The organism is Pseudomonas sp. EU05-FHT14B02 (assembly GCF_058791055.1).
Window position 1 is genome coordinate 56,823 of record NZ_JBYTDD010000024.1, and the last position, 57,525, is coordinate 114,347.

General features: G+C 59.6%; 48 protein-coding genes and 1 pseudogene (2 of these 49 running past the window's edge). 19 read left to right on the plus strand and 30 right to left on the minus strand.

Annotation, left to right across the window (positions count from 1 at the left end):
- Both ftsZ and lpxC read left to right on the plus strand, forming a co-directional pair.
- A protein-coding gene (gene ftsZ, locus AC3WTM_RS21065; protein ID WP_008016708.1) for a cell division protein FtsZ crosses the window boundary here: on the plus strand, positions 1-715 show its 3' portion. Its footprint begins 479 nt before the window's first position; 715 of the gene's 1,194 nt are visible here — the last part of the coding sequence; the start codon falls outside the window, past its left edge; its stop codon occupies positions 713-715.
- A 112-nt stretch (positions 716-827) separates the two neighbouring features.
- Positions 828-1,739 carry a UDP-3-O-acyl-N-acetylglucosamine deacetylase gene (lpxC, locus tag AC3WTM_RS21070; RefSeq protein ID WP_007916984.1) on the plus strand — a complete coding sequence of 304 codons (912 nt, stop codon included), beginning with the start codon at positions 828-830 and terminating at the stop codon, positions 1,737-1,739.
- A gap of 136 nt (positions 1,740-1,875) precedes the next feature.
- On the opposite strand, the gene AC3WTM_RS21075 is transcribed toward lpxC, so the two are convergent.
- The 6 genes from AC3WTM_RS21075 to AC3WTM_RS21100 all read right to left on the minus strand — a co-directional run bounded on the left by AC3WTM_RS21075 (position 1,876) and on the right by AC3WTM_RS21100 (position 10,401).
- Positions 1,876-3,378 carry a sensor domain-containing diguanylate cyclase gene (locus AC3WTM_RS21075; RefSeq protein ID WP_102670999.1) on the minus strand — a complete coding sequence of 501 codons (1,503 nt, stop codon included), beginning with the start codon at positions 3,376-3,378 and terminating at the stop codon, positions 1,876-1,878.
- A 247-nt stretch (positions 3,379-3,625) separates the two neighbouring features.
- Complete coding sequence (locus AC3WTM_RS21080) at positions 3,626-3,850, minus strand: hypothetical protein (protein WP_102671000.1); 225 nt, start codon at positions 3,848-3,850, stop codon at positions 3,626-3,628.
- A gap of 251 nt (positions 3,851-4,101) precedes the next feature.
- Positions 4,102-5,466 carry a heavy metal sensor histidine kinase gene (locus AC3WTM_RS21085; protein WP_102671001.1) on the minus strand — a complete coding sequence of 455 codons (1,365 nt, stop codon included), beginning with the start codon at positions 5,464-5,466 and terminating at the stop codon, positions 4,102-4,104.
- A complete protein-coding gene (locus AC3WTM_RS21090; RefSeq protein WP_056726212.1) occupies positions 5,456-6,133 on the minus strand; it encodes a heavy metal response regulator transcription factor in 678 nt (225 codons plus the stop codon). Before AC3WTM_RS21090 ends, AC3WTM_RS21085 begins: the two co-directional genes overlap by 11 nt.
- A gap of 9 nt (positions 6,134-6,142) precedes the next feature.
- Entirely contained in the window at positions 6,143-9,244 is a 3,102-nt protein-coding gene (locus AC3WTM_RS21095; RefSeq protein WP_102671002.1) for a multidrug efflux RND transporter permease subunit, read from the minus strand.
- The gene (locus AC3WTM_RS21100; protein ID WP_102671003.1) at positions 9,241-10,401 is read right to left on the minus strand and encodes an efflux RND transporter periplasmic adaptor subunit; all 1,161 of its coding nucleotides are present in this window, start codon (positions 10,399-10,401) and stop codon (positions 9,241-9,243) included. Before AC3WTM_RS21100 ends, AC3WTM_RS21095 begins: the two co-directional genes overlap by 4 nt.
- Before the next feature lie 345 nt (positions 10,402-10,746).
- On the opposite strand from AC3WTM_RS21100, the pseudogene AC3WTM_RS21105 reads away from it, so the two are divergent.
- Positions 10,747-10,821, plus strand: a pseudogene (locus AC3WTM_RS21105) (helix-turn-helix domain-containing protein); the annotation flags it as partial.
- Here AC3WTM_RS21105 and AC3WTM_RS21110 read toward each other — a convergent pair.
- Entirely contained in the window at positions 10,817-11,785 is a 969-nt protein-coding gene (locus AC3WTM_RS21110) for a LysR family transcriptional regulator (protein ID WP_102671004.1), read from the minus strand. The pseudogene AC3WTM_RS21105 and the gene AC3WTM_RS21110 sit on opposite strands and share 5 nt — an antisense overlap.
- Positions 11,786-12,126: 341 nt before the next feature.
- On the opposite strand from AC3WTM_RS21110, the gene AC3WTM_RS21115 reads away from it, so the two are divergent.
- The 4 genes from AC3WTM_RS21115 to AC3WTM_RS21130 all read left to right on the plus strand — a co-directional run bounded on the left by AC3WTM_RS21115 (position 12,127) and on the right by AC3WTM_RS21130 (position 17,044).
- Entirely contained in the window at positions 12,127-13,638 is a 1,512-nt protein-coding gene (locus tag AC3WTM_RS21115) for an efflux transporter outer membrane subunit (RefSeq protein WP_102671005.1), read from the plus strand.
- A 120-nt stretch (positions 13,639-13,758) separates the two neighbouring features.
- Positions 13,759-15,951, plus strand: coding sequence for an FUSC family protein (locus AC3WTM_RS21120; protein WP_102671006.1), 2,193 nt, complete (start codon positions 13,759-13,761; stop codon positions 15,949-15,951).
- Positions 15,941-16,141, plus strand: coding sequence for a DUF1656 domain-containing protein (locus AC3WTM_RS21125; protein WP_102671007.1), 201 nt, complete (start codon positions 15,941-15,943; stop codon positions 16,139-16,141). The genes AC3WTM_RS21120 and AC3WTM_RS21125 overlap by 11 nt, the downstream gene beginning before the upstream one ends.
- Positions 16,142-16,180: 39 nt before the next feature.
- Positions 16,181-17,044, plus strand: a complete 864-nt coding sequence (locus AC3WTM_RS21130) for an efflux RND transporter periplasmic adaptor subunit (RefSeq protein ID WP_102671008.1) — start codon at positions 16,181-16,183, stop codon at positions 17,042-17,044.
- Positions 17,045-17,171: 127 nt separating this feature from the next.
- Here the strand turns inward: AC3WTM_RS21130 and AC3WTM_RS21135 are convergent, their stop codons facing one another.
- The 16 genes from AC3WTM_RS21135 to yaaA form a co-directional block, all read right to left on the minus strand.
- Positions 17,172-17,561, minus strand: a complete 390-nt coding sequence (locus tag AC3WTM_RS21135; RefSeq protein ID WP_102671009.1) for a DUF4440 domain-containing protein — start codon at positions 17,559-17,561, stop codon at positions 17,172-17,174.
- A 76-nt stretch (positions 17,562-17,637) separates the two neighbouring features.
- Positions 17,638-18,462 carry an SDR family oxidoreductase gene (locus AC3WTM_RS21140; protein ID WP_102671010.1) on the minus strand — a complete coding sequence of 275 codons (825 nt, stop codon included), beginning with the start codon at positions 18,460-18,462 and terminating at the stop codon, positions 17,638-17,640.
- A gap of 33 nt (positions 18,463-18,495) precedes the next feature.
- The gene (locus AC3WTM_RS21145; protein ID WP_102671011.1) at positions 18,496-18,960 is read right to left on the minus strand and encodes a multidrug transporter; all 465 of its coding nucleotides are present in this window, start codon (positions 18,958-18,960) and stop codon (positions 18,496-18,498) included.
- A 288-nt stretch (positions 18,961-19,248) separates the two neighbouring features.
- The gene (locus tag AC3WTM_RS21150; protein ID WP_102671012.1) at positions 19,249-20,700 is read right to left on the minus strand and encodes a mannose-1-phosphate guanylyltransferase/mannose-6-phosphate isomerase; all 1,452 of its coding nucleotides are present in this window, start codon (positions 20,698-20,700) and stop codon (positions 19,249-19,251) included.
- Positions 20,701-20,915: 215 nt separating this feature from the next.
- Complete coding sequence (locus AC3WTM_RS21155) at positions 20,916-21,572, minus strand: alginate O-acetyltransferase AlgF (RefSeq protein WP_102671013.1); 657 nt, start codon at positions 21,570-21,572, stop codon at positions 20,916-20,918.
- Between the two features lie 14 nt (positions 21,573-21,586).
- On the minus strand, positions 21,587-22,762 hold the full coding sequence (locus AC3WTM_RS21160; protein WP_102671014.1) for an alginate O-acetyltransferase: 1,176 nt from the start codon (positions 22,760-22,762) through the stop codon (positions 21,587-21,589).
- An 11-nt stretch (positions 22,763-22,773) separates the two neighbouring features.
- Complete coding sequence (locus AC3WTM_RS21165; protein WP_057713381.1) at positions 22,774-24,339, minus strand: MBOAT family O-acyltransferase; 1,566 nt, start codon at positions 24,337-24,339, stop codon at positions 22,774-22,776.
- Between the two features lie 213 nt (positions 24,340-24,552).
- Positions 24,553-25,677, minus strand: coding sequence for a mannuronate-specific alginate lyase (locus tag AC3WTM_RS21170; protein WP_102671015.1), 1,125 nt, complete (start codon positions 25,675-25,677; stop codon positions 24,553-24,555).
- Positions 25,678-25,685: 8 nt separating this feature from the next.
- Entirely contained in the window at positions 25,686-27,134 is a 1,449-nt protein-coding gene (locus tag AC3WTM_RS21175) for an alginate O-acetyltransferase (RefSeq protein WP_102671016.1), read from the minus strand.
- Positions 27,135-27,144: 10 nt separating this feature from the next.
- Positions 27,145-28,719, minus strand: coding sequence for a mannuronan 5-epimerase AlgG (gene algG, locus AC3WTM_RS21180; RefSeq protein ID WP_102671017.1), 1,575 nt, complete (start codon positions 28,717-28,719; stop codon positions 27,145-27,147).
- Between the two features lie 26 nt (positions 28,720-28,745).
- Positions 28,746-30,230 carry an alginate export family protein gene (locus tag AC3WTM_RS21185; RefSeq protein WP_102671018.1) on the minus strand — a complete coding sequence of 495 codons (1,485 nt, stop codon included), beginning with the start codon at positions 30,228-30,230 and terminating at the stop codon, positions 28,746-28,748.
- A complete protein-coding gene (gene algK, locus AC3WTM_RS21190) occupies positions 30,227-31,726 on the minus strand; it encodes an alginate biosynthesis TPR repeat lipoprotein AlgK (protein ID WP_102671019.1) in 1,500 nt (499 codons plus the stop codon). The genes AC3WTM_RS21185 and algK overlap by 4 nt, the downstream gene beginning before the upstream one ends.
- Before the next feature lie 15 nt (positions 31,727-31,741).
- The gene (locus tag AC3WTM_RS21195) at positions 31,742-32,911 is read right to left on the minus strand and encodes an alginate biosynthesis protein Alg44 (RefSeq protein ID WP_102671020.1); all 1,170 of its coding nucleotides are present in this window, start codon (positions 32,909-32,911) and stop codon (positions 31,742-31,744) included.
- Between the two features lie 36 nt (positions 32,912-32,947).
- Positions 32,948-34,429, minus strand: coding sequence for a mannuronan synthase (gene alg8, locus AC3WTM_RS21200; protein ID WP_008018602.1), 1,482 nt, complete (start codon positions 34,427-34,429; stop codon positions 32,948-32,950).
- Positions 34,430-34,524: 95 nt separating this feature from the next.
- On the minus strand, positions 34,525-35,841 hold the full coding sequence (locus AC3WTM_RS21205) for a nucleotide sugar dehydrogenase (RefSeq protein ID WP_102671021.1): 1,317 nt from the start codon (positions 35,839-35,841) through the stop codon (positions 34,525-34,527).
- 826 nt (positions 35,842-36,667) lie between these two features.
- A complete protein-coding gene (yaaA, locus tag AC3WTM_RS21210; protein WP_102671022.1) occupies positions 36,668-37,447 on the minus strand; it encodes a peroxide stress protein YaaA in 780 nt (259 codons plus the stop codon).
- Positions 37,448-37,622: 175 nt separating this feature from the next.
- Between yaaA and AC3WTM_RS21215 the strand changes: the two genes are divergently transcribed.
- Positions 37,623-38,747: a polysaccharide deacetylase family protein gene (locus tag AC3WTM_RS21215; RefSeq protein WP_102671023.1), complete on the plus strand. Its 1,125-nt coding sequence runs from the start codon at positions 37,623-37,625 to the stop codon at positions 38,745-38,747.
- 336 nt (positions 38,748-39,083) lie between these two features.
- The gene (locus AC3WTM_RS21220; protein ID WP_008050144.1) at positions 39,084-40,478 is read left to right on the plus strand and encodes a PhoH family protein; all 1,395 of its coding nucleotides are present in this window, start codon (positions 39,084-39,086) and stop codon (positions 40,476-40,478) included.
- 128 nt (positions 40,479-40,606) lie between these two features.
- Here AC3WTM_RS21220 and AC3WTM_RS21225 read toward each other — a convergent pair whose 3' ends face one another.
- Complete coding sequence (locus AC3WTM_RS21225; protein WP_102671024.1) at positions 40,607-41,050, minus strand: HIT family protein; 444 nt, start codon at positions 41,048-41,050, stop codon at positions 40,607-40,609.
- A 736-nt stretch (positions 41,051-41,786) separates the two neighbouring features.
- On the opposite strand from AC3WTM_RS21225, the gene moaC reads away from it, so the two are divergent.
- The 4 genes from moaC to AC3WTM_RS21245 all read left to right on the plus strand — a co-directional run bounded on the left by moaC (position 41,787) and on the right by AC3WTM_RS21245 (position 44,038).
- Positions 41,787-42,260 carry a cyclic pyranopterin monophosphate synthase MoaC gene (moaC, locus tag AC3WTM_RS21230; RefSeq protein ID WP_056726185.1) on the plus strand — a complete coding sequence of 158 codons (474 nt, stop codon included), beginning with the start codon at positions 41,787-41,789 and terminating at the stop codon, positions 42,258-42,260.
- The gene (gene moaD, locus AC3WTM_RS21235) at positions 42,257-42,499 is read left to right on the plus strand and encodes a molybdopterin converting factor subunit 1 (protein WP_102671026.1); all 243 of its coding nucleotides are present in this window, start codon (positions 42,257-42,259) and stop codon (positions 42,497-42,499) included. The genes moaC and moaD overlap by 4 nt, the downstream gene beginning before the upstream one ends.
- A gap of 3 nt (positions 42,500-42,502) precedes the next feature.
- Positions 42,503-42,955 (plus strand): molybdopterin synthase catalytic subunit MoaE, encoded by a 453-nt coding sequence (gene moaE / locus AC3WTM_RS21240; RefSeq protein WP_007989960.1) that lies wholly within the window; start codon positions 42,503-42,505, stop codon positions 42,953-42,955.
- A gap of 306 nt (positions 42,956-43,261) precedes the next feature.
- Positions 43,262-44,038: an ABC transporter substrate-binding protein gene (locus tag AC3WTM_RS21245; RefSeq protein WP_057713394.1), complete on the plus strand. Its 777-nt coding sequence runs from the start codon at positions 43,262-43,264 to the stop codon at positions 44,036-44,038.
- Between the two features lie 114 nt (positions 44,039-44,152).
- On the opposite strand, the gene AC3WTM_RS21250 is transcribed toward AC3WTM_RS21245, so the two are convergent.
- From AC3WTM_RS21250 to AC3WTM_RS21270, 5 genes are all read right to left on the minus strand, one after another.
- Positions 44,153-44,794, minus strand: a complete 642-nt coding sequence (locus AC3WTM_RS21250; protein WP_007972668.1) for a helix-turn-helix transcriptional regulator — start codon at positions 44,792-44,794, stop codon at positions 44,153-44,155.
- 90 nt (positions 44,795-44,884) lie between these two features.
- Positions 44,885-46,012 (minus strand): NAD(P)/FAD-dependent oxidoreductase, encoded by a 1,128-nt coding sequence (locus AC3WTM_RS21255; RefSeq protein WP_102671027.1) that lies wholly within the window; start codon positions 46,010-46,012, stop codon positions 44,885-44,887.
- Positions 46,013-46,147: 135 nt separating this feature from the next.
- A complete protein-coding gene (locus AC3WTM_RS21260) occupies positions 46,148-47,092 on the minus strand; it encodes an ornithine cyclodeaminase family protein (protein ID WP_102671028.1) in 945 nt (314 codons plus the stop codon).
- A gap of 123 nt (positions 47,093-47,215) precedes the next feature.
- Positions 47,216-48,706, minus strand: coding sequence for an ATP-dependent RNA helicase RhlB (gene rhlB / locus AC3WTM_RS21265; RefSeq protein WP_102671029.1), 1,491 nt, complete (start codon positions 48,704-48,706; stop codon positions 47,216-47,218).
- A 97-nt stretch (positions 48,707-48,803) separates the two neighbouring features.
- A complete protein-coding gene (locus AC3WTM_RS21270) occupies positions 48,804-49,460 on the minus strand; it encodes an alpha/beta hydrolase (RefSeq protein ID WP_102671030.1) in 657 nt (218 codons plus the stop codon).
- 469 nt (positions 49,461-49,929) lie between these two features.
- Between AC3WTM_RS21270 and AC3WTM_RS21275 the strand changes: the two genes are divergently transcribed.
- The 4 genes from AC3WTM_RS21275 to AC3WTM_RS21290 all read left to right on the plus strand — a co-directional run bounded on the left by AC3WTM_RS21275 (position 49,930) and on the right by AC3WTM_RS21290 (position 54,109).
- Positions 49,930-50,961, plus strand: coding sequence for an amino acid ABC transporter substrate-binding protein (locus AC3WTM_RS21275; protein ID WP_102671031.1), 1,032 nt, complete (start codon positions 49,930-49,932; stop codon positions 50,959-50,961).
- 65 nt (positions 50,962-51,026) lie between these two features.
- Positions 51,027-52,208, plus strand: a complete 1,182-nt coding sequence (locus AC3WTM_RS21280) for an amino acid ABC transporter permease (protein ID WP_102671032.1) — start codon at positions 51,027-51,029, stop codon at positions 52,206-52,208.
- A 10-nt stretch (positions 52,209-52,218) separates the two neighbouring features.
- On the plus strand, positions 52,219-53,316 hold the full coding sequence (locus AC3WTM_RS21285; RefSeq protein ID WP_102671033.1) for an amino acid ABC transporter permease: 1,098 nt from the start codon (positions 52,219-52,221) through the stop codon (positions 53,314-53,316).
- 28 nt (positions 53,317-53,344) lie between these two features.
- On the plus strand, positions 53,345-54,109 hold the full coding sequence (locus AC3WTM_RS21290; RefSeq protein WP_003178331.1) for an amino acid ABC transporter ATP-binding protein: 765 nt from the start codon (positions 53,345-53,347) through the stop codon (positions 54,107-54,109).
- 64 nt (positions 54,110-54,173) lie between these two features.
- Here AC3WTM_RS21290 and AC3WTM_RS21295 read toward each other — a convergent pair whose 3' ends face one another.
- Positions 54,174-55,799, minus strand: a complete 1,626-nt coding sequence (locus AC3WTM_RS21295; RefSeq protein ID WP_102671034.1) for a S8 family peptidase — start codon at positions 55,797-55,799, stop codon at positions 54,174-54,176.
- Between the two features lie 258 nt (positions 55,800-56,057).
- On the opposite strand from AC3WTM_RS21295, the gene AC3WTM_RS21300 reads away from it, so the two are divergent.
- Positions 56,058-56,717: a FadR/GntR family transcriptional regulator gene (locus AC3WTM_RS21300; RefSeq protein WP_154909475.1), complete on the plus strand. Its 660-nt coding sequence runs from the start codon at positions 56,058-56,060 to the stop codon at positions 56,715-56,717.
- Positions 56,707-57,525 carry the 5' portion of a CynX/NimT family MFS transporter gene (locus AC3WTM_RS21305; protein WP_102671036.1) on the plus strand. Its footprint extends 486 nt past the window's final position, so 819 of the gene's 1,305 nt are visible here — the first part of the coding sequence; the start codon lies at positions 56,707-56,709; its stop codon lies off the right edge, out of view. The genes AC3WTM_RS21300 and AC3WTM_RS21305 overlap by 11 nt, the downstream gene beginning before the upstream one ends.

Genomic DNA, 57,525 nt, shown 5'->3' on the forward strand with positions numbered 1-57,525 from the left:
GTTGATCACCATTCCCAACGAGAAGCTGCTGACCATCCTCGGTAAAGACGCCAGCCTGCTGTCGGCTTTCGCCAAGGCAGACGATGTACTGGCTGGTGCCGTCCGCGGTATCTCCGACATCATCAAGCGTCCGGGCATGATCAACGTCGACTTCGCCGACGTGCGTACCGTGATGAGCGAAATGGGCATGGCAATGATGGGCACTGGCTGCGCCAGCGGTCCGAACCGTGCACGCGAAGCCACCGAAGCGGCCATTCGCAACCCGCTGCTCGAAGACGTGAACCTGCAAGGCGCTCGCGGCATCCTGGTGAACATTACCGCCGGTCCGGATCTGTCCCTGGGTGAATACTCCGACGTGGGTAGCATCATCGAGGCATTCGCCTCCGAGCACGCGATGGTCAAGGTCGGTACCGTTATCGATCCGGACATGCGCGACGAGCTGCACGTAACTGTCGTTGCCACAGGTCTGGGCGCTAAAATCGAGAAGCCTGTGAAGGTCATCGACAACACCGTTCACACTTCGATGGCTGCACAGCCACAACAACAGGCCCCTGTTCGTCAGGAAGCTCCAGCGGTGAACTACCGTGACCTGGACCGTCCGACCGTCATGCGCAACCAGGCTCAGGCCGGTGCTGCGACTGCCGCGAAGATGAATCCGCAAGATGATCTGGACTACCTGGACATCCCGGCTTTCCTGCGTCGTCAGGCCGATTGATGGAATGTATCAGGGCTATGAAGGTGATTGGTGTTCAGCAAAGGCGTGGTCTGCTATCATCGCCAGCCTTTGTTGATACCAGTTCGCAATTTGCGCTGAAGCGGCCCAAGCCATGATTAAACAACGCACACTGAAAAATATTATCCGTGCCACAGGTGTAGGCCTGCACTCCGGGGAGAAGGTCTACCTGACCCTCAAGCCTGCGCCTGTCGACACTGGCATTGTGTTTTGTCGCGCCGACCTCGACCCTGTGGTGCAAATTCCTGCCCGCGCGGAAAACGTCGGTGAAACCACTATGTCGACCACGCTGATCAATGGCGACGTCAAAGTGGACACGGTAGAGCACTTGCTCTCGGCCATGGCTGGCCTGGGCATCGATAACGCCTACGTCGAGCTCTCCGCGTCCGAAGTCCCGATCATGGATGGCAGCGCTGGACCCTTCGTATTCCTGATTCAATCGGCAGGCCTGGAAGAACAGGACGCCGCCAAGAAATTCATCCGCATCCTGCGTGAAGTGACAGTGGAAGACGGCGACAAGCGCGCCACTTTCGTCCCTTTCGAAGGGTTCAAGGTGAGCTTCGAGATCGATTTCGATCACCCGGTTTTCCGGGACCGCACCCAAAGTGCAAGCGTGGATTTTTCCAGCACTTCGTTCGTAAAAGAAGTCAGCCGCGCCCGTACTTTCGGTTTCATGAGTGACATCGAGTACCTGCGCAAGCACAACCTCGCACTCGGCGGCAGCGTTGAAAACGCTATTGTGGTCGACGCCGATGGCGTACTGAACGAAGACGGCCTTCGCTATGAAGACGAATTCGTGAAGCACAAGATTCTCGATGCAATTGGTGACCTCTACCTGCTGGGCAATAGCCTGATTGGTGAGTTCAAGGGCTTCAAGTCCGGCCACGCACTGAACAACCAGCTGCTGCGCAAGTTGATTGAGCAGACAGATGCCTGGGAAGTCGTGACGTTCGAAGACGCCAGCACTGCACCGATCTCTTACATGCGCCCGGTTGCGGCCGTGTAAGCAAAAAACCTCTCTAGTTTTTTAAAGGCTACCTTCGGGTGGCCTTTTTTTTTATGCCCTGAAGTTTGTAGTGTCCGGGCTGGCCTCATCGCGAGCAAGCTTGCTCGCGATGGTGTCCTCCCATCCAATGAAAATCCTATTCGGCACACACTACCCGGTTACGCCCCCCTTCCTTGGCTTGATACAGCGCCTTGTCCGCACTGAACAGCAATTGCTCCAGGCTGATATCGCTGGCCGCCGTCCAAGTGGCAATACCGATACTCACACTCATCGGCTGTTCACCGACGTCCACCAGTGGAAGTTTCTGCACCGCCTCGCGGATGTGCTCGGCGATCTGCTTCGCGCCTTGACTGTCAGTTTCGGCCAGGACCACCGAAAACTCCTCGCCGCCATAGCGCGCCACCAGGTCTGCCGGGCGATGGACATTGGCGCGGATGACCTCGGCCAATGCCCGCAAGGCTTCGTCGCCGGCCTGATGCCCGTGCCGGTCATTGAAGGCCTTGAAGTGATCGGCATCGATCATCAGCAACGACAACGGCCTGCCACTGCGCTGCGCACGAAACCATTCATGGCGCAGGGTCTGATCAAGGGATCGACGGTTGGCCACGCCGGTCAAGGCATCGGTGGCCGCCAGTTGCGCCAATTCCTGCTCGGCACTTTGGCGCCGTCGCAGCTCGCGGCAGAGCAGCCAGGTCAGCCACAACAGGCCGATGCACAAGACCCCTGTTGCACCGCTGATCACATAGGCCGTGCGGTTCCAGGTGGCGAACACTTCGTCGATGGAAAGGGCCACGATGACGGTCAGCGGCAAATTGCCGACTCGGGTAAAGGTGTACAGGCGCCGTTGATGATCGACACTCGACACGCTTTCAAAGGTACCACTGCGCTCGCGCAGCATGCGTACGACGTTGGGACGGCTGGAGAAGCTTTTACCGATGGCGTTTTGCTCCCGGTACGGTTTTTGCGCCAGGAGGATCCCGTCATCGTTAATGATGCCCAGCGTACTGCCGTTGCCGATGTCGAGGCTGTTGAACAGTTGGTCGAAGTAGCTCATGCGCATCGACGCTACCGCGACCCCCAGAAATTCACCCGTGGACGAAGAAATGCGCCGGCTGAAACTGATGCGCCATTCGTCGCTGTCATCGCAGTCGCAGCGCGGCTTGAACGGTCGGCTGATGAACATGCCGGTGTCGCGATTGGAGACATGGGCCAGGAAATAGTCGCGGTCAGCGAAGTTGCCTGGTTTCGGCTCGATCAATGATGAGTCGGCCAGCACGTCGCCGTGCTTGTCCAGCAGCAGGATGTCGCCCTTGTAGCGCGCAGTGGTGGAGCGGTCGAACAGCACCAGATGACGGATCTGCGGAGCAACCTGTTTAAGATCGTCCCGTTGGGCGGCGGCGATCAGGCCCTGCAAGGTCAAATCATAGAGCTCGACCGTACGCAGGACATCGGCATCGATCAGTTGCGCGATGGTGGTCGCGCTGCGCGTGGCGGTCTGCTGGGCGTAGGCGTGTTCGCGGATCAGCAGGAAAGTGACGATGCACAGGATCGAGATGACGGTCAGGGTACTGCCGAAGATCACCATGATCTCGGGTCGCCCGGGTGGGCCTTGAATATGTGGGGTGCGGCTTGCGGTCATAGGGCTGACGTCTGCTAAAGGGACGTAGTAAGCGTAGTTGCATAAACGTAGCAGCCGAGTGAATCGTTCCCGTTGCTCGAACGATTGATCTTAGGTGCGGGCGTCAGTGACTTTCGTTGCGGAAATTGCAATGAAGGCCGAATCGCCACTATAAAAAAAGCCGCTGACAGCAGCGGCTTTGAAGACAACTTCTCAAAGGGAAGATCCGATGAAAAGTGTCGAGGGAAACGGGAGAGATCGGTGCGGATCAGCTGTCTTTCTCGGCCAGTGGCTGGGCCTGGATGCTGGATGCCTGCGGGGCTTGGGAGTCTTGAGCAGCCTTGACCGTCATCTCGATCTGATGCTCTTCGAACGTTGCAGCGCGTGCGGCGTTATGCGCGACGAAAGTCTGCGATTCTTCCGCCATCGCCAATGGCGACAGGAACAAAGAGGACAAAACGAAAGCGCTGGCAATACCCATACTGTTGGACATTTTTAAAACCTTCTTGCTTGGCAAGTGCTGTTTGGTGCGGGCAAAGATAAGGATATGAGGCGAGGGGAAAAAGAGCGGATTCATGAAAGGACTGTTGCGCTTATGGCAATAGTTGATTGGCCGCTTACTTATATGTGTTCAACCCAATCCATTGTGGGAGCGAGCTTGCTCGCGATAGCATCACCTCGGTTCAGAAGTTGCACCGAGTCGCCTGCATCGCGAGCAAGCTCGCTCCTACAAAGGAAAAGGGATCAGACGGGCAGATGAATCCCGAACGTATTCATCCCATGATCACTGTGCACGAACACATCCCCGCCATGCATCAACGCAATCGCCTTGACGATGGCCAGCCCCAGACCGTGATTGTGGCCGCTGTTACTGCGTGAGGCATCGATCCGGTAGAAGCGTTCGAACAGGCGCGGAAGATGTTCGTTGGCAATCGGCGAACCCGGGTTGGCGACGCCGATGCTGACTTGATGCTCCTGGGCTTCGATCCGCACTTGAATCACCTGTCCGGGCGCGGTGTGCTGCACCGCATTATTCAGCAAGTTGATCAATGCCCGGCGCAGATGGGCGATCTCGATGCGCACCTGCGCGTCACCACTGACCTCAACCTGGACCTGAGCGTCTTCGAGAATGAAATCCAGATATTCCAGGGTCGTGGCCACCTCATCGGCCAGCGAGGTTGAGGTGAGCTTGGTCGCCTTGCTGCCCTGATCGGCGCTGGCGAGAAACAGCATGTCGTTGATGATCGAACGCAGTCGCTCAAGCTCTTCGAGGTTCGATTGCAGCACTTCGAAGTAATGCTCGGCGGAGCGCCCGCGGGTCAATGCGACCTGGGTCTGGCCGATCAGGTTGGTCAGTGGCGAGCGCAGTTCGTGGGCGACATCGGCGTTGAATGACTCAAGGCGCGAGTAGGCTTGCTCGACCCGTTCCAGGGTCGAATTGAACGAGCTGGCGAATTGATCGAGTTCCGGCGGCAACGGTGACAATCGCAAGCGCCCCGAGCGCAACGGCGGGGCCAGGCGCTGGGCTTCCTGGGACAGTTTGATCAGCGGCTTGAGTCCGATCCGCGCCACCCAATAACCCAGTGCCGAGGCCAGCAGCACACCGACAATCGCCAGGCTGATCAGCGCGACCAGCAGGTGATGCTGGGTATGGAAAAACGTTTCGGTGTCGATGGCGATCATGAAGCGCAACGCTGGGCGCTGGTCCTTGGCCGGGAACTCGCTGACCAGCACTTTCAGCGGATACTGTTGCTCCGGCAGATGCATGTCGCGCGTACCCAGCGGGCCTTGGGCAAAGGCACGGATCTGCGAGGTCAGGTTGCCGTATTCGTACTGTGGATCGCCGCTGATGATCCAGAAACTGATGCGCTTGTCTTCTTCGCTCAGCAGGTTGAGCTTGTTGTTGATCTTCACCCAGTGCTCTGGCGTGCCGTAACGGCCGACCGTGGATTCGAGCACGCTGTAGCGCGCATCGAGTTCGGCTTCTGGCAGCAGGCCCAGGCCTTTGTCGACCTGCTGGTACAGCGCCCAGCCGATCAGCAGGAACACCAGCAGCGCCACCAGCGTGAACATTGCGCTCAGACGCAGGGCGATGGAATTACTGGACACCACGGCTCTCCAGCACATAACCCATGCCACGAATGGTGTGCAGCAGTTTCTCTTCGAACGGCCCGTCGAGCTTGGCCCGCAGGCGTTTGATCGCGACTTCGACGACGTTGGCGTCACTGTCGAAATTGATGTCCCAGACCATCTCGGCAATGGCGGTTTTCGAGAGGATTTCACCCTGGCGCCGTGCCAGTACGCTGAGCAGCGAGAACTCCTTGGCGGTCAGGTCCAGGCGTGTACCGGCGCGGGTGGCCTTGCGGCTGATTAAATCTATCCACAGGTCGGCGATGCTCACTTGCACCGGTTCATGACCGCCGCTGCGCCGGGTCAGCGCTTGCAGGCGTGCCACCAGTTCAAGGAAGGAAAACGGTTTGCCCAGATAGTCATCGGCGCCTTCACGCAAGCCCTTGATGCGGTCTTCCACACGCTCGCGGGCGGTGAGCATGATCACCGGGGTTTGCTTGCGCGCACGCAAGGCGCGCAACACACCGAAGCCGTCGAGGCCCGGCAGCATGACGTCGAGGACGATCACCGCGTAGTCGCTCTCCAGCGCCAGGTGCAGACCTTCCACACCATCGCGGGCCAGATCCACGGTGAAACCCTGTTCCGTCAGGCCGCGATGCAAATAGTCTGCGGTTTTTTCTTCGTCTTCGATAATCAGAACGCGCATGACCCCGCCTCAGTCTGTGATCGCCAGCGCCGGTACGGGCGAAGGTTTGGGCCTGTGAAATAACCGCTCAAGCCACAAGTATATGACCGGTGTGGTGAACAGCGTCAGCGCCTGGCTCACCAGCAAACCGCCGACGACGGCGATCCCCAGGGGCTGGCGCAACTCGGCGCCGGTGCCATAGCCGAGCATCAACGGCAGAGCGCCGAGCAGGGCGGCGAGGGTGGTCATGATGATCGGCCGGAACCGTGTGATGCAGGCCTTGAAAATTGCGTCCTCGGGCGACATTCCGCCATTGCGCTGCGCTTCGAGGGCGAAGTCGATCATCAGGATGCCGTTCTTCTTGACGATACCGATCAACAGCACCAGTCCGATCAAGGCCATGATGGAAAAGTCCTGGCCACAAATCCACAGCATGATCACCGCGCCGAGGCCCGCCGAAGGCAAGGTCGAAATGATCGTCAGCGGGTGCACGAAGCTCTCGTAGAGCACGCCGAGAATGATGTACACCGCCAACAGCGCCGCCAGGATCAGCCACGGCTGGCTGGCCAGCGAACTCTGGAACGCCTGGGCCGCGCCCTGGAAATTACCGCTGATGGCGGTCGGCATGCCGATGTCGGCCTTGGCCTGGTTGAGCATGATCACCGCATCGCCCAGTGCCACGCCGGGGGCCAGGTTGAACGACAGGTTGGCGGCGGGGAACATCCCGTCATGGGCGATGGACAGCGGGCCGACAGTCGGCGCATCGAACCTGGCCAGGGCCGACAGCGGAACCATTTCCCCGCTCAGGGGCGAGCGCAGGTAGAAGTAGTTGAGGCTTTCGGCCTTGCCGCGCTGCTTTGTATCCAGTTCCAGGATCACGTTGTACTGGTTGATCTGGGTCTGGAATTCATTGACCTGACGCTGGCCGAAAGCATCGTACAGGGCTTCGTCGACGTCACTGGCGGTGAGGCCGAAACGTGCCGCGGCGCTACGGTCGATGCTGATGTGGGTGATGCTGCCGCCCAGTTGCAGGTCGTTGGAAATATCGCGGAACGCCGGGTTGGCGCGCAGTTTTTCCGTCAAGCGTTGGGTCCAGGTGCTGAGGGTCGCACCGTCGTTGCTCTTGAGCACGTATTGGTACTGGGCGCGGCTCGGGCCGGAGCTGAGGTTGATGTCTTGCCCTGCACGCAGGTACAGGACGATGCCCGGGACTTTCATCAGTTGCGGGCGAATCCGGTCAATGAATTCGCTGGCCGAAACATCACGGTCGCCCCGTTTTTTAAGGGCGATCCAGAAGCGACCATTGGCGATGGTCTGGTTGCTGCCCGAGACGCCGACCGAGTGGGAAAATGCTTGAACCGCAGGATCAGCGGTGACGATTTCGGCCATCGCCAGGTGTTTTTTCACCATGTCGCCGTAGGAAATATCCGCAGCTGCTTCGGTGGTACCGAGAACAAAGCCAGTGTCCTGTATCGGGAAGAAACCTTTAGGGATAAAGATGTACCCGGCGACCGCCAACCCCAGGGACAAACCGAACACGCCGATCATCAATTTCTGGTGGGCGAGGGCACGGCGCAGGCCTTTTTCGTACCACGCCAACAGGCGCTCACCGAACCCCGGTTTGCCGTGGGCATGATGCACGGGCGCGCGCATGAACAGCGCAGCGAGGGTCGGTGCCAACGTCAGCGAAACCACCACCGAAATCATGATGGTGGAGGTGGCGGTCAGGGCGAACTCCTTGAACAGCCGGCCGACCACACCGCCCATGAACAGCAGTGGAATGAACGCCGCCACCAGCGAGAAACTGATCGATACCACGGTAAAACCGATCTCGCCGGCGCCCTTGATCGCCGCCTCGCGCATGCCGTCGCCGGCTTCCAGATGCCGGTGAATGTTCTCCACCACCACGATCGCATCGTCCACCACAAAGCCCACGGCGACCACGATCGCCACCAGTGTGAGGTTGTTCAGGCTGAAGCCCATGACGTACATCAGCGCAAAGCTGGCGATCAGCGACACACCGAGCACTGCCGACACGATCAGCGTGGCCGACAGTTGGCGCAGGAACAGCGCCATCACCGCCACCACCAGCATCACAGCGATCATCAAGGTGATTTCCACCTCGTGCAGCGAGGCGCGGATGGTCTGGGTGCGGTCGATCAACACCTTGACCTGCACCGAGGCCGGCAACATCGCTTGCAGCGCCGGCAGCGCGGCCTGAATGCGATCCACGGTCTCGACGATGTTGGCGCCTGGCTGGCGGAAGATCACAAGGTTCACGCCCGGTTGCGAACCCGCCCACGCCTGAACGTAGGCATCTTCCGAACCGTTGACGACTTTCGCGACATCCTTGAGGTGAACCGGTGCACCGTCCTTGTAGGAAACGATCAACTGGCTGTATTCGTCGGGGTGGAACAACTGGTCGTTGGTGGACAGAGTTGAAATGCTTGATTCGCCGTACAACGCCCCTTTGGCCAGGTTGAGGCTGGTCTGCTGAATCGCCAGGCGAATGTCCGCCAGGGTCAGGCCGATGGCGGCGAGTTTGTCGGCGGACACCTGGACACGGATCGCCGGACGCTGCTGACCGGTGATGACGACCTGGCCTACACCGTCGACCTGACTGAGCTGACGGGACAACAGGGTTTCCGTCAGGTCGCTGAGCTCAGGGCCTGGCATCAGCGAGGAGTTGACGCTGAGGATCAGCACCGGGCTGTCGGCCGGGTTGACCTTGCGCCAGGTTGGCAGGTTCGGCATGTCCTTGGGCAGTTTGCCCGCGGCGGTGTTAATCGCCGCCTGCACTTCCTGGGCGGCGGTGTCGATGCTCTTGTCGAGGGTGAATTGCAGGGTCAGGTTGGTCGAGCCCAGTGCACTGCTCGAGGTCATCTGGGTTACGCCGGGAATGGCACTGAATTGCACTTCAAGGGGCGTGGCCACCGAGGAAGCCATGGTTTCCGGGCTGGCGCCGGGCAGTTGCGCGGCCACCTGGATGGTCGGGAATTCTGCCTCCGGCAACGGCGCTACCGGCAGGCGCGGAAACGCGATGACACCCAGCAGTACCAGGGCGAACGTCAGCAGGACCGTGGCCACCGGGTGGTCGATGCACCAGGCTGAAATCGAACCATGGCCCTTCATTGCGCCGCCTCCGATCGCACCACTTGAGGTGGCTCGGTCAGCACTTGCACAGTAGCGCCGGGCTTGAGCCGCGACTGACCATCGCTGACCAGTACATCACCCGGCTTCACACCCTTGATGATGTCCTGGCCGCTGCCTTGATAGACCATCTGTACCTGCACGACTTCGACCTTGTCCCCATTGACCCGGTACACGAAGTGCTGGTCGAGGCCGCGTTGTACGACTGTCGGCGGCACCACCAGCGCATCTTTATCCAGGGCTGTCTGAATTTTTACCGTCACCAGCAGGCCCGGCCAGAGTTTCTGTTCGTCGTTGTCGAATTCGGCTTTGGCGCGGATGGTGCCGGTGTTGGCGTTGATCTGGTTGTCGATCAGGGTCAGGTGACCTTCGCCGAGCAGGTTGCCGGTTTCGCCGTCGGTGTCGGCCCCGATGTAAGCCTTGACACGGGCGTGCTGTGGGTCGTTGATCAGGCCTTGCAGGGTCGGCAGCATTTGCTGCGGCAGGGAGAACTCCACAGCGATCGGGTCGATCTGGGTCACTGTGAATAGGCCTTGGGTGTCGGTCATGCGCAGGAAGTTGCCTTCGTCGACGGTACGAATGCCGACACGACCGCTGACCGGGGAGCGAATTTGTGTGTAGGAAAGCTGTACCTCGGCGGAGTCAATCGAGGCCTGGTTACCTTGGGCGGTGGCCTTGAGCTGGTTGACCAGGGCTTGTTGCTGGTCGTAAGTCTGCTTGGACACGCCGTCGTCGACACTCAACAGCTTGTAGCGCTTGAGGTTGACCAGCGCCACTTGCAGTTGCGCCTGGCTTTCGCCCAGTTGTGCCCGGGCCTGGTCGAGGCTGGCGCGGATCGACCGGTCGTCGATGGTGGCCAGCAGGTCACCTTTTTTCACCAGTTGGCCTTCCTTGACCAGCAATCTGGTGAGGATGCCGTCGATTTGCGGGCGGACCACGACGCTGTGCAGGGACAGTACCGAACCGATGCCGCTGACGTAGCGGGGTACGTCTTTTTCGGCGACGGCGACCACGCGCACGGGGATGGCGGTGGGGGTGGCGAGTTTGGCCTTGGCCGGTTTGGTGGCGTACCACAGGCCCAGCGCTGCCAGGACGATCAGAAGGGCGACGAGCAGGGCGGATTTTTTCTGGATTCGCATGCGAGTGGGGCGCCGGGGCTGGGTGGTCGGTAGGTGGGTAAGGTAGTTTCCTTTATAAACCTGTTTGCTGGTCAGGAGGGTGACGGCTAACTGACGGCGCTGTCAGTTTGGGGGGACTTGGCGGCCTTTGGGCCGACCATGTTCTTGGTTGACCGTGTACATATCCGTTTCTTCGGTAACGGCCACTGGCGGTTTTGCCCTTACGGCGACTCACTTTTTTACAAGCGCCTAAAAAAGTAAGCAAAAATTCACTCGGGGTATGACTCACCCACATAGGTAACAAAACAGTTCAAGCACATAGGTAACAGTCTTTAACTGGCACTGGTCGATTCCGAGGATCTGACCATGCCGTGGCGAGAGCTGAAACCTATGGACCTGAAAGTGATGTTCATTGCCGACTACCTGTCTGGTCGACTCAATTCGCCAACCGAACCCCACCCAGACTCCCGCTCAATTCATACGCCGCCAATTCCGCCTGATGCGCCGCCAGCAATTCAGGCAACGATCCACGCAAATACTCGACCCAGGTCTTGATCTTCGCATCCAGGTACTGGCGCGACGGGTAGATCGCATACAGGTTCAGTTCCTGGGAGCGGTAGTTGGGCATTACGCGCACCAGTGTGCCGTTGCGCAGGCCTTCTATCGCGGCGTACAGCGGCAGCACCCCAACGCCCATGCCGCTGATGATCGCGGTTTTCATCGCGTCGGCGGAGTTCACCAGGAACGGTGAGCTGTTGATGGTGACCATTTCCTGGCCATCAGGGCCGTCGAAGGCCCATTTCTCCAGCGGAATCACCGGGCTGACCAGGCGCAGGCAGGCGTGGTTGAGCAGGTCGCTGGGTTTTTGTGCGCAGCCGTTGGCTTTGACGTAGGCCGGAGAGGCGCAAACGATGCTGTAGGTGATGCCCAGGCGCTGGGAGACGAAACCCGAGTCTGGCAGTTCGCTGGCGAGGACGATGGACACGTCGTAGCCCTCGTCGAGCAGGTCCGGCACGCGGTTGGCCATGGTCAAGTCGAAGGTCACGTCCGGGTGGGTCTTGCGGTAGCGGGCGATGGCGTCGATCACGAAGTGCTGGCCGATGCCGGTCATGGTGTGCACTTTCAGTTGCCCGGCCGGGCGTGCGTGGGCGTCGCTGGCCTCGGCTTCGGCTTCTTCGACGTAGGCCAGGATCTGTTCGCAGCGCAACAGGTAGCGCTTGCCGGCTTCGGTCAGGGCGATGCGGCGGGTCGTTCGGTTGAGCAGGCGGGTTTGCAGGTGGGCTTCCAGGTTGGAGACCGCGCGCGATACGTTGGCCGTGGTGGTGTCCAGTTGTATGGCGGCGGCGGTGAAGCTGCCGGCTTCGGCCACGTAACTGAAGGCGCGCATGTTTTGCAAAGTGTCCATGGGGGGCTCTCTCGTCGAATGACAAATTGTGACACGAAGTTTCTGTTTATTTACAGGCGACTAAAGATCTACCAACGGATTATCTCGTTAACGGTAACAAAGATTCACAGGAATCCCAGCTTATCGCCATTCAGACCGCCCCATAGAATTGCGCAACTTGGCAAACCGGGGGCACGGCCCCAGCCGCACAACCTGTGGGAGCGAGCTTGCTCGCGATGGCGGCGGTTCAGCCAACACAGATGTTGAATGTGGCTCCGCTATCGCGAGCAAGCTCGCTCCCACAAATGCGGCGCTGTTTCCAAAAAACGTGTACCTCCCCCCTATTTCAGGAAATCGCAGCAGTGCCGCGTCGCATCAGCAGAGCGCTTCAGTCGCTCAGTGTTTTGGCTTTAACCCTGGCAATCAGCGGCTGCATCGGAACCGGAGGTATTGCCCCACAGGGCAAGGCGCTGGAAGCCAACTCACTGGCTACCGACGAAGCGATCCAGAGCGCTGCGCAGGATGCCCACTGGCCCACCGCACAATGGTGGCAAGCCTACGGCGACCCGCAACTGAATCGCTGGATCGACCTCGCCCTGCAAGGCAGCCCGAGCCTGGCCATGGCCGCCGCCCGGGTGCGTCAGGCCAGGTCCATGGCCGGCGTGGCCGAAGCGGCCGAATCGCTGCAGATCAATGGCGAGTCCACCCTCAAGCGTCACAACTGGCCTACTGACCAGTTCTATGGCCCCGGTGAGCTGGCCAACAGCACCACCTGGGACAATAACGCAGCGCTGGGTTTCAGCTATGCCCTCGACCTTTGGGGCCGCGAAAGCAATGCCACCGACCGCGCCGTGGACATGGCGCACATGAGCGTTGCCGAAGCGCGTCAGGCCCAACTCGAATTGCAGGACAACATCGTACGGGTCTACATCGAGTTGTCGTTGCATTACGCCCAGCGGGACATCGTTGAAGCGACCTTGAAGCAACAACAGCAGATTCTTGAACTGGCGCAAAAGCGGCTGGACGGTGGCATCGGCACCCATTTCGAAGTCAGCCAGGCCGAGACGCCGCTGCCGGAAACCCATCGTCAGATCGACGCCCTCGACGAAGAAATCGCCTTGAGCCGCAACCAACTCGCCGCCCTCGCCGGCAAGGGCCCGGGGGAGGGTGCGCATTTGCATCGACCAACGCTGTCACTGGGTGCGCCACTGAAACTGCCGTCGTCACTGCCGGCGCAATTGCTCGGTCAACGCCCGGATGTGGTCGCCAGCCGTTGGCAAGTGGCGGCGCAGGCGCGAGGTATCGATGTCGCCCATGCCGGTTTCTACCCGAACGTCGATCTGGTCGGCAGCCTTGGCTACATGGCCACCGGCGGTGGAGCCCTGGAGTTCTTGACCGGCAAGAAACTCAACTACAGCGTGGGGCCGGCGATTTCGTTGCCGATCTTCGATGGCGGACGTTTGCGCTCGGAGTTGGGCGAAGCCTCGGCCGGGTATGACATCGCCGTGGCCAAGTACAACCAGACCCTGGTCAACGCCCTGAAAAACATCTCCGACCAGTTGATCCGCCGCGAGTCCATGGACAAACAGCAGGCGTTCGCCGCCGAGTCGGTGGCCACTGCGCAGAAGACCTACGACATCGCGATGATCGCCTACCAGCGTGGCCTGACCGACTACCTCAACGTGCTCAACGCCCAGACCCTGCTGTTCAAGCAGCAGCAAGTACAGCAGCAGGTTCAGGCAGCGCGCCTCAGTGCCCATGCCGAACTGGTGACGGCGTTGGGCGGTGGTCTCGGTGCCGGCAATGACGTGCCGAAAGACAGCCAGACCCAGGCGCCGAAAACCCCGGCTCTGCTCAAGAGCATCGTGAATTGAACGCAAACCTTGTGGGAGCGAGCTTGCTCGCGATGAGGGCGGCACATCCAACATTGATGACGACTGATACTCCGCTATCGCGAGCAAGCTCGCTCCTAAAATTTTATTGAGCAGGATTTGATGACTCCCTTGCCCGCCCCTTTGCGCTGGCTGTACTCCCTGGAATGGCGCCGGGGTTTCTTCGACTGGGCACGCAGCGACGGCGTGACTTGGGTCTACATTTTCAAGGTGCTGGTCGCGGCATTCTTGACGTTATGGCTGGCCATGCGCCTGGAGCTGCCGCAACCGCGTACGGCGATGATCACGGTGTTCATCGTCATGCAGCCGCAAAGCGGCCAGGTGTTCGCCAAGAGTTTCTATCGTTTTCTCGGCACCCTGGCCGGGTCGGCGGTGATGGTCGCGCTGATCGCCCTGTTTGCGCAGAACACTGAGTTGTTCCTCGGTTCGCTGGCGATCTGGGTCGGTATCTGCACGGCTGGTGCCGCCCGCTGCCGCAACTTCCGCGCCTACGGTTTCGTACTCGCCGGATACACCGCGGCGATGGTCGGCTTGCCCGCGCTGGCCCATCCGGAGGGGGCGTTCATGGCGGCGGTCTGGCGGGTGCTGGAAATCTCGTTGGGCATTCTCTGTTCGACACTGATCAGTGCCGCCATCCTGCCGCAATCGGCTAGCGCGGCGATGCGCAATGCGTTGTATCAACGCTTTGGCGTGTTCGCCCTGTTCGTCACCGATGGCTTGCGCGGACGCAGTCAACGTGAGGCATTCGAGGCTGGTAACGTGCGTTTCATCGCCGAGGCCGTGGGCCTGGAAGGCTTGCGCAGCGTGACTGTTTTTGAAGACCCGCACATGCGGCGGCGCAATGGCCGGCTCAGTCGACTGAACAGCGAGTTCATGGGCATCACCACGCGCTTCAATGCCTTGCACCAGTTGCTCGAACGCTTGCGCAGCAGCGCGGCGGACACCGTGGTGGCGGCCATCAGGCCGGGTCTGCAGGACCTTGCCGAGTTGCTCGACGGCTTCAGCGGTCGTGCCCTGACCAGTGCCGATGCGGCGCGTCTGGTCATGGTGCTGAGCGCCTACAAGGAAGGCTTGCCGGCGCGGGTGCGTTGTCTGCGGGCGACGTTCCAGCAGCACAATCCGAGCGATGCCGAGCAATTGGACTTCCACACCGCATACGAGCTGCTCTATCGCTTCGTCGACGACCTGCACGGTTATGCACAGACCCACGCCTCCCTGGCCGATCACACTCACGAACGGGAGCGCTGGGACGAGCCGTTCACCCCGCAAACCAACTGGATGGCAGCGGCGGCATCGGGAATTCGCGCAGCATTCATTCTGGCGGTATTGGGCAGCTATTGGGTGGCAACCGCCTGGCCGAGCGGCGCGACCATGACCCTGATTGCCGCCGCGACGGTGGGCCTGTCCGCCGCCACCCCGAACCCGAAACGCATGGCCTTTCAGATGGCGTGCGGGACATTGCTCGGGGCGCTGATCGGCTTCGTTGAGATGTTTTTCATTTTCCCGTGGATCGACGGATTTCCGTTGCTGTGCGTGATGCTCGCGCCGGTGATCGTACTGGGCTCGTTCCTGACTTCGCGGCCGCAATACGTCGGCGTCGGCCTGGGTTTGCTGATCTTCTTCAGCACCGGTTCGGTGCCTGACAACCTCACGGTCTACAACCCCTACACCTTCATCAACGACTACATCGCCATGGTGCTGGGCATGCTGGTATGTGCAGCGGCCGGGGCGATCATTCTGCCGCCCAACAGCCGCTGGCTGTGGCGTCGGCTGGAGCAGGATTTGCGCGGCCAGGTGGTGTACGCCATCAGCGGCAAGCTCAAGGGATTGGCGTCGAGTTTCGAAAGCCGCACCCGCGATCTGGTGCATCAGGCCTACGGCTTCGCGGCGGGCCAACCGCAAGTGCAGCGGGACTTGCTGCGCTGGATGTTCGTAGTGCTGGAAGTCGGCCACGCGATCATCGAGTTGCGCAAGGAACAGGCGATTCTGCCGGTACATCCGGCCTATGCCGAATCCCGGCCGTGGCGCCAGGCGATCCGGGTGATGGGGCGTGCGCTGGTGCGGCTGTTCCTGCAACCGAACAGCAGCAACCTCGAACGCGCGCTGATTGCCGTCGATCACGCGATCAGCCGTGTGCAGTCCACCGACGAACCCTTCGCCCCGCACTTCGATACCTCGGCGTTGCGCCGGGTGAAGAGCTACCTGCACTTCATCCGCACCTCTCTGCTCGATCCGCAATCACCGCTCGCCGCCTTCGCAAGCAGCCAGCCCCAAGGACTTGAACATGCCTCGTGAAATCGCCTTCCACGGCGTGTACATGCCGACCATGACCCTGATGTTTTTCATCGCCGCGGCGCTTTCCTGGGCGCTGGACCGGTTCCTGTCCGGGTTCGACCTGTACCGTTTTTTCTGGCATCCGGCGTTGCTGCGCCTGAGCCTGTTTACCTGTCTGTTCGGCGCCATGGCGCTGACTGTCTACCGTTGACTCTCTATCACTGACTCTCTATCTCTGAAGAATGCCCCGATGAAAAAGTTTTTCAGCCTGCTCGCGACCTTGCTGGTGCTGGCCCTCGCGCTGTGGATCGGCCGCTCCTTGTGGGAGCATTACATGAACACGCCATGGACCCGCGACGGCCGCGTGCGCGCCGATATCATCAACGTCGCCGCCGACGTCACTGGTGAAGTGGTGGACGTGCCGGTGCGCGACAACCAGTTGGTGAAGAAGGGCGATTTGCTGATGCGGATCGACCCCGAGCACTACCGTCTCGCAGTGAAACAGGCACAGAGTCTGGTGGCATCGCGCAAGGCGACCTGGGAGATGCGCAAGGTCAACGCCCATCGTCGCGCCGATATGGACAACCTGGTGATCTCCCGGGAAAACCGTGACGACGCCAGTAACCTCGCCGACTCGGCCCTGGCTGATTACCAGCAGGCCCAGGCGCAACTGGAAGCCGCCGAACTCAACCTCAAGCGCACCGAGGTGCGCGCGGCGGTGGACGGCTATGTGACCAACCTCAACGTGCATCGCGGCGACTACGCACGCATCGGCGAAGCGAAAATGGCCGTGGTCGACATGAACTCGTTCTGGGTCTACGGCTTCTTCGAAGAAACCAAGCTGCCCCACGTGCGCGTGGGTGATAAAGCCGACATGCAACTGATGAGCGGCGAAGTGCTCAAGGGCCACGTGGAAAGCATCTCGCGTGGCATCTACGACCGCGACAACCCGGAAAGCCGCGAGCTGATCGCCGACGTCAACCCGACCTTCAACTGGGTACGCCTGGCGCAACGAGTGCCGGTGCGCATTCACATCGATGAAGTGCCGGAGGGGGTGCTGTTGGCGGCGGGGATTACCTGTACGGTGGTGGTCAAGCAAGGTGATGGGGCATAACCCATTCCCCTGTAGGAGCGAGCCTGCTCGCGATGAACCAGAGCGCGCCGCGTGTATTCAGAATGCACGCGTTATCGTTGACGTCCATCGCGAGCAGGCTCGCTCCTACAGTTGATCGTCGTCGTGTTCAGCAGAAGGTCTCTTGCAGATGCCGCCAAAGAATTCTGCCTTCCACCTTCTCGAACACCACGGTCGAGCGACGATCCGAGTGCAGTCCGGTGGCATCGGTCTGCTGTTCGCGGTAACTCACGGTCGCGCCACCGTCATGCAACGCAATACCACGCAACTCACTGAGCTCGATGCGGAACCCGAGCTTCTTGCCGCCCGCCAGCGAGAACAATTCGTTCAGCGCGTCAAAGTCCAGCACCCGGCCGAGCGGCGAGACCATGGAGAACTGCGGCGAAAAACGTGTCAGCAGTTTTTCGAGCTCGCACGCGTCACGTTCTTCGGCCAGCCATTGTTCGATGGCCACGTGGGCCTGGATCACTTCTTCGAAGTATTCGGTGTAGTCGGTCATGTTGATACCTGAATTCTGTGATGTTTGTTCCGGCGCCATCGCGAGCAAGCTCGCTCGCGATAGGGGCACCGTGGTCTCAGAGCTGTCCACGCAACCCGAACCGCCTCATCAGCCCGGATTCGAGCAAACCCTTGGGCAGCAAACTTGCCATCAGCGGTAACGCACGACTGCCATTGCCGATACGAAGCAACCGTGGCGGTTTGTCCTGCTGCACAGCCTTGAGCAAACCGACGGCAAATTCACTGGCCGGGGTCGGGTTGTCCTGAGAGGCTTTGGCTCGGGCGCGTATGCCTTCGCGCAGCGGAAACCATGGCGACTGTTCGCTGATCAGTTGCTCGGCTTCGTGCCCGGCATTCCTGGCAAAACTGGAAGCGATGGCTCCCGGCTGGACTTCCATGACCCGCACACCGAACGGCGCCAGTTCCATGCGCAAGGCATCGCTCAAGGCATGCACGGCGGCTTTCGAGGCACAGTAGGCGCCGGCGAATGGCGTGACCAAAACACCCGAAACGCTGCCGATATTCACGACCAATCCTTTGGTCCGGCGCAGCACGGGAAACATCGCGCGAGTGACGCCGACGATGGCGAACACATTGGTTTCGAACTGGCGCTGCATGGCTGGTACGCCACCATCGAGCAGCGGTCCCATGGCGCCATAACCTGCGTTGTTGATCAGTACGTCGAGACCACCGCGCTCCTGGTTGATGCGCTCGCTCAACTGCTCAAGGGCAACACCGTCGTTTACGTCAAGTTGCACGGCGGTAAATCCGGCAGCGCTCAGCATGACAACATCTTCGGTCTTGCGCGCACTGGCCCAGACTTCATAGCCGGCGACTTTGAACGCGTCGGCAAGGGCGCGGCCAATGCCGCTGGAGCAACCGGTAATCAACGCAACGGGCATGGCGCATTCCTTGTGCAAAAAAGGGGGGAGGGATCAGTCGGAAAAGCTACCCTGCAATCGCTCGGCGCGAAACTCCAGGGTTTCCGGACGGTAGCCAGGGCGCAGTGGCGGCAGCGGCAAACAGTCTTCCCAGTTGCCACCGGCCCGCAATTCACCAGGGCCACGATAACGCGGGGCGGTGTATTGATTGTCGGCCAGATTCACCGTATCGCCCGGTGCATAAGCCGCGACCCGCCAGCGCAACTCAGTGAGCGGCACGTCATTGCCGTTGTTCAGGGTCAATTGCAATGGGCGGTCGGCGGGACACTGCTGCGGTGCGTAACTGATGCGCAACTCCAGGCGTTGCAGTTGCTTGAGTTCGTGGTGGTCCATCCAGATGACCCAGGTGGCGACGATGCCCAGCCCCACGGCGGCGGCCAGAGATACGGGCAAGGCCTTGGCCGGATAGCGCAGCAACAGGATCAGCCAGGTGATGACCAGCAGGACGCCGATGAACATGACGTAAAATCTCGGGAATTGAGAGGGTCATCCTACCTAAGCGCAGGTGGGGTTGGCGATGGGCGATTCGGTGGTGTGCTGACTGGCCCCATCGCGAGCAAGCTCGCTCCCACAGTGTACCGAGCCGAGCACAAAATCCGTGATCAACCCAATACCCTGTGGGAGCGAGCTTGCTCGCGATGAGGCCAGGCAAGGCAATACAAAACTCAGTGAAAAAAAAGCCCCCGCCCAGCCTGCTGCGGATAGGGAACGCAGCAGGCTGGACGGGGGCTTCTGTTTTACTGAACGTTACTGCGCGATGGTTTTCACCGACACGCCACGCTCAACCGGCGTCGAGCGCCCGTAGATATCTTCAAATCGCTCGATATCGTCTTCGCCCAGGTAGCTGCCCGATTGAACTTCGATAATCTCCAACGGAATCTTGCCCGGGTTGCGCAAACGGTGAACCGAAGCGATCGGAATGTAGGTCGACTGGTTCTCGGTCAGCAGGAACACGTTCTCGTCACAGGTCACCTCGGCGGTGCCGCTGACCACGATCCAGTGCTCAGCGCGGTGGTGGTGCATTTGCAGGGACAGGCAAGCCCCCGGTTTGACCGAGATGTGCTTGACCTGGAAGCGGCCGCCCATGTCCACCGAGTCGTAGGAGCCCCACGGACGGTAGACCTCGCAGTGGTTCTGGGTTTCGCTGCGGCCCTGTTCGTTGAGGGTGTTGACCATCTGCTTCACGCCTTGGACCTTGTCCTTGTGGACGATCATCATGGCGTCCTTGGTTTCGACCACGACGATGTTTTCCAGGCCGATCACCGACACCAGCTTGCCGTTGCCGTGGATCATGCAGTTTTTGCTGTCCTGGATCACCACGTCGCCTTTGGTGACGTTACCGTTGGCGTCTTTTGCATTGACTTCCCATAGTGACGACCAGCAGCCGACGTCGCTCCAACCCGCGGTCAGCGGCACGACGCAGGCGCGTTGGGTTTTTTCCATCACCGAGTAGTCGATGGAATTGTCCGGGCAGCACGCGAAGGTGGCTTCGTCGAAGGTGATGGTGTCGGCATCCTGGTGGCTACGCTCCAGGGTCAGCACGCAGGTGTCGTAGATGTCCGGATCGTGCTTCTTCAGTTCTTCAAGGAAGCGGCTGGCGCGGAACAGGAACATGCCGCTGTTCCAGAAGTAACCGCCGGACTGGACGAACTCGGTGGCGCGCTTCACGTCGGGCTTCTCGACGAAGTGCGAGACGCGGCTGACGCCTTCAGGCAGCAGCGAGTCGTTGGTCGACTTGATGTAGCCATAACCGGTTTCCGGCTTGGTGGCCGGGACGCCGAACAGCACCATTTCACCGTTTTCGGCGGCGACGGTGGCCAGGGCCAGGGCGCGTTGCAGGGCTTTCTGGTCTTCCAGCACGTGGTCCGCCGGCAGCACCAGCATCAGCTCGTCGCGACCTTCATTGACCAGCATCATCGCGGTCAGGGCCACGGCTGGCGCGGTGTTGCGACCGAACGGCTCCATCAGGATGCGCTGGGTGTCCAGCTTGCGCGCGGCCAACTGCTCGTTGACGATAAAGCGGTGGTCCTTGTTGCAGACCACGATTGGCGAATCCATGCCTTCGAACACCAGGCGTTCCAGGGTTTGCTGGAACAGGGTGTGTTCGCCGGTCAGGGCCAGGAACTGCTTGGGGAATTGCTTGCGGGAAAGCGGCCAAAGACGTGAGCCACTACCACCTGACAAGATCACCGGAATCATGTTTTTACTCCTTGAAAATCGATTGGTTAGAGCTACTGCGTTCTGTCGTTTCACTCTTGTTTTTGTTCCGTGTCCGGGCTGACCTTTGTAGGAGCGAGCTTGCTCGCGATGGACGTCAACGAAAACGCGTGCTGTCTGGATAAACGCGTTGCCCTTGCGTTTTTCGCGAGCAAGCTCGCTCCTACAGGGGGACATGGGTCAGCCTGAACAATGTATTAGCGCGTCGACACCGGGCGTTTCACCCAGACCGGCGACAGGCTGCTGCCGTTGCCAGTGACGTACAGCACTGCGGCTTCACCGCGCTCCAGGGCGACCGGTTTTACGTCGCCGACTTTGGTGGTGCCGTCGTACAAGGCCAGGCTGACCTTAACCGGGTTGATTTCACGTTCGCCGCGGCCCTTGGGCGCAACGTTCGGGACCACGTCGGTCTTACCGTCGGCGGTCTTCAGGGTCAGCGCTTTGTCACTGAGGTTTTGCACGCGTACCAGGGACTTCTGTTTGTTCTTGAACGGCGGCTCTTCGATCAGTTGCGGGGCGCCGCTGGCGTTGTTGACCAGGGTGTAATAGTGGTCGCCGGCCAGTTTCACCGGCAGGGTCTGGCTGCCAACCTTGGCGCTGTAGTCGCCGCCCGGCATGAAGCTGAAGTCAGTGCTGGACAGTGGCGCGACGTCGCTCAGGTTGGTGCTGCCGACGGTGGCGCTGACTTCTGCGTTGCCGGCGTTGTAGATACGCACGAAGGTCGAGCCTTTCGGTGCGGTCGGGCCGTACAGGGCGGCGTCGCCTGCGGCGAAAGCCTGTACCGACAGCACGCTGAGGCCGGCAACCAGGGCAAAGCTTTTAGCGAGACGACGAGGAGTTGTAGTGAAAGTCATGGTGTACCTCTCTTTCAGTTTTGCGCCCGGTCGGGCGTCTCGGATTTAGTGTTTGCAGCTACGTTTTGTTGGCGGGCGCCGGCTTGTTTAAGCTCTGCGACCCACTGCGGGTCGGCGTCGCCGATTTCGTTGTTCACGGGCAGATATCGTTCAGGGAACTCCCAGATCAGCACCTGTGGCGGGCTGTTCTTGAAGGCGTCGCTCTTGAGGTAGCTGAGCATCGGCAGAATCGGGCCGTGGCCGTCTTCGGCGTAATTGACCACGTCGCTGTTCAGCGCTTGCTTGAGCGCCCCGACGAAGTTCCAGTTGGGGTTGGCGCTGTAGCTGGTGCCGATCAGGGCTACCGGCACTTGGGTGTTGGCGAACAGCGCGTCGTCACTGGCGGATTGATCTTCAGCCACGACCGTATTGCGCTTCTGCAATTGCTCCTGTTTAGGCATCAGGTTTTCGAACAGCGGGTCCAGTGGCAGGAACAGACGCAGGTCGCCCTTGTGTGTAATGGTTTCCGCAGGTTCAGTGACGAAACGCTGGGGCTCGCCGCTCAGCGGGTACTTGTCGGCAATGGTCCTGGCCAGACGGTTGGCGGCGATCTCGGCACCTTGCGGCGTCCAGTGGGTGTCGGTGCGCAGGAACACTTGCTGGCCATTCTGCTTGGCCTGTTGCAGCGGGCCGAGCAGGTCAGGGGCCGGAATACGGTCGGCGGCCAGGCGCTGGTGGAAGTCCTTGTAGAGGTTGGCGTGGATGCTCGCCGGTTTCACTTCACCGAGGTGTTCCGGGTACAGGCGCACTTTGGCCGGCACCACCGCCATCACCAGTTGCACGCCTTTTTCCCTCAAGGTCTGGCGTACGCCTTCGACCAGCGCGTAGTTGCCTTGCAGGTTCAGCTCTTCGTTGACTACCGGGTGGAATTCTTCATCGCTGTACAACCACTGGTCGCGACCGAGCACCACGCCCGGACGACCTTCATTGAACAGTTTGAAATCCAGCGCGGCCCAGAGGTTGGTGCCCAGACGTTTGATCGGGAACTCGTCGTCGTAGTGCGTTTCTACGGCTTTGCTCCAGCGGCCGTTGAGCACAGTCGCATCGGCGTTGGTGCTGAAGCCGAAGAAGCTGCGCACCGACCACAGACCGAGCACCAGCAAGGTCACCAGGAACAGCGCGATGTAGAAGATGCGTAATGAGCGGGTCATGGTCAGATCCCTCAGAACTGGAAGTAAAGGAACGGCGAGAAGCTCTGCGCCGAGAGTTTGAGAATCGAGGCAATGAACAGCAGCAGCACCAGCGCACGCATCACGTAACGCGACCAGTCAGCGGTCCAGTAGGCCGGTTGTACCTGGGCTTCGACGCCGACGGTGTAGCCTGGCTGGTGGATGCTCGCCGGGTTATCCCCAGGTACGGCCTTGATCGTTCCCGGTGTCGCAGCGGCCGGGCCGTCGGTGTCGACGCTCACGGCAGGCTTGGTCTTGACCGGAGGCTGGTTGGTGTAGAAATCGCGCAGGCCGAAGAACGCCAGGGTCACGTAGGCCACGATCAGGGTCGCCACTTGCAGACCGGTGAGGCTGGCCTGGTTGAGTTCCGACAGCGACCAGTCGCCGAAGCTGAACATCGCACCGTACATGCGCCCGGCGACGTGCAGGTTTTCCGCGCGGAAGATCACCCAGCCCATCACCACCAGCAGGAAGGTCAGTGCCCAGCGGATCGGGTTGAAACTGCGTGGCGAGGTGTTCAGGCCGATGGCTTTTTCAATCGCCAGCCACATGCCGTGCCACGCACCCCAGACGATGTAGGTGATGTTCGCGCCGTGCCACAGACCACCGAGCAGCATGGTCAGGAACAGGTTGCGATAGGTCATCAGCGTGCCTTTGCGGTTGCCGCCGAGGGTGATGTAGAGGTAGTCACGCAACCAGGTCGACAGGCTGATGTGCCAGCGCCGCCAGAACTCGGTGATCGACTGGCTGATGTACGGCTGCTTGAAGTTTTCCATGAAGCGGAAGCCCATCATCAAGCCCAGGCCGATGGCCATGTCGCTGTAACCGGAGAAGTCGAAATACAACTGCGCGGTATACGCCAGGGCGCCGAGCCAGGCATCGCCCGTGCTCGGGTTTTGCAGGGCAAAGCAGTGGTCGGCCACCACCGCCAGGGTGTCGGCGATGAAGACTTTCTTGATGAAACCCTGCATGAACCGCGTGCAGCCCTCGGAGAACTTGTCGAGGGTGTGGGTGCGGTTGTTGAACTGGTCGGCCAGGTCACGGAAACGCAACACGGGGCCTGCGATCAAGTGCGGGAAGATCGCCACGAACGCTGCGAAGTCGATCAGGTTGCGGGTCGCCGGGGTGTCGCCACGGTAGACGTCGATAATGTAGCTGATGGACTCGAAGACGTAGAACGAGATCCCGATCGGCAGCAGCACGTGGGTCAGGATGAAGGGCTCCAGGCCCACCGACGTCATCATCGCGTTGATGCTGTCTACGCCGAAATTGGCGTACTTGAAGTAGCCGAGAATGCACAGATCGACGGCCACGCCGAGCAGCAGCCAGCGCTGCGCCGGTTTGGTCCTGACCCCGGCGGCACCGACTTTCAGGCCGATCCAGTAGTTCCACAGCGTAACGCCTGCGAACAGCGCGAGGAAGTCCACACGCCACCAGGCGTAGAACACGTAACTGGCAATCAGCAGCAGCAAATTGCGATAGCGTTGCCCGCTCAGATAGTACAAGCCGAGGAAGATCGGCAAGAACAAAAACAGGAACACGTTGGACGAAAAAACCATCCCGATCTCTCCTTGTTTGAACCAACAGTCAAGGGCCAACGGCCCCCCCAAACCCCCCACGGAAATCCGGGGGGCTAACTCACAAAACTCACTTTCGACACCGACCCTGTGGGAGCGAGCTTGCTCGCGATGAGGGAGTGTCAGTCGACATCGATGTTGAATGTCAGACCGCTATCGCGAGCAAGCTCGCTCCCACAGGTTTTGTGTCTGTCTTCAAGAACCCTTGCTGCCCTTTTCATTGGTCGGGTCGTAGACCTTGGTCAGGTCACCGCCGAGGCGGAAGGTCTTGAACGGTTGCATCTTGTGCTTCTTCGCCAACACCTCTGGCGAGCAGGTGTAGAGCGAGCAGAACGGTTCGAGCCAGGCGAATTTCGAGTCGACCTTCAAGTCGGTCATGTCCTGTTCCTTACCGTTCTTTTCCTCGAACTCATCCGGGTCTTTCACCCCGGCGAGCACGCGATCACCCAGGCGTTTCAATGCGCCGTTGTTTTCCTGGCGCAAATCCACACCGTTGACCTGGGCGAAACTGGCGATCATCGCCAGCGGCGGCAGGGCGTAGTTGTGGTAGGCCAGAGCCCGTTGCTGACGCTTGAGTTCGTTGGGCAGGTAGCCGTCGGCGTCTACCTGGTTGGCGCCGACTTTGTATTCCTTCACTGCCCAGTCGAACAGGTCGCGACGGTTGGTGGCGACGGACGTGGCCATTACCGACCAGGCGGCCCAGTACGAGTGGTTGTTGGTCTGGTCGAGCGGCAGGTTGTCCCAGTCGCTGACCACCTGGTCGGCCATCTTGCTGAACCAGGCTTCGATCAGCTGCGACTCTTGCTGATGGTTGGCCAGCGGACGGGAGTCGGAGAATTTCAGGCGAATGTACGACGACGCCATGCTGCCCAACGCCCATTTGCGCATGGACTTGCCGGTGTGGTTGAAGTCCTTGGACATCAGCGCATCGGCCTTGGCCCAGGCGGTCAACCAGGTCAGCGTGCACTCCAGTTGTTCCGGGCGCCCGTCACGCATGAACTGCATCACGCGCTTACTGATGCCTCGCTCGATCTTGGTGATGTCGGCGGTGCTTTCGCGGAAGGCTTTTTCCGACTGCTCGTTCAGGGTCGCGCGGGCCTTGTCCGAACCTTCGTATTTGCTGCGAAATTGCAGCGAGCCGGTGTACGGTGTGGGCATCGCATCGCAGCCTTCGCTCTTGTCGCCGGTCTTGGTTTTTTCAATCGGCGCGAAGTATCCCTGCGGCGGGCGCAGTGGCGCCGCAGCCTGCGCTGCACCGGCGAATATCGCCAGGCTTAACAGGGTGGGTGCCAACAATTTTGAAAGTTTCGGATTTCGCATAGCAGACCTCATTGCCCGACCGAAGCAGTACGCTGTTCGGCGCTCGGGAATACGTTGCGTTTGCAGATTTTCGCTTCGACTTTCTGTGGCGTGGTGGCGTTTTCAGGCCCCTGGATTTCGACGGCCAGCAGATTCTGCGTGGCCCAGTCTTCGTCCGTGCGCAACTCGAAGGCGAAACGCCCGTCGGTATCGGAGGTTTCCGGTTTTTCGATCTTGATGTCCTCGTGGCGTCCGTTCATGTACCAGAGGGTGGCTTGCAGGGTTTTCACCGAGGTGTCGGCGAAGCGGATGTCGACCTGGTGACTGCCGTTTTGCAGGTTCAGGTTTTTGCTGTTGACCATCAGTTCATTCTTGCCCGGCTTCAGGGTGGTGCTGCCGGACATCTGTGCATCCTTGCCTTCGCAACCGTTGTCCAGCAGCGCCATCATCTGGCGGTAGATGGTTTCCTGGTCGAGGCGATACAGCGGCGAGAATTCCCAGATGAGAATCTTCGGCGGGTGTTTCTGGAACTCGTCGCTGCCCAGGTACTGCAGCATCGAACCTTCCAGGCCGCCGCCTGGGAACGCCACGTTGAGAATGTCGGCGCCGATGGCCTCTTCGAGGAAACCGGCGAAGTTGTAGTTCTTGCCGCTGTGGGAGGTACCGACCAGAGTGATTTCCGGATTGCCGGAATCGCCGAACAGATCGCCATCGCCCGCTTCGCCCTTCGGCTCGGTGGTGAACTGATCCATGTACTGGATCGCGTAGCTGGTGCCACAGAGTTGACCGGCCATGTTGTGCAATGTTCCGGTCTTACCCATGCGACCCGACTTGTGGGTCTCGAATTCGCGCTTGGGAATGTCGGCGAACTCAGGCAATTGCTTGACCTTCTCGGCGACGATTTTCGCCGTGCGCTGGGCACCGTACGGGGTCCAGTGCTGGTCACCACGGAAGTAGAAATCGTGGGCGGGCAGGGTGTCAGGCAGTTGCTCGTTGGTCAGCGGCGAAAGGTCCGGAACGACATAGCCCATCTGCGCAAAACGACCGAGCATGGACTTGTAGTTCCTCAGCGCCTTGTCGAAGTCGAAGCTGGCTTTCTCTGCCGGGTTGAGCTTGTTGCGGTTCACCAGGCCACGGGTCGGCTGGTACACGATGACCAGTTCCACGCCTTTGCTCTTGAACGCATCGTGCAGTTGTTTCATGCGTTTGTAGCCGGCGGGCGTGGTGTCGAATTCGGTGCGCAGGTCTTCCTGGGTGCGGAACAGCCAGTCGCCCTGGGCCTGTACCAGGGTGGTGAAGTTCTGCTGATAACGGGTGGTGTAGTTCTTCGCATCGTGGGCGGCCGGGCACAGGCTGCAGCACGGTTCTGCGGTGAAGCTAGGCGCTTTGACCTCATCGGCGCGAGCACCGCCGCTGGCCGCGAGAATACCGGCGGTCAGGGCCGACAGGCTGAGTAATTTGATCAAGTGTGGGTGCATAAGATTATCCTCAGTCCCGCATTTCGGTCTGGCGTTCGACGGGGTCGATCAGCACGGCTTTCTGCTGGCGCACCAGCAGGTCGAGAATTTCATCCTGGCGCTCGCCAAGAATGCCGGTGAAGCTGATGCCGCTGGATTTGGTTGGTGCGAGCATCGACACGCGATACAGCTCGACACTCAACGGCGAGTCGATGGACAGCGGGCCGCTGCCGTTGGCCGCCAGCTCTCCGCCGACCACGATCAGCGACACCTGGGCGTCGAACGGGTCGAGCTTGATGTCACGGTCGGTGTTGGTCAGGTCCTTGATGTGGCCGTAGACGCCGGTCAGGCCGTTGGCCATGGATACGTTTTCGTACAGGCGAATGTTCACGCTGTTACGAATGCGGATGCCGTGGCGTTTGTTGCTCAGCACACGGTTGCCCCACAGCAGGTTGTCGGCACTCTCGTAGAGGGTGATGCCGTCGGTGTGGTTCTGGTAGATCTCGTTGTAGGCGATCAGGTTGTTGACGCTGTTACGGTCGATCACCAGGCCCGACAACTTGTTGTCGTAGCTGCGGTTGTTGAAAATGAAGCTGTCGTTGACCTCACGGGAAATAATGATCCCGTGCTTCTTCTTCGTACCAAACACCGTGTTGTCGGCAATGATCAGGCCGTGGGAGCGGTCGTGGGGGTCGATGCCGTAGACGATGTTGTCTTTGTAGGTGTTGCCCTTGACTACGAAGTCGCGGGTTTCATAGCAGTAGAAGCCGTACCACATGTCTGAGAACTCGGAGCCGACGATCCAGCCGGTCGGCTCGGGACGCTTGAGCACCTTGGCCATGTTCGGCGTGTATTGGGAAATACTCACGCCGTAGGACTTACTGTTGGCGTAGCCGAAACTGGCGATCTTGCTGTTGGCGATATAGGTCTCGGTGCCACCCCATGCGAGCAGGAACGGACGGAATTCCTTCGGCGATTTGAACGTCGCCGGGCCGTTGTCCTTCTCGCGCCAGCCGGTGATTTTGGTGTCACGCACGAACAACTGGCCGTCGTTGACCAGGAACGAGCCGGCCTCCTGGGACAGGCGCAGTTCCTGGGTCTGCTTGTCGATTTCCAGGATGCCGTGGCGACCGACCACGATCGGCAACTTCGCCAGGAACACGCCCGGCGAGGTTTCGCTGAAGTACTGCTTGGGGACCTTTTTCGCCAGGTCCTTGAGGTTCATGTAGCCGTCGTCGACGAAAATCGCCTGAGGGATGCCGTGCTGACGCACTACCCACTCGGCCATCTTGTTGTCGCCACCGATGAAGTCCTTCAGGGCGTCTTCCTGCATCATCCGGCGCAGGCTGATCTTGCCTGGTTTGCTGCGCACGATCTTCGCGGCGATGGCTTCGGCTGTGTAGCCGGAAACGTCCGGCAGTTTCGGCGTGGCCAGTTCCAGCGGCGCGGTCGGTGCGCTGCTGACGGTATAGGTCTTGGCCTGTTGCAGTTCCTTGGCCATGGTTGCGGGCTTCGCCGGCTCCACATTGGCGAAGGCAGTCGCGCTGGCCAGCAGCATCGCGCCGGCCAACAGGCTGATCGAGCCTTTTCGGGCTTGATGATTCATCTGGGAGACTCCCTTCGCGATGTGCATCAGAAGCGCCAGATCACGTCGATGAACGCGCGGTGCATGTAAGAATCGACTTCCTTGCCATAGGCATCACCCGGCTTGAACACGCCGCCACGCAAGCGCACCAGGGCCGAAGGCTCATCGATCGCCTGACTCATCGACGCCGGCAGCAAGCCTTGCTTGAAGTACTTGGTCACTACCAGGTCCATTTCCTGACCGAGGTCTTTCTCGCCATCGTTCAGCGGCAGCGAAGTACTGGAGAGGATCGCGCCGGTGACGTCGTCGGTGTTGTTCTGCACAGCATCGATGCCGTTGCTGCCGACCGGCTTGTTGCCGTCAACGCGCCAGAATTTGTGGTAGATCAGGCTGGCGTCGTATTCGTCGTTGAGCATCCACGAACCGAACAGGGTGGCCGACTGCATGTTGCTCATTTCGCCACGGAAGGCCTCGCCGAAACGGTGCACGCGCGAGCGGGTACCGGTGTAGTTCGAGCGGTTACTTTCCAGACCGTTCTGTTCATAGTCTTCGCTGGCGCGGGCATAGGCCGCACCGACTTGCCATTGCGGATCAAGGCGCAGGCGAACACCCAGGTCGGTGGCCCAGCCATCGACATCGCCGCTGCGCTTGGCTTGTGCGGGAGCGGTGCCATCGGCGTTCAGCGGGTTGACCGTGTCGCGGTCGCCGCTCATGCCGGTGATGCTGCCCCAGTAGTTGACGGTGTTGGTGTTGCGCCAGTTGTAGGCGTCGCTGTCGGCGGTGAGACCGAGCCAGCTGATGTCGCCGTTCTGCTTCTTGTCCAGCGAATCGCTCGGCACGCCCGGTTGTGGGTAGTCGAGTTTGCCGTCGTCGTGGGTGTGGTGGCCGCGAATGCCGACCCAGTTACCCGGTGTCCACTGATACGCCGCATCGGCGTAGGCGTGCAGGCGATCCTTGTCCTCTGGCGCGAGTTCCTTGAGGTCGGTGCGGTATTCACTGAAGCGTTCTGCGATACCGACGTTGGCGCGCAGCAGGGTGGTGTCGAAGGTCCAGTTCAGCGCTTCGATGTTGGTGTCGCGCCATTGGCCGTCGTCGTTGCGCAGGCGCTGGCGACCGAACTTCAGGATCTCGCCGGGGTAGGGCGTGAAGCCGCTGTAGCCGACCCAGAACTCACGCATGGCCAGGTAGTTTTTCTTGGTCTCGCGATCACCGTTGTCAGTGTTCTCGGCGCCATCGGATTGTTGCAGGGTGTCGGTCTCGATGATGTCGGTGGATGTCACCGCCTGACCCATGGCGTAGGCGCTCCACGCACCGCTTTCGCCATAGACCCACGGACGCAGGTCGAGACCGACGCCGTTGACGTCGCCGCCGTCGGCGGTTCCGAGGTCACGGTCGTCTTCGGACTGGCCGGTGATTTTCACGTCCAGGCCAAAGTTCTTGGTTTCTTCAGTCATCGCAGCAAGCGTCGGACAAGACCAGATCAGCGCGAATGTCAGGCCGATGCCGGCCTTCATAAATGGATTGAGTTTCATAGGGATTCCTCACCGTCTTCTTCTTGCAGGGCGTGCAGTGGCAGCGTGTTCTGGCTCAAGTTGCCGCGAATGGCCTGTTCCTGTTTCAACAGGCGTTGGGCCTCGGCCAGCTGCGCAGGCGGCAGTTGGGTTTCGAGTGTTTGCGCAAGCTCGGTGGCTTGCGGAGTGTTCTGGGCCTTGGCCAGTTGGCTGAAGACGTAAGCGTTGAGCGGATCAGGCTTGGTGCCTTTGCCTTGGGAGAACAGTTGGGCGATGGCGAAGTCGGCACTGTTCTGGCCGTTGCGCGCAGCGGTCAGAAGATGGTCGAGGGCCTTCTGCGGGTAGACCTTGCCCAGGTAGCCACGGCGGTAAATCTGGCCGAGGTAGTAATCGGCGGCGACTTCGCGGCCGACCGCTTTCTGGAAATGTTCCTCGGCGACCTTGGCGTCGGCCGGGACCATTTTGCCTTCGTAGTAGAGCTTGCCCAGCAACAGCTCGGCGCGGGGCTGGTCGGCGGCGCGACCGTTGTCCAGGTACTTCATCATCTGGTCGACGTCGCCCAGTTCGGGGAAGTCGTAGAGCAGTTGCGCGAGGGTGACCCACGACGCCGGGTAGCCCGGTGCGATCGGTTCGAGCAGCGACTGCGCGGTCTTTTCGTCGGGCGTACCCAGGGTCGAATCCGCGAGCACGCGGGCGACGCTGTCCACACGCTGAGCGGACACAGTGCCGCGAGCATGACCGGCCTGCATCTGCTTGATCAACTCGACCTGTTGTTCAGGCTGGGCTTTTTTCTGATAGACCGTGGCCAGTTCGACGTAGCAGATGTCGCTGGTGTTGAGCGCGGCCTTGCAGATTTTTTCCACGTCATCCAGATGCTGGTCGTAGGTGCCCTGAGTGCGATAGAGCAGCACCTGCGCCAGACCCGCTTCCGGCTTGCCTTCGGCGCGCCATTGGCCGATCTGCTGCTGGGCATTCACGTTGGGGAAGCTGTGCGGGTATTGCAGGTACAGCATCGCCAACGGGATCAGCGTGTTGCCTTCGCCTGCGGCGGCGGCTTTTTTCAGCAGGGTTTCGGCTTCGTGCTGCTCGGCTTCGGTGGAGCCAGGCTTGGCCACCAGCAAGCGACCGAGGCGTGCCTGGGCGCGTGGCGAAACGCTGGCCGCGGCGCGGTAAGTCGCCTCGGCCTGTTTCATCTGCGCCGGGTCACGGCTGTCGACCTGGATATCGGCCATGCCAACCTGCGCTTCGCTGTAGCCCAGGTCTGCCAGTTGCCGATAATTCTGCGCCGCGGTGGCGGTATCGCCGCGTTTGAGCGCTTCGTTGGCCAGGCGTTGGTCGGGCAGGCCGGCGCAGCCGCTGAGGCTGACCGCCAGGGCTAGCGAACAGAACGCAAATCCCATGTGGGAGCGAGCTTGCTCGCGATGCGGCTGGCTCGGTGCATCAGACAGACCGCGATCCCATCGCGAGCAAGCTCGCTCCCACAGGGTCGGCGGCGTGTTGAGGGTTGGAGTAGTCACAGGCATGTCCTCGACTTAAAGACCGACAGCCATGGCTTTGTCGATCAGCCAGTTCAGGTTCGGGCCACGGTCGCTGTTCACTTCCACCGGGCGGCCGGCGAGAGAGCTGTCCAGGGTTTCGTCTGGCTGGATCAGCACGCGGATGTCCGAAGACAGGTCGGCGCTTTTCAGACTGGTGCTGCTGACGATCTTGCCTGTGCGGCTCTTGTCCTCGCCGGCGATCTGGAAGCGCACCGAAGTACCCGGGCGCACGTCGCTGAACTGGCGATAGGAGAAGCGCGCTTCTACGTTGGCTTCGCTGTTACGCGGCACCAGTTGGAAGATCACGTCGCCCTTGCTGGCGTACTGGCCGTTGGCGACCATTTGCTGGGCCACGGTGCAGTCGCAAGGCGAGGTCAGGGTGCCGGTCATCTGCTTGCCGAACAGTTCTTCAACCTTGGCCGGTTGCAGTTGGTCTTCGTCCAGATGGCCCTTGAGCACGTCGAGCATGCTGGTGCTGAAGGTCGCCAGCGGTGCGCCCTTGGCCGCCACACCGTCGGCTTTCACCAGACTCTGCACGGTGCCGTCGCGGGGCATGGTGATGTTCACGCCCGGCACGCTGACCAGACCGGCCTGGGCGTGGCTGACGAAGTACATTCCATACACCGATTTGAAGACAAAGCCGAATGCAGCCACGCCGACAACGAAGATCCCCAGGCTGAAGGTCACGGCTTTCAGGCGTCCAAACGCGGACATGCCGTGGCCGCCGTCCTTGACCTTGCGCGCCTTGGTGAAGTTGTCGCGCTGCAGGGTCGCCAGCATTTCACCCACGCTGACGATGTCGCCAGCCAGGTGCGAAGTGATCAGGTGGCGCAGGGTCGAGATGTCACGTGGCTCCAGGTTCTGGAACTGGCAGCCGGCGCGTCCGGTCTCGCGATCGAAGGAGCGGACCTGCAACTCGACGTCCATGGCCAGGCCGAGGTTGTCGATGACGAATTGCAGGCGTGCCTTGTACACGTCACCCATCTTCAGCGGCAATTGACCGGCGTTGAACGCCAGGCCACCGGCGGACAGGTCGATCACCCGGGCTTCGACCGGCGTCCGGTCAGGGCCGAAGAAACGCAACTTGGCCGGGATTTTCACTCGGGCGTGTTGGCGCTGGGCTTCGGATTCGTGCACTACGTTGGCGTTGACGGCGGTATTCATAGGGGGCGTTTTCCTAGTTAATTCAGGCGAGTTCGGTCAGACCATCAACAGCAGCACGGCGACAAAAATGCTGCCGGCAGAGAAGGTCATGGTCCGAGACGACCAGGTGTTGAACCAACGTTGAAAGCTGGCGAGATCACGGGTCAGAGACGTGGGTTGGCGGGTCCAGGACTGTTGGTCGAGGCGGAAGAACACGTAGATCTTCACCAGCGCGCCGACGATCTGGTTGTAATAGAGAATCGCCGGGTAAGCCGGGCCGATCCGGTGTCCGGAGCACGACAGCAACAAGGTCAGGATGAACCGGGTGATGCCGATCCACAGCAGGTACACCAGGATGAACGCGGTGCCGTACTTGAAGCTGGCGATCAACGCCACGGTCAGGCCCAGCAGCGAGGTCCACATCGATACGCGCTGGTCGAACAGCACCACCGAAGTGAACACGCCGAGGCGTTTGATTCCCAGGCCCAGGGCACGGGAGTTCTGCCGCAGGTTGTTGCCGTACCAGCGGAACATCAGTTTGCGGCTGGCCTTGATGAAGCTCTTTTCCGGCGGGTGTTCAACGGTGTTGATCGCCGCGTCGGGCACATAGAACGTGTCGTAGCCCAAGCGCATCAGGCTGAACCAGCTCGACTTGTCGTCGCCGGTAAGGAACTTGAAACGACCCAGGCGCCAGTGTTGCAGCGAGTCGCTTTCTACGTCGGCGATGAAGTCCGGGTTGGTGACCACGGTGGCGCGGAACACCGACATGCGGCCAGTCATGGTCAGCACGCGCTTGGACAATGCCATGGAGCACATGTTGATGTGACGCTGGGCGAAACGCAGCTTGTGCCATTCGCTCATGATGTAGCCGCCGCGAACTTCGCAGAATTCATTGGTGGTCAGGCCGCCGACGTTGCCAAACATCTGGAACCACGGCACGGTCTTGAGCACCACACCTTCGGCCAGCACGGTGTCGCCATCGATCACCGCGACCACGGCGCGATCATCCGGCAGGTGCCGGGAGATGGCGCGGAAGCCGTAGGCCAGGCCATCGCGTTTGCCGGTGCCGGGAATGCGCACGAAGTCGAGCTTCACCCGGGACGGCGGGTTCATCCGGTTCCACAGGCTTTTGACCAGCAGCTCATCGGACATTTCCACGATGGAGCAGACCACGGTGGTCGGCAGGCCGCAGTCGATGGCTTCGCGGATCACGGAGCTGTAGACCTGTGCGGTGGTCAGAGCGTCGATGCGGAAACTGGTGACCATCAGGAACACGTGGGACGGGTCAGCCGCTTTGCCCAGCTTGCGAACTTTGCGCCGCAGGTGCGGGTAGACGATGTATAGAAAAATCATGCCGCGCACAAAGTGGGTGGCACCCATCGAATAGCGCCAGATACCCACGGCGCCAATCAGGAAAATAAAGTCCTTCGACTCGGAGTCGAACGTGGACACGGGCAACGCCATGGCGAGGCCCATCAGTAAACTCAGGTAGAACAGCCAACCGGCGGCCTGGAGTAGGCCGTGCTTTAGCCTGTGCATAATCGGAATCCTAAAGTCAGTTGCAAGCCCCAAGCTTCAAGCCCCAAGCGAGGAGCTTTGAACTTGCGGCTTGGAGCTTGAAGCTTGCGGCTGCTTTACCAGCAGATACCTTCGGCCCGGCCGGTCGTGCTGGTGGCCTTGGACATGAAGCCAACCAGGTCGATCACCTGCTTGCCGTGTGGAACTTCCTGCACCAGGGCGCGGAATTTCTCGTCACGGTTACCGAGGATGATCACGTCGGAGTTGTTGATCACCGCGTCGAAATCGGAGTTCAGCAAGGACGAAACGTGAGGGATCTTCGACTCGATGTAGTCCTTGTTCGCACCGTGAACGCGGGCGTACTCAACGTTGCTGTCGTAGATGCTCAGGTCATAGCCCTTGCCGATCAGCATTTCTGCCAGGTCGACCAGCGGGCTTTCGCGCAGGTCGTCGGTGCCGGCCTTGAAGCTCAAGCCCAGCAGGGCGACTTTGCGTTTGTCGTGGCTGGAAACGATGTCGAAAGCGTTCTGCACCTGGGATTCGTTACTGCGCATCAGCGAGTTGAGCAACGGGGCTTCCACGTCCAGGGAACCGGCGCGGTAGGTCAGGGCGCGCACGTCTTTTGGCAGGCACGAGCCGCCGAAGGCGAAGCCTGGGCGCATGTAGTACTGGGACAGGTTGAGGGTCTTGTCCTGGCAGACCACGTCCATCACTTCGCGACCGTCGACGCCGACCGCCTTGGCGATGTTGCCGATTTCGTTGGCGAAGGTGACCTTGGTGGCGTGCCACACGTTGCACGTGTACTTGATCATCTCGGCGACTGCGATGTCCTTGCGGATGATCGGTGCGTCGAGCTCTTCGTACAGCGATTGCAGAACGTCGCCGGACGCCTTGTCGAATTCACCGATGACGGTCATTGGCGGCTGGTCGTAGTCGGCGATGGCGGTGCTTTCGCGCAGGAACTCAGGGTTCACGGCCACGCCGAAATCAACACCGGCCTTCTTGCCGGAGCAGTCTTCGAGAATCGGGATGACCACATTGGCCACGGTACCCGGCAGTACGGTGCTACGCACCACGATGGTGTGGCGGGTGGTCTTGTCACGCAGGACAAAACCGATTTCGCGACACACTGCCTCGATGTAGTTCAGTTCCAGATCGCCGTTCTTCTTGCTCGGCGTGCCCACGCAGATCATCGACAGGTCGGTGTCGCGAATCGCCTCGGCGAAGTTGGTGGTGCCACGCAGACGACCTGTCTGGATGCCCTGGGCCAGAAGTTCGCCCAGGCCTGGTTCAACGATCGGCGATTTGCCGGCATTGATCATATCGATCTTGTCTTTGGCCACATCGACGCCAACGACGTCATGGCCCCGTGCAGACAGGCAACCGGCACATACTGCGCCGACGTAACCCAAACCAAAAATGCTGATGCGCATCGCAATTACCTCTCTGTTATCAAGCCTGTAAACATCGAGCCATTAAATGGCCGGAGTTAATGGTATTCAGCGTGTTTTAGTGCACTCGAAAGTGTGCCTTGCAGGCACAACAATGCCCTGTGCTGGCATATAAGTTACGAGTGTCTAAATAAATGCACTCAAGGTGTGCGCAACTAGGCCTTGTTGTTATGATTTGCCCTGTTATGCAGCCGATCCTCCTCTCGGAAGGATGCAGGTGCAACGGCCTTGCACGCCTGATGTCAGGCCGAAAGCCCGTGGATCAGGCGGTTGGGTGCTCAGGTGAGCACGTTTACAGGGGCGCTGTCGTGGCCTTGTAGGGGATAGTCATACCGCGTTATCTCCTGTCCGATTTCTGTTGTCCAAATCAGTGATTAGTCAGCGCAAGTGAGTGTTACAACTTCGCTACATGAATCGCTTATCTGCGTAAGTTATCTCGTACACGTTTGGCGAGAATCGTTACCGGTGGTATGAGCGGCGCGTTTGGACATAGTTCCAGCCCACTCATCGCGAAATCTGAAATTTCTTGAAATATTGAGAAAGATGGCACTGCTTTCAAATTGATAGCACTTACCGTTTCGCCCTTTATATATAGGCTGCTCAACCGAGGGGATATTTTTTTGCCACTACCGTTAAAAAAAGTCAGTGCCACTACGCAAAAAAATGATTGAAGTCGAGTGAAACTAAAGTTAGAAAATCAGTTGCTGTTTTTATGGCGCCAAAAAAATGGCGAAAAGGCGGGAAAGGCTGAAGTGAATCAAGGGTCGGCGCACGAGGGGTTGCGGAGGTTGTGCACCGACCGGATGCATCACTCTGGTGCGTGATCGCGCAGAAACACCAGATTGTCCGGCTTGGACTGTTCGGCACTGTAGCGATAGCCTTGAACGTCGAACTGCTTGAGGGTTGCCGGGTTGTTAATGCGTTCTTCGATGACGAAGCGACTCATCAAGCCACGGGCCTTTTTCGCGTAGAAGCTGATGATCTTGTACTGCCCGTTCTTCAGGTCCTTGAATTCGGTATTGATGATGCGCGCGTTCAAGGCGTTGCGTTTGACGGCCGAGAAGTACTCATTGGACGCCAGGTTGAGCAGCACGTCATCGCCCTGATCGACCAGGGCTTCATTCAGCCATTCGCTGATACGCGTGCCCCAGAAGGCATACAAATCCTTGCCCCGAGCGTTGGCCAGTTTGGTTCCCATTTCCAGGCGATAGGGTTGCATCAAGTCCAGCGGGCGCAGCAGGCCATAGAGGCCAGAGAGCATGCGCAGGTGTTTTTGGGCGTAATCAAAATCGGCTTCGCTGAGGGTTTGCGCATTCATGCCGGTGTATACATCGCCCTTGAAGGCCAGCAGCGCCTGCTTGGCGTTTTCCGGGGTGAACGCGGGCGTCCAGCTGCCGAAACGCGCGGCGTTAAGCCCGCCGATCTTGTCCGAGACGTGCATCAATTCGCTGATTTGCGCGGGCGTCAGCTCGCGCAATTGCAGGATCAATTCCTGAGAGTGGTCGAGGTACTGCGGCTGGGTGAAGCGCTGGGTCGCCGGCGGTGTTTCATAGTCGAGGGTCTTGGCGGGTGAAATCACCATCAGCATGAAGTCGTCTCCTTTAATCGTGGCGGCGATTCTAGGGGGTTGTCGGTGTTGACTCCAGCTATCAGGGTCATAGGTGATCAGCGGTTCGCCACAAACCTGTGGGAGCGGTGTTGCTGCAGAAGGTGTGTCTGGATCAGCTATAGTGCCGCGCGGGTTTTGTTATGGAGACATCCCATTGCGTATCGCTTTTCTCATCTCGATCTGCCTGTTGAGCTTCGGCGCCATCGCGGCACCGGGCGATGTGGCGACGCTCGATCGCAGCACCTGGCCGGAGAAACTCGGCAACCCGACACTGTTCGACGTGGCATCCAGGGCCGAGATCCTCATGTTTTCCAGTGTCCTGTTGGCCAGCGAGTCGCTGGATGAACCCGCCCTGGCCCAGCGCCTGGGCCTGCGCACGATCAATCTGGAGTCGGTCGACCGGGTTCGTCAGCGCATGTGGCAACGGCTGCTGGCCAACTACAACTTCGCCCAACAGAGTTGCGACCAGGATGCCTCCTTCTGTTTCCTGGTCGAAGACATGCCCACCTTCCGCGAGCAGGCTGCCAAATTCCAGGTCGGCGCAGACAGCTATTACATCAAGTGGGCTGAGCCGAGCCGTGTGTTCCACACCCAGTACCTGTACGAACAGTTGCGCAAGGCCGCTTTGTTCCCGCAAACCAGCAGCGAAGTCGATCATTTTGGCGACTATGAGCGCAGCGGCGACGGGATGCATGACCGGTTGTTTCTGCTGACCTTCGACAGTGCCGCCAACACTGCGCCGGATAACACCGCCTGGGTCACCGAGTACCTGCGCAAGTCGAACATGAGTGGAACATTCTTCGTCCTCGGCAAGGACATCCAGGCCCGTTTGGCCGAACACTCGGTGAGTAACCTGCAAGCGACCTACTCGAGCCAGTGCATCGGCATACAAGGCTGGGAGTTCCGTTCCCACAGCCACTGGCAGGGCTGGCAGGAGTCGGTGCGCCGCAGCGCCGAACTGGTCAAAAGCAAATTGCCAGAGAACTACGTGCCCCTGTTCCGTCCGCCCGATGGTCAGCGTCGTTCCGATGCCGAAGGTTTCTTCAAGACTCAGGGGTTGCAGGTCGCGCTGTGGGACATCGACGCCCAGGACGGTGCCGGCAAACTCAAGGGCAACCCGAGTGCGCAACGGGTGCTGACCCTGATGCTGCTGTGGCGGCACGGAGTGATCAATTTCAATGTGAAACAGGATGCAGTGAAAACGGCGTTGCCGTGGCTGGTCACGCAAACGGCGCCTGTCGGGATCGGCTGGGAGGATTGCCAGGATGCGTTTCGCTGAAAATGACAAAACCCCGTAAACATTGGGTTTTTGGCAATTTTGGAAGGGGATTCGTTGCAGGCGGACTTCCGACTTTAAACGGGTGATGGCAGTCCGCCAAGTGTTATTGGTCACTCTGAAAAATAAACTTCAAAAAAGCGTCAAAGTACTTTTTTCTGTCACACGTTTTGGAGTATTACGAAGACAGACCGCCGAAACCTGCAACACAGGTGGCGTCTTCCAAGACCCCGCATGTATGCAGAACACTTGAGTCCCCGCAGGTGTATTCGGCAGTCACTTCGAGGCGCAGCACCGTCAAGGTATTGCGTCGAATGGCTCCCACAAAGGTGACCGAGTATGGATGATCACGGACGTAGCTCTTCTTCCAACCAGCCAATCCTTTATGTACTCGATACCAACGTATTGATTCACGATCCAAACGCGCTGCTTAACTTCGAAGAACACCACGTCGCGATCCCGATGACCGTGCTTGAAGAGCTCGACAAGCTCAAGAGCGGGCATCACAGCGTAGCCGCCGAATGCCGCCAGGCCATCCGCCTGATCGACAAGACTCTGGGCGATGCCTCACCCGAGGATGTCGAGCAGGGTGTGCCGATCCAGCGTGGCAAAAGCGGTCCCAAGGGTTTGCTGTCAATTCTGATGAGCAAGCATGCCGAGCCGAACCTGATTCTGCCCGAGCACCTGAACGACAACAAAATCATCAATCAACTGATCGACCTGCACGCGCGCGATCCGAAGAAGCCCGTGGTGCTGGTCACCAAAGACATCAACATGCGCCTCAAGGCGCGCGCCTGCGGAATCGCGGCCGAGGACTACAGCACCGACCAACTGGTCGATGACGTGTCCTTGCTGCCCAATGGCTACCACAACATGACCGGCTCTTTCTGGGACCGCGTGAGCAAGGTCGAAACCCGTCAGGACCACGGCCGCACCTGGCATCAGGTGCAATTGATCGATAACCTGCCGGCGGTGCACATCAACGAATTCATCATTGATGAACAGGGCTTTGTCGGCTGGATCAAGGAGATTGAAGAGGACCGCTTGCTGATCCTCGACCTGCACCAGGAACCGCTGCTGCACCAGGAAGCCTGGGGCCTCAAGCCGCGTGATATCTATCAGAGCCTGGCGTTGTACGCCTTGCTCGATCCGGATATCCACCTGGTCAACCTGTCGGGTGCCGCGGGTTCGGGTAAAACCATCCTGGCGCTGGCCGCTGCGATCGAGCAGACCATGGTCAGCAAGCGCTATCGCCGCATCATCGCTACCCGTAGCGTGCAGGGCCTGGATCAGGAAATCGGCTTCCTGCCCGGCACCGAGGCGGAAAAAATGGAGCCGTGGCTGGGCGCCATCACCGACAACCTCGAAGCCTTGCACATGGATGACGAAAGCACCCATGGCAGCGTCGACTACATCCTCAGCAAAGTGCCGTTGCAGTTCAAATCCCTCAACTACATCCGGGGTCGCAGCTTCCAGCAGAGCCTGATTCTGATCGACGAATGCCAGAACCTCACGCCGCACCAGATGAAAACCATCATCACCCGTGCCGGTGCCGGTTCCAAAGTGGTGTGCCTGGGCAACCTGGCGCAGATCGATACCCCTTACCTGTCCGCGACCAGCTCCGGACTGACCTACCTCACTGAACGCTTCAAGGACTTCCCGAACGGGGTGCACATCACCCTGCAAGGGGTACCACGTTCGATCCTGGCCGAATACGCCGAATCGCATCTGTAATTGTCCAACGGAACCGGGCGGCCGCAAGGTCGCCCGGTTTTTTGTACGCGAGGTAAAGGCTGTGCCTCAGGGCAGACCCAATACCGATGAATGTGTTTCTGCAAAGCCTGGGGCGAAAGCAGTCTTGTTTACAGAGGTTGCGAAAAATAGCCCTTGAGGGTTTCCGTAAGAATTGATTGAGCGTTCAATACCTCTTGGGTCGGCTCAGGCTGTGAGCAACTAAACTTTTTTCGCGCCCAACTGAAAAAGAAGGGGCCATCAATAATATGTTCATTGTGTTCCGACAAATATAACTTGGTCACGGAGGCATACCTGGGGAAAACGTGAAAATGCAGTTCATGATTGAGCTCGGAAATACGCATTATGTATATTTTTTCAGGAGAAAATAGAGTGTTTAAGGCTCGCTCCGTAAATGCTAGCCCACTGATCAGTTCAGCACTTTCCTCTGCGCTTAGTTCTGCAAGTCTTGTTATGTCCCGCTTAAGAGAAATAATCATGTAGCCAGGGATGTCACAGTCCCGGCAATGAGAGATTATGATGTGTTTTCCTGAGTAAATTGTCCGTGCTGACATGACTAACCTTCCGTGTGCCAACCATGGTTAGCGTTTATGGCCCGCGCCGTTGAGCTCCTGCCGGAGGTTGGCAGAAAAGGAACGTATTCATGAATTCTTCAGGAGATCCTGGCTGATGACTGCCGGAAACTGCGCCGGGAGCAATAGCGTAGACTGGGATATTGGATTTACTGAATTCGCGTGCCAAAGACCTTTTGTGATACCACTGATTTGAGTTTGTAGAGTCATGAATTTTGTTGGTCAGTTTTTCTCGAATTAACAACTCGGTCAATCATCTAGATGTAGGAAGTTTCACGGCAGGTTATGGGTGTGGACTTTCGGAGAGTTCTTACGTCGAGATTTGTTATAGAATAATCAATAAGTTATCAACTGGTGAGTAAGGTTGAGTCGTTCGGTGATGTCAAGAAAACGTATTTTCAGTAGGGTTTTGTTACATGTGTTTCTGTTATTTTGTAATGTTTGTAAGCTTAATAAGGAATCGCATCTGTAACTTTCTACCGAAACCGGGCGGCCGCAAGGTCGCCCGGTTTTTTATGCCCAACACAAATCCAAATGTAGGGGCGAGCTTGCTCGCGATGGACGTCAACGAAAATACGTGCTGCCTGAATGGCCGCGTTGTCCCTGCGTTTTTCGCGAGCAGGCTCGCTCCTACAGGGGGATGTGCCACCCGATAATCGTGCGTGCGGAAAATTGACCCGCAGGTTTACAATCGACGCTCCTGATCAGGAGTAATCCCGTGCTGACTCATCTCGATTCACAAGGTCGCGCCAACATGGTCGACGTCACTGAAAAAGCCGTGACGTTCCGTGAGGCGACCGCTCAAGCGCTGGTGCGCATGCTGCCCGAGACCCTGCAGATGATCGTCAGCGGCGGTCACCCAAAGGGTGATGTGTTTGCCGTGGCGCGCATTGCCGGCATCCAGGCGGCGAAGAAAACCAGCGATCTGATTCCCCTGTGCCATCCGCTGATGCTGACCGGCGTCAAGGTCGAGCTCAGTGCCGAAGGCGATGACTCGGTGCGTATCGTGGCGCGCTGCAAGCTGTCCGGGCAGACCGGTGTCGAAATGGAAGCCCTGACCGCCGCCAGCGTCGCCGCGCTGACGATCTACGACATGTGCAAGGCCGTGGACCGTGGCATGACCATCGAAAGCGTGCGTCTGCTGGAGAAGGTCGGCGGAAAGAGCGGACATTTTCAGGCGGAGCAGTCATGAACGTTACCGTAAGATTTTTCGCCCGTTATCGTGAAGCGTTGGGTCTGGATTCGGTGAAAGTAGAAGGCAACTTCGCCACCGTCGACGACGTCCGCGCACTGTTGGCCCAACGTGACGGTGCCGAGGTGTTGAGCGAGCAGAACCTGATGTGCGCCCGCAACGAAGACCTGTGCCAGCTCGACGAGCCGGTCAGCGACGGCGATGAAGTGGCGTTCTTTCCGACTGTGACCGGAGGCTGAACCATGGCGATTCGCGTGCAGTCCACCGCGTTCGACCCGGGGGCCGAAGTCAACGCCATGCACGATGCCAATGTCGGCGTGGGTGCAGTGGTGAGTTTTGTCGGCTACGTGCGCGACTTCAATGACGGCCTCGACGTGGCCGGGATGTTCCTCGAACACTATCCCGGCATGACTGAAAAAGCGCTGGGCAAGATCGCCATCGAGGCAGAGCAGCGCTGGCCGCTGCTCAAGCTGGAAGTGCTGCACCGCATCGGTGCCCTGGAGCCGGGCGAGCCGATTGTCTTCGTCGGCGCGGCCAGCGCCCATCGTCAGGCGGCATTCGACGCCTGCGCCTTTGTCATGGATTACCTGAAAACCCGTGCGCCGTTCTGGAAGAAAGAAAACACCAGTGACGGGCCGCGTTGGGTCGAGGGGCGTGACAGTGATCATGCGGCGGCGGATCGCTGGAAGCAGTAGTTTCTGCGGCGTTCTTTAGTCAGTCTTCGCGGGCAAGCCCGCTCCCACAGGGTTCTGGGTCGTACACAAAGTTTGTGTTCATCCAGATCCAGTGTGGGAGCGAGCTTGCTCGCGATGAGGCCTTTCGATTCAACCAATCACTCCCGGATTCACTACCCGACCACCGGCCGGCGCGAGCTGCATTTACCTCATTGACGATCCATACATAAAAGTCCAGTATGGAATTATAAGTACAAAAAAGGTTTCCACCCGTTTCAGCTTTTTCTTCTGTCTTGCCAAACCAACAACAACCGCGAGAAAACGAACATGAAGAAGTTCCCCCTCATTACCGGTCTGGCCCTGAGCCTGTTGGCGTGCAGCTCTGTGTTCGCCGCCGAGAAAACCCTGCGCATCGGTATCGAAGCGGCGTATCCACCGTTCGCCTCGAAAACTGACAAAGGCGAAATCGTCGGTTTCGACTATGACATCGGCAATGCCTTGTGCGCACAGATGAAGGCCAAGTGTGTGTGGGTCGAAGGTGAGTTCGATGGTCTGATTCCGTCCCTGAAGGTGAAGAAAATCGACATGGCGCTGTCGTCCATGACCATCAATGAAGATCGCAAGAAGTCGGTGGACTTCACCCACAAGTACTATTTCACTTCGTCGCGTCTGGTGATGAAGGACGGCGCGGTGGTGGATGACCAGTACGCCAGCCTCAAGGGCAAGACTGTCGGTGTGCAGCGCGCCACCACCACCGACCGTTACGCCTCAGAGGTGTTCGAGCCCAAGGGCATCAACGTCAAGCGCTACAGCAACAACGAAGAAATCTACATGGATCTGGCCGCCGGTCGCCTCGACGCGATTTTTGCCGACACCATTCCATTGAATGACTTCCTGTCGATGCCGCGAGGCAAGGGTTACGCCTTTGTCGGGCCGGAGCTGAAAGATCCGAAATATGTGGGCGAGGGTGCCGGGATTGCCGTGCGCAAGGGCAACACCGAATTGGTCAGCGAACTGAACACGGCCATTGATGGCATTCGTGCCAGTGGCGAGTACCAGAAGATTTCCGAGAAATACTTCAAGTCTGATATCTACGGCGACTGACAAACCGCCATCGCGAGCAAGCTCGCTCCCACAGGTTTTGTGAGCGCCGCAAAGCCTCTGTGGGAGCGAGCTTGCTTGCGATGAGGCCTTTCCAGCCAATACATTTCTCAGGGCTCAGCCCTTCAATTCCTTCAAATGCTTGTACACCGTCGCCCTGCCCATGTTCAGCACATTGGCCACGTAGTTCGATGCGCTTTTGCCCTTGAACGCGCCTTCGGCGTGCAACGCCAGCACCAGTTCACGCTTGTGGTCGCGGGTCAGCAGATTCAGGCTCAACTGGCGCTCACGCAGCCAGGCGTGGAGGAAGGTGTTGATCCGCTCCTGCCAGTCATCGCGGAACAGTGCATCCGGTTGCGGGATCAGCTTGGTCGGCGACAGGAACAGGTCCAAGGCGGCCTTGGCATTCTCGAACAGAGAAATATTCAGGTTGATGCACAGCACCGCCAGCGGATGACCTTCGCTGTCCCGTAGCACCGTGCTGAGGCTGCGAATCTTCTGACCATCCCAGTTGAGCTTTTCGTACGGCCCGATATTTCGTTCGCTGACATCGTCGCTGAGCATGTCTTCCAGCGCCGAGTCGTCGCCGATTTCCCGCTTGGACAGGTTGTTGGCGATGTAGTCGACCTTTTGCGTGCGCAGGTCGTGCAGCACCACTTCGGCGTGGGGGAAAAACAACGTGGCGATGGCGTCGGCAATCGCGTGGAAGTTATCCAGGGACGTGTCGTCCAGGGCCGAGTCTTTTTCGGGGGCGTTCATACAGTGGAACTCCAGGCGGCGTCAGCGCCCCATCAAAGGGGCGCTGAAAGTGTGCCGTAATCGTGTGGGCTCGTCACCTGAGGATCAGGATCAGCCGAGGCGGGCAGGGGAGAGCATTTCGGCATTCAGGCCGAAACGGCCGAGCGATTCGGGCAACGCGGCACCGCGCACCAGTGCCGCGCTGGCCTGGCCCATGGCCGGCGAGGTCTGGATGCCATAACCGCCTTGTGCCGCGACCCAGAACAGCCCCGCTACCTGTGGGTCGAAGCCGGACAACAGGTCGCCGTCGCTGACGAAGCTGCGCAGGCCGGCCCAGGTGCGTGTCGGGCGGCGAATGGTCAGGGTCGTGGCCTCTTCGATCTGGTAGATGCCCATGGCGATGTCCAGCTCTTCGGGCTGCACGTCGTGGGGTTCCACCGGGTCGGCGTTGGCCGGCGAGCCGAGGAACATCCCGGCGTCGGGTTTCATGTAGAAGGATTCATCGAGGCTGACCAGCATCGGCCAATGGTGGATGTCCACGCCTTCGGGGCCGGCGAAGATGAACGCGGCACGGCGTTTGGGTTGCAGGCCCAGGGGGTTGGCGCCGGCCAGTTCGCCGATCTTGTCGGCCCAGGCGCCAGCGGCGTTGATGATGATTGGCGCGCTGAACGTCTGGCTGTTGGTCTGAACGTGCCATACACCTTGGCCGTCGCGGCTCAGGCCGACGACTTCGCTGTCGGTATGCACTTCGCCCTGGTTGCGGCGGATACCGCGCAAATAGCCTTGGTGCAGGGCATCGGTGTCAATGTCGCTGGCGGTCGGGTCGTAGATGGCGCCGTGGACCTTTTCCCGGCGCAGGATCGGCACCAGGGCGCAAGCCTCGTCGGCGCCAAGCAATTGCATCTCCGGGACCGTGGTTTTTGCGCTCTGGTATTGCCTGTTCAGTTCGTCCGGGTCGCCGGTCAAGTCCACGGTCATTTCGCCGCGAGGGGTCAGCAGCGGGTGTTCGCAGAAACCGCTGGGCGGGTTGTCGAAAAAGTCCCGGCTGGCCAGGGTCAGCGCCCGCACTTGTGGGGTGCCATAGGCTGCGGTGTACAGCGCAGCCGACCGGCCGGTGGAGTGATAGGCCGGATGGGATTCGCGTTCGAGCACGATCACACGGCCGTGCTGCGACAGCCAGAAACCGGTGGAAGCACCGGCAATCCCGCCGCCGATGATGATGAAATCTGCCTGGCTCATGAACGTCTCCTGATAACGCGCGATGCCAATGGTTCGGTACCCTTGTAGGAGCGAGCTTGCTCGCGATGGTGGATCAGGCACCACTGTGTCGACTGACACACCTTCGCGAGCAAGCTCGCTCCTACAGGGTGGGGATTAGTGCTGCAGGCGATAGATGGCATTGGCCAGTGCAATGTCTTCCAGGCCCAGGCCGATGGAGCGGAAAAACACATGACGGTCGTAGTCGGGGCGCTGCACCTTCTCGCTGAGCAGGTCGGGCAGGTCGCCGACAATCGCGTCCTTGTTCCAGCCATGCCGTTCGGCGGCGATCAGCATTTCACCGGCCGAGCCCGGGGTGGTCAGGCGGTAGTCGCAAAACACCTGCATGTCATTGAGGCTCTGCGGCGGCACTTCGTGGGCACGTGGAGCGTTGGTGCTGATGGAGGTGATCAGTGCCGGTTTGCGCAAGCTCAATGGATCGATCACGGGACCTGCGGATGAGGTGCAGAGCATGATCACATCGGCGTCCTGAACGGCAGCTTCGCGACTGTCGACGATGTTCAGGCGTGGCTCGATGTTTTTCAGCAGGCTCACGGTTTCGGCATCTTCGCTCAAGCTCGGCGAGTACAGGCAGATGCTCTGCCAGTCGCGCAAGCCTTTCACGTAGTGTAGGTGCGCCTGGGCCACTTTACCGCTGCCGATGATGGCCAGACGATTGGCTGTGAGTGGCGCGAGGGCGTCGACCGCCACGGCGGTGGTGGCCGCCGTGCGCGCGGTGGTCAGTTCTCCGGCATCGCACAGCAACAGCGGTTGCCCGGTTTGCATCGACATCAGCAGCGTCCATGCAGTCACCAGTGGCCCCTGTTCACGGACGATGTACGGTGACGTCTTGATCCCGTACACGCCGTCTTCGGCCAGCACGCCCAGGTAATTGATGAAGTCGCCGGCACCCTGCGGGAACTCCACCAGTTGCTGCGCCGGTTGCACCGCTTGCCCTGCGGCCAGGTCGCGGAACAGTTTGCGCAGAATCTGCGGCACATCGACTCGCGCCAGATACTCGCGGGCCTGGGCTTGGGTGATCACTTGGGGCGTACTGGACATGGTCGGCTCCGGAATTTCAATTAAACTAATTTGTCCATTATGGACTTTTAGTTCTCTAGAACAATATCCGGGCGAAAAAAAAGCGCAGTCCGTTGCCGGCTGCGCTTGTCTTTTCAGCGTCGCTTAGTGAGGACGCTTGCGTTCAACGGCCCGCAGCAGATGCGTCGGAGGCGTTTCACAGCTGATCTTGCGCCCCAGTTTTTCCTCGATGGACGGTAACTGGTAGGAGTCGTCTTCACCGGCAAAGCTGATGGACACACCGTCGGCACCCGCACGACCGGTACGACCAATGCGGTGCACGTAGTCGTCCGGCACTTCCGGTAGGGTGAAGTTGATCACGTGGCTGATGCCGTCGATGTGGATACCGCGACCGGCCACATCGGTGGCGACCAGTACGCGGATCTTGCCTTCGCGGAAGCCTTCGAGGGTCTTGATGCGCTTGTGCTGCGGCACGTCGCCGGACAGTTGCGCGGCGTTGATGCCGTCGCGCACCAGGCGTTCTTCGATGCGCCGCACTTCATCCTTGCGGTTGGCGAAGACAATGACCCGCTCCCAACCATTGTCGTTGACCAGGTTGTAGAGCAGTTTGTACTTGTCGGCACCGGCCACCGCGTAGATGTGCTGCTCGACGTTTTCGTTGGCAACGTTCTGCGACTCGATCTCGACGATCGATGGATCGGTGGTCCATTGCTTGGCCAGGTTCATCACGTCTTCGGTGAAGGTCGCCGAGAACAGCAGCGTCTGACGCTCGGACTTCGGCGGCGTCTGGCGGATGATCTGGCGCACTTGCGGGATGAAGCCCATGTCGAGCATGCGGTCGGCTTCGTCCAGCACCATCACTTCGACCATGTCCAGATGCACGTCGCCGCGCTGGTTGAAGTCCAGCAGGCGGCCTGGCGTGGCCACGAGGATGTCGCAGTGGCGGGCTTCGAGGTGCTTGAGCTGCTTGTCGAAGTCCATGCCACCGACGAACGTCATGACGTTGAGGCCGGTGTACTTGGTCAGGTCGGCGGCGTCCTTGGCGATCTGCACCACCAGTTCGCGGGTCGGCGCGATGATCAGTGCCCGTGGCTCACCCATGTAGCGCTCTTTCGGCGGCGGGGTCTGCAGCAACTGGGTGATGATCGAGATCAGGAACGCAGCGGTCTTGCCGGTACCGGTTTGGGCGCGGCCGATGGCGTCTTTGCCCGCGAGGGTGAAGCCCAGCACCTGTGCCTGGATCGGCGTGCAATACGGGAAGCCCAGATCCTGGATGGCGTGCATCAGTTCAGGGGCGAGTTTGAAATCGTGGAAGCGGGTCTTGCCTTCCTGGGGTTCGACGACGAAGTCTTCGAGTTTCCATGGGATGACCGGCGCTTTGGGCTTGGGTTCGCGGCGCGGTTTGGCGGGTTTCGGCGTTTCGCTGAGTGGTTGCTCCGGGGCTGTTATCGCCGCCGGCTGGGCAACTTTTGCGGTCTGGGGCTCAAGCTTGGGTGCCGCGGTGGTGGCGGCCCGTTCGGACTGATTACCGTCGGTGCGGTGGCCGGGAGCGTGAGACGCAGGGCTGGGAACTGGCGCGAGTTGCTCAGTCTCGCTTTTACCGAACATTTTCTTGAGTGCTTTGAGCACGGTCATCTCATCAATTGATTAAGGAATGTACGCCGGCCAGTGTAATGCAAGAATCGGGCGCGGCGTAGTGGGATGGATCAAAGGGCGCTTTTAAACGGAATTCTTAACGCAAGCGCTCGGCGAGCCAGGCGCCGATGTCGCTAATTTCTTCGGGTAACACTTCGTGACCCATTGGGTATTCCTGCCATGTCACGGTGACACCACGATGCTTCAAATGCTCGTAGGCGCTGCGTCCCATCGAGTTTTGCACCACATCGTCGTACTGGCCGTGCAGGCACAGCACTGGAATGCGCTGCTGGCTGGCGGACATTTCCAGTTGGTCACTGAAGGTCGGTGCATAAGTGGACAGGGCGAGTACGCCACCCAGTGGTCCCTGCCATTTCAGAAACGCGGTGTGGAGCACCACCGCACCACCCTGTGAAAAACCTGCCAGGAAAATCCGCGAGGCGTCTATTCCGCTGGCCTTCTGCGTTTCGATCAGTTCGATGATCCAGTTGGCAGATTCTTCCAATTGCTCGCGGTTGATCGCGCGCGCGGGGCTCATGGCCAATATGTCGTACCAGCTCGGCATCTCGTATCCGCCATTGATGGTGACGGCGCGGCTCGGCGCCTGGGGCAAAACAAAGCGGGTGCTCAACAGGGTTTCCTGCAGGGCTTCGGCCACTGGCAGGAAGTCGTAGCGATCGGCACCCAGGCCATGCAGCCAGATAACGCAGGCATCTGCGGTCTTGACGGGTTCAAGAATCAAGGGGTTGGTCATGGCTGCTCCAAAATTGTGCGTGCGCTCTCATTGAGTGCTAAGGCTGAGTGCGTGTCTGGTTGATCAGTTACGAAGATGTCGCAAGGTTACAAGTTTTGCTATTGACCTGCAGCTGAACCGCTTCGGAGAGCAGTGTGGTACGGGCTTTGCTATGGCGAAGTCTGTAAGAAAAATTCCACGCCTGTCGGTAACACTATCAGGCCAAGGTTATTAGTGGGATTGAAAAGAATCCGGTGATGGATGTTCGCCAAAGGCCGATATGGGGCTTCGCGAACGTGAAAGGGCTACAGCCCGTTCGGCCGACTGGTGAGAGTGAGTTTTCCATGACGTGGATTTTCTCCTACTAGACTCATAGCTAACGTCTTACGTCGGTTGACCCCCAAAACAAGCCAACACGGGTCGACTACGCCTCAAAAGGGTGCGACAGGACTCACGCTCCGACACAACAAGAGCAAAACTGGAGGTTTGAATGAAGATGTTGAAATCCACCCTGGCTATCGTGACTGCAGCCGCAGTACTCGGTGTCAGCGGGTTTGCCCAGGCGGGCGCAACCCTGGATGCAGTGATGAAGAAAGGTTTCGTGCAGTGCGGCGTCAGCGATGGCTTGCCAGGCTTCTCGGTTCCGGATTCCACCGGCAAGATCGTGGGTATCGATGCTGACTACTGCCGTGCAGTAGCGGCGGCAGTCTTCGGCGACGCGACCAAGGTCAAGTTCAGCCAGTTGAACGCCAAGGAGCGCTTCACCGCGCTGCAGTCCGGCGAAATCGACATTCTGTCGCGCAACACCACCATGACCAGCTCCCGTGACGCGGGCATGGGCCTGAAGTTTCCAGGTTTCATCACCTACTACGACGGCATCGGCTTCCTGGTAAACAACAAGCTGGGCGTGAAAAGCGCTAAAGAGCTGGACGGTGCAACCATCTGCATCCAGGCCGGTACCACTACCGAGCTGAACGTTTCCGACTACTTCCGCGGCAACGGCCTGAAGTACACCCCGATCACCTTCGACACCTCCGATGAAAGCGCCAAGTCGCTGGAATCCGGTCGTTGCGACGTACTGACCTCCGACAAATCCCAGCTGTTCGCCCAGCGCAGCAAGCTGGCTTCGCCGAAGGATTACGTGGTTCTGCCGGAAACCATTTCCAAGGAACCTCTGGGCCCGGTCGTGCGTAATGGCGACGACGAGTGGCTGGCCATCGCGCGCTGGACTGGCTACGCCATGCTCAACGCTGAAGAAGCCGGCATCACTTCGAAGAACGTCGAAGCCGAAGCCAAGGGCACCAAGAACCCTGACGTTGCCCGTCTGCTGGGTACCGACGGTGAATACGGCAAAGACCTGAAAGTGAAGAAAGACTGGGTCGTGCAGATCATCAAGCAAGTCGGCAACTACGGCGAAGTGTTCGAGAAAAACCTCGGCAAGAGCACTCCGCTGGAAATCGACCGCGGGCTGAACGCTCTGTGGAACGCTGGCGGCATTCAATACGCACCACCAGTGCGCTGATGGTTCTATCACCCGGTGGGCCAACCGCCGGGTGATGTTCTGTTCCATTATTTCCGGGGCACTTCATGCAAAATTCAATCGGCGCACCAAAGCAGAGGCTCAGCCTCAGCGATCCACGCGTGCGTGCTTGGGTATTCCAGATCATCACGATTATCGGGGTGGTCTCGTTAGGCTGGTTTTTGTTCGATAACACGCAAACCAACCTTCAGCACCGGGGCATTACCTCCGGTTTCGACTTTCTGGAGCGCAGTGCCGGTTTCGGCATCGCTCAGCACCTGATCGACTACACCGAAGCGGACACTTACGCTCGGGTGTTTGTCATTGGCCTGCTCAACACCTTGCTGGTGACCTTCATCGGCGTGATCCTGGCGACGATCCTGGGTTTCATCGTGGGTGTGGCGCGGCTGTCGAAGAACTGGATCGTCGCCAAGCTGGCGACGGTGTATGTGGAAGTCTTCCGCAACATTCCGCCGCTGCTGCAGATCCTGTTCTGGTACTTCGCGGTGTTCCTGACCATGCCAGGGCCGCGTAACAGTCATAACTTCGGCGACACCTTCTTTGTCAGCAGCCGTGGCCTGAACATGCCGGCCGCGTTGATGGCGGACGGCTTCTGGCCGTTTGTAACCAGCGTTGTAGTCGCCATCGTCGCCATCGTGCTGATGAGCCGCTGGGCCACCAAGCGCTTCGAGGCCACCGGTGTGCCGTTCCACAAGTTCTGGGTTGGCCTTGCGATGTTCCTGGTCATCCCTGCGCTGTGCGCGCTGATTTTCGGTGCTCCGGTGCACTGGGAAATGCCGAAGCTGCAAGGCTTCAACTTCGTCGGCGGCTGGGTGTTGATCCCGGAACTGCTGGCGCTGACGCTGGCTTTGACCGTGTACACCGCGGCGTTCATCGCCGAGATCGTGCGTTCGGGCATCAAGTCGGTCAGCCACGGCCAGACCGAAGCGGCGCATTCCCTCGGCCTGCGCAACGGTCCGACCCTGCGCAAGGTGATCATCCCGCAAGCCCTGCGCGTGATCATCCCGCCGCTGACCAGCCAATACCTGAACCTGGCGAAGAACTCCTCGCTGGCGGCCGGTATCGGTTATCCGGAAATGGTGTCGCTGTTTGCCGGAACCGTGCTCAACCAGACCGGCCAGGCGATCGAGGTGATTGCCATCACCATGAGCGTGTACCTGGCGATCAGTATCAGCATTTCCCTGCTGATGAACTGGTACAACAAGCGCATTGCGCTGATCGAGCGGTAAGGAATAGCGCATGAGTACTCATACTTTCAAACCCGACATGCCACCGCCGGCCAAGGTCTTCGGCCCGATGGCGTGGATGCGCGCAAACATGTTCTCCAGCTGGCTCAACACCCTGCTGACCCTGTTTGCGTTCTACCTCATCTACCTGGTGGTGCCGCCGATCCTGCAGTGGACGATCCTTGACGCCAACTGGGTCGGCACCAGCCAGGCCGACTGCACAAAGGAGGGCGCCTGCTGGGTGTTCATCCAACAGCGCTTCGGCCAGTTCATGTACGGCTACTACCCGCCGGTACTGCGCTGGCGCGTGGACCTGACGGTGTGGCTGGCGATTGTCGGCGTGGCGCCGTTATTCATCTCGCGCTTTCACCATAAGGCTGTGTACGGGCTGAGCTTCCTGGTGCTGTACCCGATCATTGCATGGTGTCTGCTGCATGGCGGCGTATTGGGTCTGGACGCCGTGGCGACCAGTCAGTGGGGCGGCCTGATGCTGACGCTGGTGATTGCCACCGTCGGCATCGCCGGTGCGTTGCCACTGGGGATTGTCCTGGCGCTGGGCCGTCGTTCGAACATGCCGGCGATTCGCGTGGTCTGCGTGACCTTCATCGAGTTCTGGCGCGGCGTGCCGTTGATCACGGTGCTGTTCATGTCCTCGGTGATGCTGCCGTTGTTCCTGCCGGAAGGCATGAACTTCGACAAGCTGCTGCGGGCGCTGATCGGCGTGATCCTGTTCCAGTCGGCCTACGTGGCCGAAGTGGTGCGCGGTGGTTTGCAAGCCATTCCCAAGGGACAGTACGAGGCGGCGGCGGCGATGGGCCTGGGTTACTGGCGCAGCATGGGTCTGGTGATTCTGCCGCAGGCCCTGAAACTGGTGATCCCCGGCATCGTCAACACCTTCATTGCGCTGTTCAAGGATACGAGCCTGGTGATCATCATCGGCCTGTTCGACTTGCTCAACAGCGTCAAGCAAGCCGCCGCCGACCCGAAATGGTTGGGCATGGCCACCGAAGGCTATGTGTTCGCCGCCCTGGTGTTCTGGATTTTCTGTTTTGGTATGTCGCGCTATTCCATGCATCTGGAACGCAAGCTCGACACTGGCCACAAGCGCTAAGTCGCTACCTAATTTAGGAAGTTTTGTGATGAGCGAAGCAATCAAACAGCCTGTGAGCCCTGAAGGCATTATTCAGATGCAGGGCGTGAACAAGTGGTACGGTCAGTTTCACGTACTCAAGGACATCAACCTCAACGTCAAGCAGGGCGAGCGTATCGTGCTGTGCGGCCCGTCGGGTTCCGGAAAGTCCACCACCATCCGCTGCCTCAACCGTCTGGAAGAGCACCAGCAGGGCCGCATCGTGGTCGATGGCGTGGAGCTGACCAACGACCTCAAGCAGATCGAAGCGATCCGCCGTGAAGTCGGCATGGTGTTCCAGCACTTCAACCTGTTCCCGCACCTGACCATCTTGCAGAACTGCACCCTGGCGCCGATGTGGGTGCGCAAGATGCCCAAGCGCAAGGCCGAGGAAATTGCCATGCACTACCTGGAACGCGTACGCATTCCGGAGCAGGCGCACAAGTACCCGGGGCAACTGTCCGGCGGTCAGCAACAGCGTGTGGCGATCGCCCGCGCGCTGTGCATGAAGCCGAAGATCATGCTGTTCGACGAACCGACGTCGGCACTCGACCCGGAGATGGTGAAAGAGGTACTGGACACCATGATCGGCCTGGCCGAAGACGGCATGACCATGCTTTGCGTCACCCACGAAATGGGCTTCGCCCGCACCGTGGCCAACCGCGTGATCTTCATGGACAAGGGCGAAATCGTCGAACAGGCCGCGCCGAACGACTTCTTCGATAACCCGCAGAATGATCGCACCAAACTGTTCTTGAGCCAGATCCTGCATTGATCGGTCAGTGACTGTCTCAAAAAGCCCCGCCGAGTGATCTGCGGGGCTTTTTCATGTGTGCGGGTCAGTCAGCGGTTTTGCCATGCTCCAGTGCCAATTGCACTGCTCGCAGCGCGTTGAGGCGACCATGACCGTAGTAATGACTGTGGCCATTTTGATCGTATTGACCGAGGTGGCCGTCATCGGCGTGGCTGATTTTATCGCAGCAATCGGCGAGGAGCTGTCGAACCCGCTCGCGGTCCAGTGCCGGATTGACTCCCAATACCAGAGCTGCCACGCCCGCGGCTCCAGGGCAGGCACTGGAAGTGCCGCTGAACATTTCGGTGTAGGCAGCATTGATCGGGTCGGCAAACTTGCCGCACAGATCCGTGGTTCGAATGCCTCGGGTCTGGGGGACTGAGGTGGCGGGTTTGAACTTTGGATCCGGGTGTGCCTGGTCTCCGCTGGGAAAGCAACACCACAGTGCTTTGCCGTAGTCACTGTAGGCACTGCGACGACTTTGATCGTTGCAGGCACCCACAGCAATTACCATTGGGTGGCTGGCGTAGCCATCGTTGTCCACGCTCTCGTTGCCGTTGCCAGCACCAAAAAAGATGACGCAGCCTTTACCCTGACGGCCATTGGTCGCGGCGTACTCTATGGCCAGGCGGGTGCTCGCCGCCAGTGCAAACTCCTGAGAGTGCCTCGCGTCGGTAGGGTCAGCCCAATGTCCTTCCGGTGGCCCCCAACTGCAGGAAATGATATCGGCACCTTGTTCCGCGGCCCAGAAAAATGCGTCTGCTTCGGCCCGGGCGCCCAGTGGCTTGGTCAGTTTCAGCGGCATGAGACTGGCTCGAGGCGCCACGCCACTGGCGCCGGCTTCACCATTGGCGCATGCAACTCCGGCGGCTGCAGTACCGTGGCGCTCAAGGGCGGTTTTCGGTCGTGGGTCCTGACTGGCGTCACGACGGTCAAAGTTTTTCGCTCCGATGATTTTGCCGGTACCGGCGAGCTCTGGGTGATCGATATCAAAGGCATCGTCGATGATCGCGATGACGATGCCTTCACCCATTGTGAAGGCATGGGCTGCCTCGACATTGGCGCTGGCATCGATCTGAGTTTGATAGGTGACGGTGGTTTTCTTCAGGTGCCATTGGTTGTCATGAATCGCCCGGCGTTGCCCCGGACGCAGTATTTCCGGGTGGCAGTAGTCGACGTCCTGGCGTTCGAGCAAGTGAAGTGTGAATGAGCAGACTTCGGTGCCACGACAATGTGCGTGATGTACGAAGAAGGCATTGGTTGCGTAGGGAACCTGCTGTTTGATGGTCAGACCCAATTCGTCGAGGATAACCAGGCACTCTGTCGGAGTCAGTCGATCGACGAACTTCAGGAAAATGTTCTCGGTGTAGAAGACAGGTTCTTGAGTATGAGGATCGACCAAGGCGCTGCCGGCGAAGCGCACGTCCGGTAATTCGCGCAGCAATGCCTTGCATTGGGCTACATCTGAATTGTCGGGCAGTTTGAACAGCTGAACGTCGGCGTCCTCAATGTGCAGTACCAATTCACTGTCGGCCAATGCCTGTCGAGCTTTTTCGCAGCGTAACGTCACAGCAAGCTTTCTCCCGGCCTGACTGCGTACAACGAGCAGCTGCCGGTTCTTTTCCAGTAAAAAACGGCGGCTGTGCTTCTTGCCGAAAATGACTTCTTCCATCGGCTGTTCCCATTCCCTTTAGGTATTCGAGCGAAAGTGCCCGCATTCAAAGTCCGAAAGTCTGAGGGGCTGACTCAGTTTCGGATGTCAGCTCTTTCGTGTGGCATGGGTGGGAAATCACTTTCAATCGTTAGGAATTTAATCTTCTGCCTTAGGGCGTCTTCAGGCCCCTGGCGAAGGTGGTGGCTTGTCTGATTGGACGAAGCTGACTAACATGTCAGAAAATTCATCCTATGATTGGATGAAAGGGCGAACTCCATGTCAGAAATTTCTCCATTAGTGAAACGATCCCTGGTCGATCAGGCCCTGGATCAGTTGCGCCTGCGCATCAACCAGGGCACTTGGGTCGTGGGTCAGCGCTTGCCGACCGAGCCTGAGTTGTCCGCCGAGCTGGGCATCAGTCGCAACACCGTGCGCGAAGCCATGCGCGTGTTGGCGTTTTCCGGGTTGATCGAAATCCGTCAGGGCGACGGCAGCTACCTGCGGGCGGTGGTCGATCCGCTCGATACTTTGAAGGCGCTGTCCCGTTGTTCTCTTGAGCAGGCCCGGGAAACCCGGCACATCCTCGAAGTCGAGGCCATTGGCCTGGCGGCAGTGCGCCGTACCGATGAAGACCTGGTGGCATTGCGCGAAGCCCTGAGTGTCAGCGGCAGCCACTATCACGGCGATCTCGACACCTACATCGCCTGCGACCTGGTGTTTCACCGCCGGTTGGTGGACGCCGCACACAACCCGACCCTCAGCGAGTTGTATCGGTATTTCTCCAGCGTCGTCGGCGCCCAATTGCGCCAGATCCTGAACATCGTCCCGCGCCGTCAGGAAGTGTTCGACCTGCACATCGCGTTGCTCGATGCCGTCGAGCAACGCGACCCGGAACGAGCCAAAGCCCTGTCGAGGCAGTTGATCAATGAACCTTGAAACCGAGAAGTCCATGCACCGCAGTGAGTTATCCACAGCCCCCAAACGTTCGGCGGAGCTGGAAGAGTTGCTGATCGATGCCGAGGCCGATGACGAACAGGTCCAGCAAGCTCACCCGGTTCTGCACCGGCCCTGGCTGTTGCTGCTGGGCCTGATTCTGGTGGCGCTGAACCTGCGCCCGGCGCTGTCGAGCATGGCGCCGATGCTCAGTGAGGTCTCGAAGTCCCTTGGTTTGTCGGCGTCCGCGGCGGGGTTGCTGACCACGTTGCCGGTGCTTTGCCTTGGCCTGTTTGCGCCGTTGGCACCCGTGCTGGCGCGGCGATTTGGTGCGGAGCGGGTGGTGCTGGGCATTCTTCTGACCCTGGCGGGCGGGATCATCCTGCGCAGTTCGTTCGGTGAAATCGGTCTGTTTACCGGCAGTGTGCTGGCCGGTGCCAGCATCGGCGTGATTGGCGTGTTGCTGCCGGGCATCGTCAAGCGCGACTTCCCGAAACAGGCCGGAACCATGACCGGTGTCTACACCATGGCTCTGTGCCTGGGCGCGGCGATGGCGGCGGGTGCGACCGTGCCGTTGAGTGAACACTTCGATAAGAATTGGGCGATGGGTCTCGGCTTCTGGGTCATTCCGGCATTAGCGGCCGCGCTGTTCTGGTTGCCGCAAGTTGGCCAGAAACACGGCGCGCACAACGTCGCCTACCGGGTTCGCGGGTTGCTGCGCGATCCGCTGGCCTGGCAAGTGACCTTATACATGGGCCTGCAATCGTCCCTGGCCTACATCGTGTTCGGTTGGTTGCCGTCGATCCTGATC

Bases quoted from the DNA above. Each gene is read 5' to 3' on its own strand.
- lpxC (WP_007916984.1), top strand. From the start codon at position 828: ATGATTAAACAACGCACACTGAAAAATATTATCCGTGCCACAGGTGTA.
- AC3WTM_RS21075 (WP_102670999.1), bottom strand. From the start codon at position 3,378: ATGACCGCAAGCCGCACCCCACATATTCAAGGCCCACCCGGGCGACCC.
- AC3WTM_RS21080 (WP_102671000.1), bottom strand. From the start codon at position 3,850: ATGTCCAACAGTATGGGTATTGCCAGCGCTTTCGTTTTGTCCTCTTTG.
- AC3WTM_RS21090 (WP_056726212.1), bottom strand. From the start codon at position 6,133: ATGCGCGTTCTGATTATCGAAGACGAAGAAAAAACCGCAGACTATTTG.
- AC3WTM_RS21095 (WP_102671002.1), bottom strand. From the start codon at position 9,244: ATGAAGGGCCATGGTTCGATTTCAGCCTGGTGCATCGACCACCCGGTG.
- AC3WTM_RS21100 (WP_102671003.1), bottom strand. From the start codon at position 10,401: ATGCGAATCCAGAAAAAATCCGCCCTGCTCGTCGCCCTTCTGATCGTC.
- AC3WTM_RS21110 (WP_102671004.1), bottom strand. From the start codon at position 11,785: ATGGACACTTTGCAAAACATGCGCGCCTTCAGTTACGTGGCCGAAGCC.
- AC3WTM_RS21120 (WP_102671006.1), top strand. From the start codon at position 13,759: ATGACTCCCTTGCCCGCCCCTTTGCGCTGGCTGTACTCCCTGGAATGG.
- AC3WTM_RS21125 (WP_102671007.1), top strand. From the start codon at position 15,941: ATGCCTCGTGAAATCGCCTTCCACGGCGTGTACATGCCGACCATGACC.
- AC3WTM_RS21130 (WP_102671008.1), top strand. From the start codon at position 16,181: ATGAAAAAGTTTTTCAGCCTGCTCGCGACCTTGCTGGTGCTGGCCCTC.
- AC3WTM_RS21135 (WP_102671009.1), bottom strand. From the start codon at position 17,561: ATGACCGACTACACCGAATACTTCGAAGAAGTGATCCAGGCCCACGTG.
- AC3WTM_RS21140 (WP_102671010.1), bottom strand. From the start codon at position 18,462: ATGCCCGTTGCGTTGATTACCGGTTGCTCCAGCGGCATTGGCCGCGCC.
- AC3WTM_RS21145 (WP_102671011.1), bottom strand. From the start codon at position 18,960: ATGTTCATCGGCGTCCTGCTGGTCATCACCTGGCTGATCCTGTTGCTG.
- AC3WTM_RS21150 (WP_102671012.1), bottom strand. From the start codon at position 20,700: ATGATTCCGGTGATCTTGTCAGGTGGTAGTGGCTCACGTCTTTGGCCG.
- AC3WTM_RS21155 (WP_102671013.1), bottom strand. From the start codon at position 21,572: ATGACTTTCACTACAACTCCTCGTCGTCTCGCTAAAAGCTTTGCCCTG.
- AC3WTM_RS21160 (WP_102671014.1), bottom strand. From the start codon at position 22,762: ATGACCCGCTCATTACGCATCTTCTACATCGCGCTGTTCCTGGTGACC.
- AC3WTM_RS21165 (WP_057713381.1), bottom strand. From the start codon at position 24,339: ATGGTTTTTTCGTCCAACGTGTTCCTGTTTTTGTTCTTGCCGATCTTC.
- AC3WTM_RS21170 (WP_102671015.1), bottom strand. From the start codon at position 25,677: ATGCGAAATCCGAAACTTTCAAAATTGTTGGCACCCACCCTGTTAAGC.
- AC3WTM_RS21175 (WP_102671016.1), bottom strand. From the start codon at position 27,134: ATGCACCCACACTTGATCAAATTACTCAGCCTGTCGGCCCTGACCGCC.
- algG (WP_102671017.1), bottom strand. From the start codon at position 28,719: ATGAATCATCAAGCCCGAAAAGGCTCGATCAGCCTGTTGGCCGGCGCG.
- AC3WTM_RS21185 (WP_102671018.1), bottom strand. From the start codon at position 30,230: ATGAAACTCAATCCATTTATGAAGGCCGGCATCGGCCTGACATTCGCG.
- AC3WTM_RS21195 (WP_102671020.1), bottom strand. From the start codon at position 32,911: ATGAATACCGCCGTCAACGCCAACGTAGTGCACGAATCCGAAGCCCAG.
- alg8 (WP_008018602.1), bottom strand. From the start codon at position 34,429: ATGCACAGGCTAAAGCACGGCCTACTCCAGGCCGCCGGTTGGCTGTTC.
- AC3WTM_RS21205 (WP_102671021.1), bottom strand. From the start codon at position 35,841: ATGCGCATCAGCATTTTTGGTTTGGGTTACGTCGGCGCAGTATGTGCC.
- yaaA (WP_102671022.1), bottom strand. From the start codon at position 37,447: ATGCTGATGGTGATTTCACCCGCCAAGACCCTCGACTATGAAACACCG.
- AC3WTM_RS21220 (WP_008050144.1), top strand. From the start codon at position 39,084: ATGGATGATCACGGACGTAGCTCTTCTTCCAACCAGCCAATCCTTTAT.
- AC3WTM_RS21225 (WP_102671024.1), bottom strand. From the start codon at position 41,050: ATGTCAGCACGGACAATTTACTCAGGAAAACACATCATAATCTCTCAT.
- moaD (WP_102671026.1), top strand. From the start codon at position 42,257: ATGAACGTTACCGTAAGATTTTTCGCCCGTTATCGTGAAGCGTTGGGT.
- moaE (WP_007989960.1), top strand. From the start codon at position 42,503: ATGGCGATTCGCGTGCAGTCCACCGCGTTCGACCCGGGGGCCGAAGTC.
- AC3WTM_RS21245 (WP_057713394.1), top strand. From the start codon at position 43,262: ATGAAGAAGTTCCCCCTCATTACCGGTCTGGCCCTGAGCCTGTTGGCG.
- AC3WTM_RS21250 (WP_007972668.1), bottom strand. From the start codon at position 44,794: ATGAACGCCCCCGAAAAAGACTCGGCCCTGGACGACACGTCCCTGGAT.
- AC3WTM_RS21255 (WP_102671027.1), bottom strand. From the start codon at position 46,012: ATGAGCCAGGCAGATTTCATCATCATCGGCGGCGGGATTGCCGGTGCT.
- AC3WTM_RS21260 (WP_102671028.1), bottom strand. From the start codon at position 47,092: ATGTCCAGTACGCCCCAAGTGATCACCCAAGCCCAGGCCCGCGAGTAT.
- rhlB (WP_102671029.1), bottom strand. From the start codon at position 48,706: ATGACCGTGCTCAAAGCACTCAAGAAAATGTTCGGTAAAAGCGAGACT.
- AC3WTM_RS21270 (WP_102671030.1), bottom strand. From the start codon at position 49,460: ATGACCAACCCCTTGATTCTTGAACCCGTCAAGACCGCAGATGCCTGC.
- AC3WTM_RS21275 (WP_102671031.1), top strand. From the start codon at position 49,930: ATGAAGATGTTGAAATCCACCCTGGCTATCGTGACTGCAGCCGCAGTA.
- AC3WTM_RS21280 (WP_102671032.1), top strand. From the start codon at position 51,027: ATGCAAAATTCAATCGGCGCACCAAAGCAGAGGCTCAGCCTCAGCGAT.
- AC3WTM_RS21285 (WP_102671033.1), top strand. From the start codon at position 52,219: ATGAGTACTCATACTTTCAAACCCGACATGCCACCGCCGGCCAAGGTC.
- AC3WTM_RS21290 (WP_003178331.1), top strand. From the start codon at position 53,345: ATGAGCGAAGCAATCAAACAGCCTGTGAGCCCTGAAGGCATTATTCAG.
- AC3WTM_RS21295 (WP_102671034.1), bottom strand. From the start codon at position 55,799: ATGGAAGAAGTCATTTTCGGCAAGAAGCACAGCCGCCGTTTTTTACTG.
- AC3WTM_RS21300 (WP_154909475.1), top strand. From the start codon at position 56,058: ATGTCAGAAATTTCTCCATTAGTGAAACGATCCCTGGTCGATCAGGCC.